General features: G+C 38.7%; 54 protein-coding genes and 1 riboswitch (2 of these 55 only partly in view). Of the genes, 21 read left to right on the top strand and 33 right to left on the bottom strand.

Annotated features, from left to right (window positions below; translation table 11 throughout):
• Positions 1 to 1,723: the 3' portion of an acetoacetate--CoA ligase gene (locus tag EHQ24_RS09435; RefSeq protein ID WP_135601410.1), read on the top strand. The gene continues 242 nt to the left of window position 1, outside the view; 1,723 of the gene's 1,965 nt are visible here — the last part of the coding sequence; its start codon lies beyond the left edge, outside the window; it ends in the stop codon at positions 1,721 to 1,723.
• The gene (locus tag EHQ24_RS09430; protein ID WP_135601409.1) at positions 1,720 to 2,481 is read left to right on the top strand and encodes a hypothetical protein; all 762 of its coding nucleotides are present in this window, start codon (positions 1,720 to 1,722) and stop codon (positions 2,479 to 2,481) included. Before EHQ24_RS09435 ends, EHQ24_RS09430 begins: the two co-directional genes overlap by 4 nt.
• An 11-nt stretch (positions 2,482 to 2,492) precedes the next feature.
• Here the strand turns inward: EHQ24_RS09430 and EHQ24_RS09425 are convergent, their stop codons facing one another.
• From EHQ24_RS09425 to EHQ24_RS09415, 3 genes are all read right to left on the bottom strand, one after another.
• On the bottom strand, positions 2,493 to 2,942 hold the full coding sequence (locus EHQ24_RS09425; RefSeq protein WP_244310368.1) for a c-type cytochrome: 450 nt from the start codon (positions 2,940 to 2,942) through the stop codon (positions 2,493 to 2,495).
• Positions 2,939 to 8,812 (bottom strand): LamG-like jellyroll fold domain-containing protein, encoded by a 5,874-nt coding sequence (locus tag EHQ24_RS09420; RefSeq protein ID WP_135601408.1) that lies wholly within the window; start codon positions 8,810 to 8,812, stop codon positions 2,939 to 2,941. Before EHQ24_RS09420 ends, EHQ24_RS09425 begins: the two co-directional genes overlap by 4 nt.
• Positions 8,813 to 9,031: 219 nt before the next feature.
• Positions 9,032 to 10,006, bottom strand: a complete 975-nt coding sequence (locus tag EHQ24_RS09415) for a cysteine synthase A (RefSeq protein ID WP_135601407.1) — start codon at positions 10,004 to 10,006, stop codon at positions 9,032 to 9,034.
• A gap of 47 nt (positions 10,007 to 10,053) precedes the next feature.
• On the opposite strand from EHQ24_RS09415, the gene EHQ24_RS09410 reads away from it, so the two are divergent.
• Genes EHQ24_RS09410 through EHQ24_RS09395 form a run of 4 tightly spaced genes read left to right on the top strand, consistent with a single transcriptional unit; the run spans position 10,054 to position 13,896 of the window.
• Positions 10,054 to 11,373, top strand: coding sequence for an MFS transporter (locus EHQ24_RS09410; RefSeq protein ID WP_135601406.1), 1,320 nt, complete (start codon positions 10,054 to 10,056; stop codon positions 11,371 to 11,373).
• A 43-nt stretch (positions 11,374 to 11,416) separates the two neighbouring features.
• Positions 11,417 to 11,959, top strand: a complete 543-nt coding sequence (locus tag EHQ24_RS09405; protein WP_135601405.1) for an SRPBCC family protein — start codon at positions 11,417 to 11,419, stop codon at positions 11,957 to 11,959.
• A 15-nt stretch (positions 11,960 to 11,974) separates the two neighbouring features.
• Positions 11,975 to 13,039 carry a glycoside hydrolase family protein gene (locus EHQ24_RS09400; RefSeq protein ID WP_135601404.1) on the top strand — a complete coding sequence of 355 codons (1,065 nt, stop codon included), beginning with the start codon at positions 11,975 to 11,977 and terminating at the stop codon, positions 13,037 to 13,039.
• Complete coding sequence (locus tag EHQ24_RS09395; protein ID WP_135601403.1) at positions 13,036 to 13,896, top strand: pirin family protein; 861 nt, start codon at positions 13,036 to 13,038, stop codon at positions 13,894 to 13,896. The genes EHQ24_RS09400 and EHQ24_RS09395 overlap by 4 nt, the downstream gene beginning before the upstream one ends.
• Positions 13,897 to 13,912: 16 nt before the next feature.
• Here EHQ24_RS09395 and EHQ24_RS09390 read toward each other — a convergent pair whose 3' ends face one another.
• Genes EHQ24_RS09390 through EHQ24_RS09375 form a run of 4 tightly spaced genes read right to left on the bottom strand, consistent with a single transcriptional unit; the run spans position 13,913 to position 16,741 of the window.
• Positions 13,913 to 14,215: an LIC_10421 family protein gene (locus EHQ24_RS09390; protein ID WP_244310367.1), complete on the bottom strand. Its 303-nt coding sequence runs from the start codon at positions 14,213 to 14,215 to the stop codon at positions 13,913 to 13,915.
• A 55-nt stretch (positions 14,216 to 14,270) separates the two neighbouring features.
• Entirely contained in the window at positions 14,271 to 15,287 is a 1,017-nt protein-coding gene (locus EHQ24_RS09385) for a type I phosphomannose isomerase catalytic subunit (protein ID WP_135601402.1), read from the bottom strand.
• An 11-nt stretch (positions 15,288 to 15,298) separates the two neighbouring features.
• On the bottom strand, positions 15,299 to 16,006 hold the full coding sequence (locus EHQ24_RS09380; protein ID WP_135601401.1) for a J domain-containing protein: 708 nt from the start codon (positions 16,004 to 16,006) through the stop codon (positions 15,299 to 15,301).
• Positions 16,007 to 16,021: 15 nt separating this feature from the next.
• A complete protein-coding gene (locus EHQ24_RS09375; RefSeq protein ID WP_135601400.1) occupies positions 16,022 to 16,741 on the bottom strand; it encodes an LIC_12936 family protein in 720 nt (239 codons plus the stop codon).
• Between the two features lie 118 nt (positions 16,742 to 16,859).
• On the opposite strand from EHQ24_RS09375, the gene EHQ24_RS09370 reads away from it, so the two are divergent.
• Positions 16,860 to 17,204 (top strand): STAS domain-containing protein, encoded by a 345-nt coding sequence (locus EHQ24_RS09370; RefSeq protein WP_135601399.1) that lies wholly within the window; start codon positions 16,860 to 16,862, stop codon positions 17,202 to 17,204.
• An 8-nt stretch (positions 17,205 to 17,212) separates the two neighbouring features.
• On the opposite strand, the gene EHQ24_RS09365 is transcribed toward EHQ24_RS09370, so the two are convergent.
• Positions 17,213 to 17,779, bottom strand: coding sequence for an LIC10729 family protein (locus EHQ24_RS09365; RefSeq protein WP_244310366.1), 567 nt, complete (start codon positions 17,777 to 17,779; stop codon positions 17,213 to 17,215).
• Between the two features lie 36 nt (positions 17,780 to 17,815).
• Here EHQ24_RS09365 and EHQ24_RS09360 point away from each other — a divergent pair, with 36 nt between their 5' ends.
• A complete protein-coding gene (locus tag EHQ24_RS09360; protein ID WP_135601397.1) occupies positions 17,816 to 18,748 on the top strand; it encodes a bifunctional riboflavin kinase/FAD synthetase in 933 nt (310 codons plus the stop codon).
• Here EHQ24_RS09360 and EHQ24_RS09355 read toward each other — a convergent pair.
• The 6 genes from EHQ24_RS09355 to EHQ24_RS09330 form a co-directional block, all read right to left on the bottom strand.
• Positions 18,734 to 19,498, bottom strand: coding sequence for a hypothetical protein (locus EHQ24_RS09355; protein ID WP_135601396.1), 765 nt, complete (start codon positions 19,496 to 19,498; stop codon positions 18,734 to 18,736). The genes EHQ24_RS09360 and EHQ24_RS09355 overlap by 15 nt on opposite strands.
• Before the next feature lie 8 nt (positions 19,499 to 19,506).
• A complete protein-coding gene (gene rodA / locus EHQ24_RS09350; protein WP_135601395.1) occupies positions 19,507 to 21,021 on the bottom strand; it encodes a rod shape-determining protein RodA in 1,515 nt (504 codons plus the stop codon).
• Positions 21,021 to 22,958 carry a penicillin-binding protein 2 gene (gene mrdA, locus EHQ24_RS09345; RefSeq protein WP_135601394.1) on the bottom strand — a complete coding sequence of 646 codons (1,938 nt, stop codon included), beginning with the start codon at positions 22,956 to 22,958 and terminating at the stop codon, positions 21,021 to 21,023. Before mrdA ends, rodA begins: the two co-directional genes overlap by 1 nt.
• Positions 22,955 to 23,470 (bottom strand): rod shape-determining protein MreD, encoded by a 516-nt coding sequence (mreD, locus tag EHQ24_RS09340; RefSeq protein ID WP_135601393.1) that lies wholly within the window; start codon positions 23,468 to 23,470, stop codon positions 22,955 to 22,957. The genes mrdA and mreD overlap by 4 nt, the downstream gene beginning before the upstream one ends.
• A complete protein-coding gene (gene mreC, locus EHQ24_RS09335; RefSeq protein ID WP_135601392.1) occupies positions 23,467 to 24,648 on the bottom strand; it encodes a rod shape-determining protein MreC in 1,182 nt (393 codons plus the stop codon). The genes mreD and mreC overlap by 4 nt, the downstream gene beginning before the upstream one ends.
• A gap of 74 nt (positions 24,649 to 24,722) precedes the next feature.
• Positions 24,723 to 25,343 (bottom strand): hypothetical protein, encoded by a 621-nt coding sequence (locus tag EHQ24_RS09330; protein ID WP_135601391.1) that lies wholly within the window; start codon positions 25,341 to 25,343, stop codon positions 24,723 to 24,725.
• Positions 25,344 to 25,514: 171 nt separating this feature from the next.
• Between EHQ24_RS09330 and EHQ24_RS09325 the strand changes: the two genes are divergently transcribed.
• The 3 genes from EHQ24_RS09325 to EHQ24_RS09315 all read left to right on the top strand — a co-directional run bounded on the left by EHQ24_RS09325 (position 25,515) and on the right by EHQ24_RS09315 (position 27,579).
• A complete protein-coding gene (locus EHQ24_RS09325; protein WP_135601390.1) occupies positions 25,515 to 25,922 on the top strand; it encodes a hypothetical protein in 408 nt (135 codons plus the stop codon).
• Positions 25,923 to 26,164: 242 nt separating this feature from the next.
• Entirely contained in the window at positions 26,165 to 26,617 is a 453-nt protein-coding gene (locus tag EHQ24_RS09320) for a hypothetical protein (protein WP_135601389.1), read from the top strand.
• Positions 26,617 to 27,579 carry a hypothetical protein gene (locus EHQ24_RS09315; protein WP_135601388.1) on the top strand — a complete coding sequence of 321 codons (963 nt, stop codon included), beginning with the start codon at positions 26,617 to 26,619 and terminating at the stop codon, positions 27,577 to 27,579. The genes EHQ24_RS09320 and EHQ24_RS09315 overlap by 1 nt, the downstream gene beginning before the upstream one ends.
• Positions 27,580 to 27,661: 82 nt before the next feature.
• Here EHQ24_RS09315 and EHQ24_RS09310 read toward each other — a convergent pair whose 3' ends face one another.
• From EHQ24_RS09310 to EHQ24_RS09285, 6 genes are read right to left on the bottom strand one after another with little or no spacing between them, the layout of a single operon-like run.
• Entirely contained in the window at positions 27,662 to 28,456 is a 795-nt protein-coding gene (locus EHQ24_RS09310; RefSeq protein ID WP_135601387.1) for a hypothetical protein, read from the bottom strand.
• Between the two features lie 27 nt (positions 28,457 to 28,483).
• Positions 28,484 to 29,074: an LOG family protein gene (locus tag EHQ24_RS09305; protein WP_135601386.1), complete on the bottom strand. Its 591-nt coding sequence runs from the start codon at positions 29,072 to 29,074 to the stop codon at positions 28,484 to 28,486.
• Complete coding sequence (locus EHQ24_RS09300; RefSeq protein WP_135601385.1) at positions 29,061 to 30,200, bottom strand: hypothetical protein; 1,140 nt, start codon at positions 30,198 to 30,200, stop codon at positions 29,061 to 29,063. The genes EHQ24_RS09305 and EHQ24_RS09300 overlap by 14 nt, the downstream gene beginning before the upstream one ends.
• The gene (locus tag EHQ24_RS09295) at positions 30,197 to 31,033 is read right to left on the bottom strand and encodes a DUF4846 domain-containing protein (protein WP_135601384.1); all 837 of its coding nucleotides are present in this window, start codon (positions 31,031 to 31,033) and stop codon (positions 30,197 to 30,199) included. Before EHQ24_RS09295 ends, EHQ24_RS09300 begins: the two co-directional genes overlap by 4 nt.
• A 16-nt stretch (positions 31,034 to 31,049) precedes the next feature.
• Positions 31,050 to 32,072: a zinc-dependent alcohol dehydrogenase gene (locus EHQ24_RS09290; protein WP_135601383.1), complete on the bottom strand. Its 1,023-nt coding sequence runs from the start codon at positions 32,070 to 32,072 to the stop codon at positions 31,050 to 31,052.
• 55 nt (positions 32,073 to 32,127) lie between these two features.
• Positions 32,128 to 32,955 (bottom strand): hypothetical protein, encoded by an 828-nt coding sequence (locus EHQ24_RS09285; protein WP_135601382.1) that lies wholly within the window; start codon positions 32,953 to 32,955, stop codon positions 32,128 to 32,130.
• A gap of 86 nt (positions 32,956 to 33,041) precedes the next feature.
• Between EHQ24_RS09285 and EHQ24_RS09280 the strand changes: the two genes are divergently transcribed.
• Positions 33,042 to 34,682, top strand: a complete 1,641-nt coding sequence (locus EHQ24_RS09280) for an ankyrin repeat domain-containing protein (RefSeq protein WP_135601381.1) — start codon at positions 33,042 to 33,044, stop codon at positions 34,680 to 34,682.
• Here the strand turns inward: EHQ24_RS09280 and EHQ24_RS09275 are convergent.
• Positions 34,679 to 35,116, bottom strand: coding sequence for an ABA4-like family protein (locus EHQ24_RS09275; RefSeq protein ID WP_135601380.1), 438 nt, complete (start codon positions 35,114 to 35,116; stop codon positions 34,679 to 34,681). The genes EHQ24_RS09280 and EHQ24_RS09275 overlap by 4 nt on opposite strands.
• On the bottom strand, positions 35,113 to 36,036 hold the full coding sequence (locus EHQ24_RS09270; protein WP_135602422.1) for a hypothetical protein: 924 nt from the start codon (positions 36,034 to 36,036) through the stop codon (positions 35,113 to 35,115). The genes EHQ24_RS09275 and EHQ24_RS09270 overlap by 4 nt, the downstream gene beginning before the upstream one ends.
• Before the next feature lie 71 nt (positions 36,037 to 36,107).
• Between EHQ24_RS09270 and EHQ24_RS09265 the strand changes: the two genes are divergently transcribed.
• Positions 36,108 to 36,779, top strand: coding sequence for a TetR/AcrR family transcriptional regulator (locus tag EHQ24_RS09265; RefSeq protein ID WP_135601379.1), 672 nt, complete (start codon positions 36,108 to 36,110; stop codon positions 36,777 to 36,779).
• Here the strand turns inward: EHQ24_RS09265 and EHQ24_RS09260 are convergent.
• From EHQ24_RS09260 to EHQ24_RS09250, 3 genes are read right to left on the bottom strand one after another with little or no spacing between them, the layout of a single operon-like run.
• A complete protein-coding gene (locus tag EHQ24_RS09260) occupies positions 36,754 to 37,338 on the bottom strand; it encodes a DUF6272 family protein (RefSeq protein WP_135601378.1) in 585 nt (194 codons plus the stop codon). The genes EHQ24_RS09265 and EHQ24_RS09260 overlap by 26 nt on opposite strands.
• Positions 37,339 to 37,369: 31 nt before the next feature.
• On the bottom strand, positions 37,370 to 38,308 hold the full coding sequence (locus EHQ24_RS09255) for an adenylate/guanylate cyclase domain-containing protein (protein WP_135601377.1): 939 nt from the start codon (positions 38,306 to 38,308) through the stop codon (positions 37,370 to 37,372).
• Between the two features lie 10 nt (positions 38,309 to 38,318).
• Positions 38,319 to 39,830, bottom strand: coding sequence for a PP2C family protein-serine/threonine phosphatase (locus tag EHQ24_RS09250; RefSeq protein ID WP_135601376.1), 1,512 nt, complete (start codon positions 39,828 to 39,830; stop codon positions 38,319 to 38,321).
• Positions 39,831 to 39,949: 119 nt separating this feature from the next.
• Here EHQ24_RS09250 and EHQ24_RS09245 point away from each other — a divergent pair, with 119 nt between their 5' ends.
• Positions 39,950 to 41,110, top strand: a complete 1,161-nt coding sequence (locus EHQ24_RS09245) for a GNAT family N-acetyltransferase (RefSeq protein WP_135601375.1) — start codon at positions 39,950 to 39,952, stop codon at positions 41,108 to 41,110.
• 22 nt (positions 41,111 to 41,132) lie between these two features.
• On the opposite strand, the gene EHQ24_RS09240 is transcribed toward EHQ24_RS09245, so the two are convergent.
• The 5 genes from EHQ24_RS09240 to EHQ24_RS09220 all read right to left on the bottom strand — a co-directional run bounded on the left by EHQ24_RS09240 (position 41,133) and on the right by EHQ24_RS09220 (position 44,502).
• Positions 41,133 to 41,480 carry a slr1659 superfamily regulator gene (locus EHQ24_RS09240; protein WP_135601374.1) on the bottom strand — a complete coding sequence of 116 codons (348 nt, stop codon included), beginning with the start codon at positions 41,478 to 41,480 and terminating at the stop codon, positions 41,133 to 41,135.
• Between the two features lie 13 nt (positions 41,481 to 41,493).
• Positions 41,494 to 42,051, bottom strand: a complete 558-nt coding sequence (locus EHQ24_RS09235; RefSeq protein ID WP_135582949.1) for a slr1658 superfamily regulator — start codon at positions 42,049 to 42,051, stop codon at positions 41,494 to 41,496.
• A 12-nt stretch (positions 42,052 to 42,063) separates the two neighbouring features.
• Positions 42,064 to 42,843: a class I SAM-dependent methyltransferase gene (locus EHQ24_RS09230; protein ID WP_244310364.1), complete on the bottom strand. Its 780-nt coding sequence runs from the start codon at positions 42,841 to 42,843 to the stop codon at positions 42,064 to 42,066.
• Positions 42,844 to 42,983: 140 nt separating this feature from the next.
• Positions 42,984 to 43,844, bottom strand: coding sequence for an LIC_13355 family lipoprotein (locus tag EHQ24_RS09225; RefSeq protein ID WP_135601373.1), 861 nt, complete (start codon positions 43,842 to 43,844; stop codon positions 42,984 to 42,986).
• A 28-nt stretch (positions 43,845 to 43,872) separates the two neighbouring features.
• Positions 43,873 to 44,502: a hypothetical protein gene (locus EHQ24_RS09220; protein WP_135601372.1), complete on the bottom strand. Its 630-nt coding sequence runs from the start codon at positions 44,500 to 44,502 to the stop codon at positions 43,873 to 43,875.
• Between the two features lie 189 nt (positions 44,503 to 44,691).
• Positions 44,692 to 44,818: riboswitch (cobalamin riboswitch) on the bottom strand.
• 144 nt (positions 44,819 to 44,962) lie between these two features.
• Here EHQ24_RS09220 and EHQ24_RS09215 point away from each other — a divergent pair.
• Positions 44,963 to 45,724: a lysophospholipid acyltransferase family protein gene (locus tag EHQ24_RS09215; protein WP_135601371.1), complete on the top strand. Its 762-nt coding sequence runs from the start codon at positions 44,963 to 44,965 to the stop codon at positions 45,722 to 45,724.
• Between the two features lie 38 nt (positions 45,725 to 45,762).
• On the opposite strand, the gene EHQ24_RS09210 is transcribed toward EHQ24_RS09215, so the two are convergent.
• The 3 genes from EHQ24_RS09210 to EHQ24_RS09200 are packed head-to-tail and all read right to left on the bottom strand — an operon-like array spanning position 45,763 to position 49,315.
• The gene (locus EHQ24_RS09210) at positions 45,763 to 46,395 is read right to left on the bottom strand and encodes a TetR/AcrR family transcriptional regulator (RefSeq protein ID WP_135601370.1); all 633 of its coding nucleotides are present in this window, start codon (positions 46,393 to 46,395) and stop codon (positions 45,763 to 45,765) included.
• A 60-nt stretch (positions 46,396 to 46,455) separates the two neighbouring features.
• On the bottom strand, positions 46,456 to 48,294 hold the full coding sequence (locus tag EHQ24_RS09205; protein ID WP_135601369.1) for an alginate export family protein: 1,839 nt from the start codon (positions 48,292 to 48,294) through the stop codon (positions 46,456 to 46,458).
• A gap of 34 nt (positions 48,295 to 48,328) precedes the next feature.
• On the bottom strand, positions 48,329 to 49,315 hold the full coding sequence (locus EHQ24_RS09200; RefSeq protein WP_135601368.1) for a sodium-dependent bicarbonate transport family permease: 987 nt from the start codon (positions 49,313 to 49,315) through the stop codon (positions 48,329 to 48,331).
• Between the two features lie 333 nt (positions 49,316 to 49,648).
• Here EHQ24_RS09200 and EHQ24_RS09195 point away from each other — a divergent pair, with 333 nt between their 5' ends.
• The 6 genes from EHQ24_RS09195 to EHQ24_RS09170 all read left to right on the top strand — a co-directional run.
• On the top strand, positions 49,649 to 51,013 hold the full coding sequence (locus EHQ24_RS09195) for a helix-turn-helix domain-containing protein (protein ID WP_244310363.1): 1,365 nt from the start codon (positions 49,649 to 49,651) through the stop codon (positions 51,011 to 51,013).
• A gap of 38 nt (positions 51,014 to 51,051) precedes the next feature.
• Positions 51,052 to 52,662 carry a SulP family inorganic anion transporter gene (locus EHQ24_RS09190; RefSeq protein WP_135601366.1) on the top strand — a complete coding sequence of 537 codons (1,611 nt, stop codon included), beginning with the start codon at positions 51,052 to 51,054 and terminating at the stop codon, positions 52,660 to 52,662.
• 132 nt (positions 52,663 to 52,794) lie between these two features.
• Complete coding sequence (locus tag EHQ24_RS09185) at positions 52,795 to 53,646, top strand: TPM domain-containing protein (protein ID WP_244310362.1); 852 nt, start codon at positions 52,795 to 52,797, stop codon at positions 53,644 to 53,646.
• 66 nt (positions 53,647 to 53,712) lie between these two features.
• On the top strand, positions 53,713 to 55,053 hold the full coding sequence (locus EHQ24_RS09180; RefSeq protein ID WP_425270091.1) for a TolC family protein: 1,341 nt from the start codon (positions 53,713 to 53,715) through the stop codon (positions 55,051 to 55,053).
• Entirely contained in the window at positions 55,043 to 55,987 is a 945-nt protein-coding gene (locus tag EHQ24_RS09175; protein WP_135601363.1) for an efflux RND transporter periplasmic adaptor subunit, read from the top strand. Before EHQ24_RS09180 ends, EHQ24_RS09175 begins: the two co-directional genes overlap by 11 nt.
• A 3-nt stretch (positions 55,988 to 55,990) precedes the next feature.
• Positions 55,991 to 57,671, top strand: partial view of an ABC transporter permease gene (locus EHQ24_RS09170; protein WP_135601362.1) — the 5' portion only. 266 nt of this gene lie beyond the right edge of the window; only the first 1,681 of its 1,947 coding nucleotides appear in the window; it begins with the start codon at positions 55,991 to 55,993; the stop codon falls past the right edge of the window.

Genomic DNA, 57,671 nt, shown 5'->3' with positions numbered 1-57,671 from the left:
TCCTGGTGCCTTGTATAATTTTGCAGAGAATTTACTTGAGGTTGGAAATCCGAATGATCTTGCATTGTTTTTTTATTCGGAAGATGGCCAAATTCAAAGATTAACTTATTCGGAATTAAAGAATGAAGTATTAAAATTACAAAAACATTTGAATTCGCTTGGTGTAAAAAAAGGGGATCGTGTTGTGGGTCTTGTTCCCAATGCCCCCATTTCTACAATTGGAATGTTGGCAACTACTTCGTTAGGTGCTATATGGTCTAGTGCTTCACCAGATTTTGGTGTTCGGGGAATCCTTGATAGGTTCGAACAGATCCAACCCAAAGTTTTGATTTCTGTTGAGTCATATTTGTTTAAAGGCAAAAAAATTTCCATTGTTGATAAGTTGGAAGAAGTTTCAAACAAACTGACAAATACAAAAAACTCTGAATTCAAACAAACCTTAATTTATGATTTTGTGGAACCTATTAAAGATTTTGGAAAAATCCAATTCCCATTTCATTATAATGAAATCCGTTCGGTAAATTTAGGAGAAAAGATTCATTACACTTCAATTGCTTTTTCCGATCCAGTTTACATTATGTTTTCTTCGGGAACAACAGGTTTACCGAAATGTATTGTTCAGGGAGGAGGAGTTTTACTTAACCATACCAAGGAACTTTCGTTACACTGCAATGTGTCCAAACAAAATCGGTTTTTTTATTATACAACTTGCGGATGGATGATGTGGAACTGGTCACAATCCGTATTGGCATTGGGCGCTACACTCTATCAATTTGATGGAAACCCATTCCATCCTTCTTGGGAAACTTTATGGTCTATGGCAAACAAAGAATCCATCCAAGTTTTTGGAACGAGTGCCAAATACCTTTCTGTTTTGGAAGAGGAAAAAATTCAAGTCCAAACAAAGTATCCTTTGCCAGATTTACAAGTGATCCTTTCTACTGGTTCACCTTTACCTAATTCTGGATTTCGTTATGTGTATGAAAATATAAAACAAGATGTGCAACTTTCTTCTATCTCAGGTGGAACTGACTTAAATGGATGTTTTGCTTTGGGGAATCCTGGTTTACCAGTGTTTGAAGGTCAAATTCAGTGTAAAGGTTTGGGGATGGACGTACAAGTTTTTAACGATATGGGAAAATCCGTTGAAAATGAAAAAGGGGAACTTGTTTGTCCCACACCATTTCCTTCTATGCCACTATCTTTTTGGAATGATGAATCAGGGGCCAAATACAAATCCGCTTACTTTGAAACTTACGATAATATTTGGTGTCATGGTGATTTTGCATCGATCACAGCTGAAAATGGATTAGTGATTTATGGTCGCTCCGATGCTACACTGAACCCAGGTGGTGTGAGAATAGGAACGGCTGATATTTACTCTGTGGTTTCAACAATTCCAGAAGTGGTCGACAGTGTGATCATTGGCCAAGACTATAAGGATGATGTAAGAGTGGTTTTGTTTGTGGTTATGGCGCCGGGAGTCACTTTAGACGAGTCTTTAATTAAAAAAATCAAAGAACAAATCAAATTAGAAACTTCTCCGAGACATGTTCCGGCTTTAGTTCTTTCAGTTCCAGAAATCCCCTATACAGTGAATGGGAAAAAAGTAGAAATTGCCGTCAAACAAACCGTAGCTGGTTTGGAAGTAAAAAACAAAAACGCATTATCCAATCCAAATTCACTAGACCATTTTAAAAACAGAAAGGAACTGAGCGTATGAATCAAGGATTCAAAATTTTTGGATTCTTGGTTTTTTATTTATTTCTCTTCACCAATCTTTTTGCAGAAACAAATACAACTCATTTTCGCACTTGTTTCCAAACCAATTGTATATCGTTTGATCTCCCATTAAAGTGGTTTCTTACGGAAAGAAGGTCAAATGGAACCACAACCATGTTTGATCATTTCAAAACCTTACCCTTAAAAGAAGAATCTGGTCGAGAAATCATTCCTGCCCTGGTGATTCTTTTTAAAGAATCAGAAAATAAACTTCCCCTCCATCCCATTATCTTTCATGCAGAGTCCAGGAGGTTTAGTATGGTTACAAATGTTCGTAAATCTTTCACCTTACAGAAAATTCCAAATGTTGAAAATGGTTTTAAGTTTTTAGGTATCTTTGGAAGTTTTAAAGATAAGGAAGATACAATTTTACAACACTATATCACTTCCACTGACGAAGAGTTTGGATTCACGATTATGATTACTTGTTATGAGTCAGTTTATCCAAAAATCGAAAAGGATATTCAACTATTTTTGGATAGTTTGTCTTTAGAGAAACGACTGAAACCCTGGAAGTTCCAAACCGTTGATGAACAAATTATAAAAGCAAAAGAATTAGAATCTTCTGCTCTTGTTAGGTTAAAAACAAAAAAATCCGAAGAAATTGGAATGGCATTGGAAGAACTAAGTGACTCTTGCGAATTAGGTTCTGTCACCTCTTGTGAAATGTTTACTACCTTAATGAATTTGGGAAGATAAAGTTCGGTAGTTTACCTTTGCATCTTTTGGATGAATTCAGCAACCGCTTCAATTTCCTGTTTTCTCATATGTCCATAGGCTTTCATGTAGGTTCCTGGGATTCCGTTTTTAATACTTTTGGCTATGGCTTCTTTTGTAGATCCATAAATGTAGGTAGTCTTGTCTTGAAAGTTCGGAACACGCGAGTTGGATAACAAATGTGATCTGGTTCCGCGTCCATTGCCCCCCATGCCATGACAGGCAGCACATCCATTTTGCACATACATCGCTTCCGGAAAAGGAACAGTCACTGCGGGTGGGGGAGGTGGTTCTTTGATTGGTGATTCATTTTCAGGCGAACAATTATTAAGTGTTACAAGGAGAACAATCAATCCAAGGTTAATTAAATTGAATTTTCTAAACAAACATATAAATCCAACTTTTACTAGGTTTTTCAATGTTTTAGTTAAGATAACAATCACTCGCAATAAGTTCCCGAACCAGCCAAACTTAAATTGTATTTTTGTGACAAATAACAAAATACAATGTCTCTTCCTACGTTCGTTAAGCTCGTTTTATAATAAATGACTTCGCTGATATGGCCAGAGAAATAGTTGGTGGTTGCTGCATCTGTTCCCAAATAGACATTGTTCTGCGTAAACGTTTGTGATACATTCATCGTGAATCCATAGCTAAGTCCACTGGAATAAAGTCCAAATAAGCTTGATCCCAAATGTTCTACGGCAAGTAAATAAGGCACCAGAGTTCCAGAAAAAACAGGACTGCTGTATCCAATATCACCAAATCCTGGTTTGGTCATATGAACTCGATTGCTTTGTAATTGGTAAGAAACTCCACCAGCTGCTGATTCTAATAATGGGCCATCAACAAGATTCGTTCTGCTAAATGCCAAAAAGAAAGTTGAGTTGTTGAAGGGAAGATCTAAAGCAGTTCCTCTATAAAGATACTGGGAACTAGCACCAATAAAGTTGACAGATGGTTTTCCATTGTAACCCGCATTGTTGTATGTAGGGGCTACTGGTCCATTAAAAAAGGAGGCTGCATTTCCGCTGCGGTCGTGCCAAGTAGTGACGGCTGTGCCATTCCCTTGGTTAGATAAACTATCGGCACTTAGGTGGAGACGCAAACTGCTTAGGCCGAGTGTAGGTGACCAAGTTGTTACTTGTCTTGGATCGTATCCAGAGAGGGCTTGGATTTCGTTTGTACTTAAGGCTCGGTTATAAACCAAAACATCATCCAAAAAACCGGAAAAATTTGTAGTGAGATCGGCTCTCGTTCCAATAGTAAAGGCAGTTGGAGTTGTATTCCAAGTATTTTTAATCTGAGTATCAAGTAAAACTCCATTGTGGTAAATCATCGCCAAATTTCCGTTATTTGGCCCGTGGAATACACCACAAAGTTGGTGCCACACATTTTGATGGTTATAATAAGATCCTTCAACATCATTTGCATAACCTGAAAAAAGATACTTACTCCCAGTATTTGCCGTTCCAAGTGAAATCATACCATCCGTACTTGCTTGACCATAACTCACCATTGTGCCCGGATCTGATACACTGGATTTGTAATGCACACAAACAGTACGCGCTTTGTTTGTTTTTGGTAATTGGGTATCGGTTGTGGCAATATTAATATAATTGGTTCCATTTGTACTTATCGCGCCGGCTGCATTGCCATATCGATCTGTAAAAAGACCCGCACCCATATTGGTAACTTGGTTTCCCATTCCACTCACATCTTGGAGGTCTTTGTTAAAGTCAAAGCGTGCCACAAGACCTGCAGGGATTTGAGCCGAGAGACGCCGAATTTCTTTATCGGTTAAGGCTTTTGAATAAACTCTGAGATCAGCAATTTTACCGGCAAAAGTTTGTGTGGGAAAGGATATCATTTTTCCGACGTAAACCCCTGTTCCAGGTGTTGTTGTCACAGACGAACCGATATTAGATGGCCCAACCACATCGATTCCATTCACATAGATAGATCCGTAAGTTCCATCAAAGGTTCCGCAAAGATGTGACCAACGGTTGATCGGAACAGAATGAGTTGTAAATACTTCGCCACTACCGAGTCCGCCGTATCGAAGTAAATTGGTTCCTCCTGCGTCTGTATACATAGACAGAATGAATTCAGTACTCCCTCCCGCAGTTCCATAAGAGAAAATGGCAGCGTTCTGAGAACCCAGTGGGTATCTTTCTGGATGAATCCAAACACAAACACTCCTCGGGTGTTGCCCCATAGGAAGTCCAAGTTCTGGTCCATCCAAATAACCGATGTTATCTGCCACAAAACGTACACTGGAACTTGGACTTCGGTCACGCCCTGGTGCAAGTCCAGTCAAGCCCCCGTGCGCCGAAAGGGTTCCACCAACGGGGCCTGATGGATTATAATTTCCATTCATTTCATATTGCATTAAGAGTTCGATGGGTCGAGAGGCATATGAATTCCCGACAAGAGCAGAATCTGCGTTCCGAGCCAAGTCGTTCACTTCCGCTTCATTTAATACTTTGGAATAATAACGAACATCCGCAATTCTACCGGGAAAAAAATTTGTAAGAGAGGCAACTCCAATGGAAAAATCTCCCGTTGGTGCATTGGTGGAAAATTGTTTTTGAAACACCAAATTACCGTTCATATAAATACGATAGATATTGTAGTTATCGACTGTCATTGTTATATGAGTCCATAAACCAGGAATCATCGTGATTGGAACCGCATCTGGAGGATAACCTCCTCGTAAGATCCCGAGTTGGCTTTCGTTAGAGATAAAGAGTCCGTGACCATTGGTACTGGCCGTTCCATTGTAAAAAATAATTTTAGCAGTTCCTGGAATTGTTCCGTCCCAATTCAACCATGCAGATATGGATATATTGTTTACAGAACCTGCAGGTAGTGGGGCGATCCCTGCATTTCCTAAGGAAGTAGAAGCGGAACCTATACTTTCTCCAAACCTTCCCAGTCCAAATCCTGGGCTTCCCACAGCGGTGATGGTTTGGTTGTTCATTAAATTTTGAACGGATCCGTTTAACGGGTAATAGGCTAATAGTCCCGAAACATTGAGTGAGCGGAGAGCATGAGTCGTTCCAAATACTAAAACATTTCCAATGTTTGTTATGTACATCGGAGCTTCGATGGTTGCATTCACACCTTCGCCATTCACAAGACCTGTTCCACCGGAACCTGCAATCGTGATCACCTCACCCGTTGTCATATGGACACGACGGATTCGATGGTTTCCATAATCTGCTACATATAAAAAGATTCCATCATTTGTAATTCCATGTGGCATCACAAAACTGGCGCTAGTTCCCATCCCATCCACAAATCCAATACTGGTGCTCCCAGCAAGGATCGTAGTGACTCCTGTATCTTTATGGGTTTTTGTAATGTTATGAGTTCCCAGGTTTGATGTATAAAGATAATCACCCGAAATTGTAATTCCTTCGGGTTGGTTGATATCTCCTCCACTAGTGAGTGTGGAAACTTCTCTAGTTCGAAGTTTCATTACGCGGATAGATGAATTGTTCCTGTCGGCAATGTATAGTTTATCGTTATCGAAAACAATTCCTGTAGGAGAAGCAAACCTTGCAAGTGTAGCATCTGTCGAATCCACATTGGCATTGGCTGGTGAAACTGATGAATCATCTCCGGCAAAAGTTTCCGTGATGCCTGAACTAATCAAAATTCTTTTGATTCGGTTTCCCGTAAATTCTGTAACATAAAGATAAGTTCCATCGGTTGTGATTCCTCTTGGAAAATTGAAAGCACTGACAGCACCTGAGCCCGCTGTATTTCCAGGAGTTCCATTTCCGACAAGGGATGTCACAGCACCCGTATCAGGATTGAAGATTCGAATTTTATGATTTCCTGAATCAACAATGAATCCTCTGGTTCCATCAAACGTAACCCCTCCGATACTAGAGAATGTGGCTGAAGTTCCTGTGGCATCTGCGGATCCACTTGTAGTTTGTCCGGCCGCTGTGCTCACTAAACCACGGTAATAATGGATCTGTAAAGGAGCTGGTTTTTTGGCAGTGATGGCATTTCCATACCGGTAACCCACTACACAGTTGACCGCCACATTGGTAATGTTAGCTCCAAGAATTGTTCCAGAATATAAGGATTGGATGGCACAAACATAACCCGGTGGTTCTGCATTGATGGCGATATTGTAACCTGTTCCACTGTTAATGGGTGTGGTAAAAGAGATAGGAGTGGAGGTAGCGCCACCAGGGACATTAATGGTATCGATCCCATTTGTGACAGTGAGACCTGCTGGTAATGGAACAGTGCTTGTGATGTTTCCACTCATGGTATACTGATTGACCGAACATGTGATGGAAACATTACTGATGGCTGCTGCACCAATGGTTCCTGTAGCATTGGTTAAATTACAGGTTTGCCAAGGGTTTTGTGGGTTGGAAAGAACAGTCACAGAATAATTTGAACCAGTTGGGATCGCGGTATTGAAAGTAAAAGTTCCATTCCCTGCAATGATCAAATCATCACCCAAATTATTTTGTAGAACAAAGGTATTCACTCCAAAAGGAATGGTGAGAGAACTAATGGTTCCTCCCACGGTGTAAACATTGGGTTGGTAATTCAGACTTAAAATATCGCTACCCACATAGTTCACTTTACACATTCGGGCTTTTACATTTTGAGAAGAACCAGGAGTTGGAAACACATAGTTTCCGGCTGTTCCCGAAGAACAAGTGTTTGCCGTCGCACCACAAACGGGATCTGTAGGAGTCCCCGCTGCCCCTTCTTGGCAGACCCATGTAGTTCCCGTTGTCGTTGTCGAAAAACTAACTGCTTGACCTGAGTTCAAAAGGGAACCTGTCGCCAAACTAGGAGTTGGTGTAGCCACTTTTAAGTTATACGTGGAACTTACAATTTGAGATTCCACCCATCCAGTTTTACAATGAATCACTTTGATGACAGAAGAATTTGTATCCGTGATGGGAACTGATGTGGTTGTTAAGGTTCCAGTAGAGCAGGTGGGATCCGCTTGGCCCCCGTTTCCCAAAGTATAACGATACTCCGATCCAGGGATGAGGCTGGAGAGAGTCACCGTTCCATCATTATTAAAAACAGATCCTGTGACGGGAGAAAAATTAGCAGTGGGCAAACTACAATTAACCACAGCCGTGCCCATATCCGAAACCGTTCCCGAATGTGTGGCACCAGCTGTAATCGTACAAATTTGGTTAGGTGCCGATGTTGCTACTGCAATTTGGTAATTGGATCCTCCGGGTATCGTAGAAGGAAATGTAAAGTTTGTCACTCCAGCGTTAATCGTAACTTGTTGGGATACAAATGGTGTTCCTCCCGTATTGACCAAATCCAAGGTTACAGAATTACTGAGGATACTTGTTGTGGTTCCGCCCGGACTCGAAACCGTCCCGCTGATGAGATAGGCATTACTACAATTAACAGGAATGGTATAGGCCCCATTGGCTATTGTAATGGAACTTGAGGATATCGAACAAACTCCTGTGGTGATGATCCCTCCTGGGTTATCAATGGTGATAGAAAATGTTCCCCCACTCAAATAAGTTCCAGGAAAGGCAAAAGTTCCGTCGCTAGTGACATTGATTGTATTTGATCCATCTAACGTCAGTTTGAGTTCATTACCCATCGTAAGAGTTCCCAAAATTCCAGTGACTTGTGCATTCACTGCAAATGAATTTGTGGTACAGTTGATGGTAGACGGTAAATGTGCCGCAGCCATAGTTCCTGAAGTGACACCTGGAGATGTGATCGTACAAGTTTGGCTTGGGTTTGTGGGTTGGCTGACAATACTAAAATTATAAGTTTCACCAGCAGGGATGGGAGGCAGAGAAAAGTTTGTGGAATTGACATTGATTACGTTAGTACCTGCACCTGTTACATTTTGTACTTGGAGTCCATTCCCGAGGAGATTTGTAACGGTTCCATAAATCAGATATAGGGCATCTCCACAAACAATTTGAATTCCTTCTATGTTTCCGTTGAGGACAGTTCCTGATCCTGAGGATACAATACATTTTTGGATGGGAGAGAAAGGTTGTGTTTTAACGGTAACATTGTAAGAGGAACCAGACTGGATTTTCTTGGAAAATGTATAGATTTGGTTAGAAGATACATCTACGGCATCCCCATTATTTTCAATTTGGAGTCCTGATCCCAGAAGGCCCGAAACACGGAAAGAGACAGAATAGGTTAGGGTATTGGATTGTAAAAAACGAAATGTGGTATAGGTTTCTAAAAATGACCGATTGATGCTTGGAAATTGGCAAGCAAACAGCGGTAATATGAGGGTAAAGATAAATGTTTTTAGCAGAAATCTCATAAAGTAACGTCGATCAGAAAAAGATTTTCCTTATCTTTTGTGACACATTCTATTATCGAAAACTTAAAGGAAAGAATCTATAAAGTCCAGATTATTTCTTTCCCTAAGTTTCTATGACTAGATTAAATTTTACGAAAACTAGTATCTACCGATCCATACCGCATACTTTTGAGAGAGAGTTTCATTTAAAACTCTTTTATTAACAAACGTCTGTTTGGTTTAATTGAGGCCTTTCGAGGCCAAAAACTCAGGATTGAAAATTTTTGACTGGTATTTGGCTCCACTGTCACATAACACGGTGACTATGGTATGGCCTGGGCCTAAATCCTTGGCGATTTGGTAAGCTGCGGCTAGGTTTATCCCAACACTTCCGCCCATAAACAAACCATCTTTTTTTAAAACCAAATTTAAAATCCGGAGGACTTCTTTGTCATGGATACGAATGGCATCATCCGCCGGCATCCCCTCCATATTTTTTGTGATCCTACCTTGTCCAATTCCTTCCGTTATTGAAGATCCTTCGATGGTGATTTGCCCTGTTTTAACAAAAGAATAAATCCCTGAACCATAGGGATCGGCAACAATGCATTTGATATTGGGATTTTTAGATTTGAAATAAAGTCCGGTTCCCGCGTAGGTTCCTCCCGTTCCAAGAGAAGCCGTCCAAACATCGATTTTGCCTTGGGTCTCTTCCCAAATTTCGGGCCCTGTGGTTTCGAAATGAGCATTCCTGTTGGCTAAGTTATCAAATTGGTTGGCCCAAACTGAGTTTGGAGTTTCTAATGCAATTCGTTCAGACACTCGTACGTAATTTCCTGGGTCAGAAAAAGGAACCGCAGGAACCAATGTCACATCAGCACCTAACGTGCGTAGCATTTCAATTTTTTCTTTGGATTGGGTTTCTGGGATGACTATGACAGATTTGTAACCTTTGGCATTACAAATATGAGTGAGTCCAATTCCAGTATTTCCAGCTGTTCCTTCTACAACAGTGCCACCGGGTTTCAGGAGTCCCTTCCTTTCTGCATCTTCGATAATATACAAAGCAGCCCTATCTTTGACAGACCCACCTGGATTTAAAAACTCAGCTTTGCCTAAAATTTCACATCCGGTTTCTTCACTGAGGGAATGGATGCGGATGAGTGGGGTGTTTCCAATTGTATCAATAAATCCGTTTCTAATATTTGTTTTCATGAGAATCGACTTGACTCCTTCTTTTTAGACTTCTATCTTCCTAGTCTATGTTACAAACCATTCGCCAGTGGTTCGCTCCTGCTCCATCCATACCCCAAAAATCTGAATCCGAAATCCAAACCCTTTATCCGAAATTTCGTTTCAGAGTATTGGAATCAACTTTTCTTGGTTATACGACCTACTACTTAACTCGAAATAACTTCTCTCCTGTATCCAAAGAAATTGGAGAAGCGTTATCTTATTCGAAAGCAGATATAGGTGACATCCTCGCAGTTACGGCCATCACTTATGGGATTGGAAAATTTTTAATGGGAGCACTCTCCGATCGTTCCAATCCAAGAAAGTTTATGGCAGTTGGTTTGTTTCTTACCGCCATTTTGAATTTTTCATTTGGATTTGCGAATCATTATTGGATTCATCTATTTTTATGGGGAGCCAACGGACTTGTTCAAGGAATGGGTTGGCCACCATGCGGACGTTCTCTTGGACACTGGTATTCCGTAAGAGAACGTGGAACTACGTTTGCATTTTGGAATATTGCACATAATATTGGAGGCGGGCTTGTGGGAGTGGTTGCTTCTCATTCTGCAGCGCAGTTTGGTTGGCAATATGCTTTTTTTGTTCCGGGAATCATTGCCCTTCTTGGTTCCGTGTATTTATACATTCGTTTAGTTGACACACCACAATCAGAAGGTCTTCCCCCTGTAGAAGTATACCGAGACGATTTTCCACCCGAAGAAAAAGAAAATCACGAAGTGGAACTTTCCACCAAACAACTGATTGTTGAACAGGTTTTATGTAACAAATACATTTGGTTATTTGCGATTATTAATTTTTTTGTTTATATCATTCGTTATAGTTTGATTGATTGGGGCCCAACCTACTTAAAAGAAACCAAAGGGGCCGATCTTTTGGGAGGTGGATACTCCACACTCATTTTAGAATTTGGAGGGATTGGTTCAACCATTCTTATGGGATGGGTGTCTGATAAATTCGACGGTAGAAGGGGAATGGTAAGTTTACTTTGTATCATTCCAATTTTCTTTGCCTTTCTTGGAATTTTATGGAATCCCCCTGGTAATATTTTTATCGACTATATATTGTTTGGACTCATTGGACTTTTTATCTATCCACCTGTTATGTTGTTAGGTGTGGCTGGAATGGATTTTACATCGAAAAAGGCGGTGGGTACTGCGGCCGGTTTTATCGGACTTTTTGGGTCTCTCGGACGAACGGCTCAGGGAAAGGGGCTAGCCATCCTCGCCACAAACTATTCTTGGGATGTTGCATTGTATGCGATTCTTGTTTCCACTTTGATTGCGATTTTCCTTCTGGTTTTCAGTTGGAATTTAAAACCACGCGGGTAAATAAATTGACTAAATCAAAAGATAACAGTAGAGTAATGAACTTATGACACTCGGCAGAAAAATTTCTATAGGAATCATTGGCCTTATCGCCATCCCACTCATTGTCGCTCTCTTTTTACCAACAGGATACCAGGTAGAACGTACGATCGATATTAGTAAACCGGCCTCGGATGTATTTGCGTACATTCGAATGTTAAAGAACCAAGACCAGTATAGTGTTTGGGCCAAAAAGGATCCGAGTATGAAGAAAATTTATACAGGTGAAGATGGAACTGTTGGTTTTATTTCTCGTTGGGAAAGTTTAGACAAAGAAGTGGGAACAGGCGAACAGGAAATCAAAATGATCAATGTGGATGCCCTGGAGATGCAAACAGAACTTCGGTTTTTTGAACCTTTTGAAGGAACCGAAAGAAGTTATATGAAAGTATCTTCTTTGGACCAGAAAAAATCTAAAATCATTTGGGGATTTGATGGTTCGATGCCTTATCCTTCTAATTTGATGTTACTTTTTATGAATTTTGAAGAATTGATAGGAAAAGACTTTGAAGAGGGACTATCGAACCTTAAAGTTGTTTTAGAAAGATAAGGACATTCATTTCGATTGAACAAACAAAATATCTATTGGCAACTTTACCAAGATGATCCCATTCTAAAACCCGGATTCCCATCCCCCATTTTGGCGGATCCGAGTTTTTTATTTCCTGAAAATTGCCCCGACGGCCTTTGGCACCTCTTCGCACACAATCTATTCGGAGTCCAAGAATTTCTCTCGGAAGATGGAATCCAATGGAAAAAAAGAAAAACTGTAGTTTGGAATGCCATGCGACCGTTTATCTTTTTTGAAGACGGAACATACTATCTTTATTACGAAAAATATAAATTTTTACATGTGATCATGAGTTGGTTTCCTTATCGGAAGTGGAAGTCTCGGATTGAAGTCCGAACTAGCAAAGATCTAAAATCTTGGTCTTCTCCAAAAACAGCCATTACACCAAAATTTCCATTTCATAAAGATCCAAAATTTGGTGAATCAGTCAGTAATCCATGTTTGGTGAAATTTGGAAAAAAGTACAGAATGTACTTTTCTTCTTCACTCGTTTTTATTCCTGATTGTGGATTTTGTGAACCGAAATACATCACTGTTGCCGAATCAGATTCCCCTCTAGGGCCATTCTCCTATTTTTCTGATCCCATCCTTTCTCCCAGTGATATGGATCCATTTTGTAATCTGGGTGCCGGTTCCTTAAAGGTGATTGAATGGAAAGGTCGATACCTTGGATTTCAAAATGGAATTTTTTGGAATCCCGTTAGAAAAGAATCTTGTTCGGCCATTTTGTTTTTACAAAGTGAAGATGGAATCAATTTTGAACGGATCAACCAAACACCGATTCTTGGGCCAACAGGACGAGGATGGAAGGCAAGCCATGTTTATGCTTGTGATGTGAAGTATTCGGAAGCCGAAAAAATCTTTATCCTCTATTTTAATGCGAGAGACAAAGCACACTGGTCCAAAGGAAAAGAAGCGATTGGTCTTTTTGTAGGAAAGGTGGAAGAATCAAATCCTTCGTCAAAGAGATCCACCAAACAAATTCAAAAAAAGAAGCCCAGTCCTAAAAAGAAAATAACAAAGCCAAAATCCAAAGTGGTGAAGTCTAAACAGAAATGACAAATTCACTCAAAGGACACTCCAAAGATTTAGGAGACAATTTCATCATCCGCCGCGTTCTTCCTGCTATGGAAAAACGTTCGGTGGGCCCCTTTGTTTTTTTTGATCACTTCGGTCCAGTGCCAGTTGTTACAGGTGAAGAACTTGTGGTTCGTGCGCATCCGCACATTGGGCTTGCCACCATTACCTTTTTATACGATGGGGTCATCACCCATCGCGATAGTTTAAAAGTGGAAATGGACATTCGTCCCAATGAAACCAATTGGATGGTTGCCGGTTCTGGAATCGTACACAGTGAACGCTCTAAATTTGATCCCAAATATGAAATTTTAGAAGGCATTCAAACATGGATTGCCCTTCCTAAAGATAAAGAAGAAATAAACCCTAGTTTTGAACATTTTTCGGAAAAAGAAATGCCCGTTTTATCCAAAGATAATTTAGTATTTCGATTGTTAGGTGGTAGTTTTCTTGGATTACAATCCCCGGCAACAGTTCATTCGCCCTTGTTTTATGCAGACATTGAAATCAAACCGGAAGCTGGAGAAGTAGATTGGATTTTATCTGACAAAGAAGAAGCAGGGCTTTATGTTTCTCGTGGTTCCATCGAATCCAATGGAGAGTCCTATACGGTAGGATCTATGGTTTTGTTTGAAAAAGGTTCATCGGTAAAATTTAAGGCCAAACAGAACAGCCGTTTGATGTTACTTGGTGGGGAACCACTCACAGAAAAAAGAAATATATTTTGGAACTTTGTTTCTACAAGACAAGAGGCAATCGAAAAAGCAAAGGAAAGATGGGCAAAAGATGAATTCCCAAAAGTTCCAGGAGAAACAGATAGAATTCCTTTGCCCAACTAAGGGTAAAAATCAAATTTTATTTTAAATCAGCTGCGGCTTTTTTGTATTCTTCCGCTTCCGCTCGAAATTCTTTTGCAAGGGTCAGGCAATGTTCTTTAAACTTTGCTTGGCTGATTGCTTTCCCGCCGTTGTTTCCTGCCATTTTTTCGTGTCTTACTGCATTTGCTTCCTTCTCTTTCGCGATGGAATTTAAGTAAGAACGTGCTGCCTGTTTACTTTCTGGAGAATTTGCCTCTTTAATCATCAGGTTCTCCAATTCAGACAAAGCAAATACAGATGTAGATGCTAACACGAGTAATAGGGAAATAAATTTTTTCATAGTAACCTCTCTCGAGACTATTATACCAATTCTATTGAATTGTCAATAGGTGAGTTTATTGATATTTTACGTGATTCAAACCAGCAGACATAAAGGCTAGTTTGGTACCTGTCTCAGCGAAGGCAGATATGGTTTCAGAAAATCCTGAAGCTGTCACCATAAAGGTTTGGTTTGCTCCCACCAACTTTTGTAATTCAGGAAAATAAACCGATCCAGAAATTGTATAAAAAATTCCAAACGTTACAGGGTCGCATAACTGTGAAAAATTGAAATTTTGCGCCTGGTTAAATTCCCAAGACTCTAATCTAAATTTGTCATTTGAGGTAAAAAGGTATCTTGGGAATGGATGGTAAGTGATGAGTTGTTTTGTTTGTTTTTCCGAACCATTTGAGGATTGAAAATTCAATACTGCCAGGGCTTTTTCTAAATGGAGTTCTCTTGGGTTTCCATCGTCACCTAATCTTCCATAGTCGTAAACTCTGTATGTTGAGTCAGAAGATTGTTGGACTTCTAAAAGGAGAACTCCTCCTCCGATGGCATGGATGGTTCCTGGATTTAATAAAAAAACATCCCCTGGTTTGACCTTCCATTTTCGTAGAACAGTTTCTCCTAGATTTTGTTTTACAAGAGATTCGTATTCTTCACGGGTTGTGTTTGTATCAAATCCAACAACGAGTTCTGCTCCTGGATCTGCAGACAAAACATACCAACATTCTTTTTTGCCATTGGATTTGGGGTCATACTTGAGTGCGTAATCATCGTCCGGATGTACTTGGACAGAAAGTTTTTCTTTGGCATCAATCACTTTGACAAGTAAAGGGAGACCTGAATTGGCAAATGGTTTTCCTAAAACTTCATTTGGTGCTTTTCGTATAATGTCTGTTAATGGAGTATTTTGAAACTCAGGATTTATGATGGGAGAAATGTCTGATCCATAAACGGAAACTTCCCAAGATTCGCCAATTTGTCCTTCTGGAATGTTTCGGCCAAGTTTAGTTTCGAACTTTCGGCCTCCCCAAATTTTTTCCTTATAGAGTGGATTTAGAAATAAAACTTTGGGAATCTTTTCCATCGATTTCCTTTTTAGACGGCACTCTTAACCCGTAAAGGGATATTTTTGTGAACCAAGAGTTTCACCCGCAGGTACTTTTTCTTAAAATGGGTAAAAGAATCAGGTCGAAATTTAGAAAGGTCAAATTCAAAAACCTTACCATGGACGAGGGCCGACCTAGGGAATTCTACTTTTAGATTTTTGTATCCTTTATAACTACCGCGTCCACTACAAGCGGAACAATGTGGGTCACCACCCATACAATCTCTACAAACAATTCTGACTGTTAAGGGAATCACTGCGATCACAGGTCGAATGATTTCTGATTCCTTTAAATCTATAATCAAATCATAATCAATGCCAGTGACTTTGCGTCTATCTTTGTTCCGAAATCCTTTCCGCATGAGTCCACGTTTGGCGAGTTCTAAAATTCCTGTTGTGAACCGAATGCGAGAAACTGGTAATACAACTGGATGTTCTTCGAGTTTGCGTTTTAAAAATTCACGGGCATAGTTTTTTTTAAATTCATCATCGTACAACTTACGCCCCTCGCCGGTTAAGGTTTGGTAGGCAAAGTAAAGGTTTTGGAATTTAGAATAAGAACCAGTGAATGGATTATCAGGATGGAATTGTTTTACCAAATGACGGAAAGAGGATTTAATCTCTTCCGTCGTGGCACCAAAAGGAATCTCTAGGACTTCGTAAAGGTTGGAATGTTGCGGTGGTATGGAAAAACTCATGCCACCCGCGCCAAATTATGGTTCTTGGAAATCCCCGCTGACGGAAACTTCCATAATGGATTCAGAAACCATTCTGGTTTCCAAACCACCTTTTGCTTGGATGTATCGGTCAATGGTTCTTACAACTTCACGGAGTCTGTCTCGGTAAGCGGTTGCTAGGCGTAATCTTTCCCATGGGCTTTGGATTTTTTCCAACTCGAAGCTCAGTGTATTGTCATCCGCATTGGTCACTGTGCGAACAGAAAGAACAAGTCCTTTCACTCCACCACTTGCATTGTTTTTTAATTCACGGTAAGTGGTGATAGGGTCTTTGCCTTTTTCTGTGAGTGATTTTCTAGACCAAAAGGAAATTTCATCTAATGAAAATCCACCGCCTTCTGCTCCGCCACCACCTTTTAACTTCATTACAAAACGACTGTGTAATACATAACTAGGTTCAAATGGAAGGTGGATTTCCCTTGCATTGGTGACTTGGCCGTAACGACTGTCTTTGATTTTCTTTTCAAAACTAAGGAATTTCACCTTCTCATTGATAACAGCATGGTAATCATCGACTTCTTTGCCGATCCTTTCGATCTTCTGCTGTTGTTTTGCGTTATAAGGGATGAGGGCAATACTTCCATCCGGATTTAACTTTTGAGAATCTGCTTGGCTGACAGGTTCATTTTTTTCATCCGCAGCCATTAGGCCAACGGTGAGTAGAAAGGATAAAATTAGGACAAACGAGATGCGCATACGAACTCCCAGATAGTAGACTCTATATATATTTTCGACTTTTGAAATGAAATCATTAATTTGTTAAAAATAAGGTTGATAAAAAACGCAAAAACCCGATCCTTGCGGAAGGTCTACCATGGAAATAAATCTAAAAAAAAATGCAGACGCCTATGTGATCAGCATTTCTGGAAGTTTGGACATTTACACTTCCCTGGATTTTAAAAACTTCCTGGAAACCAATGTTCCCACACAACCGACCGAAAATCTTCATGTCATCATCAATTTAGAGAAACTCAATTATATTGATTCCTCTGGAATTGGAATGCTCATCAAACAGTTGAATTATGTCCAGGAACTCAAGGGAAAGTTTTCCATTGCCAATATGAAACCGGCGATTGAGAAAGTTTTTAAAGTGGCAGGCCTTACCAGTTACTTCCAAACCATTGGCGAAGACGAATACCGCGAAAAATACGCAGTTTAGTTTTCTTTTCACTCTCTCGTCAGTCGATTCTCCAAGATAAATGCATCCCAAACCCCCCAAAACCTTCCCAGTGAGTTGTTACTAGGAACCAGGTCTACATAGATCTTTCCGTCTGGATATTCGGAAGGTTCTAGAGGAATTTCTACAGGATTCGGAAAACTTTGGTTTTTGTCTGCATAGATAGAAAGTTTGGGCCTTCCATTCACCAGAATGTTTAACTTCCTCGGTTTGAATTTGGAACCTTTGAGTGGTCTGTAACGAGTTATGTCCAAATAGAGATAGACAGTGGATTTCGAAATAATGGATTTTTCCAAAAGGAAACGAAGCCCCGTTTCTGGAACCATCCGGCATATGTAATCTTGAAGTCCAAGTGGGGGTGCATCTGGTTCCAATTCATAGGATTGGTAAATGGCCCAGGTTTTTAATTCAGGGTAGGTGGCAATGTCCTCCGGTAGGAGACCTTCTTCCAATCCAAACTCCTGTTTGGGAATGAGGGAGTCAGATGCGAACACGGAAACTAAGTTTGATAAAAAGATTGCCGTAAGGAGAAGGATTCGTAGTTTCAATGGTAGCACCTACTAGAAGTATCGGATTACGAGACAAGTCCCCCTTTGAAAATTATTCGCTCATTAGAATTGATCCAAAACGAGTTTCAAAATGGCTCATCTTTGACTCTCGGAAACTTTGATGGAATCCATGTGGGCCATCAGACTTTACTCCTTCGTACTGTAGAAAAGGCAAAGGAACTGGGTTTACCTTCGGTAGTCGTAACATACTTTCCGAACCCTTCCGTTGTCCTCGGCAAAAAACCCAATTTTAAATATTTATCGTCGGAAAAGGAAAAAGAAGAACTCATCCGTGGGTTCGGGATTGATTATTTACTAGTTTTGGATTTTACTTTGGAACTTTCTAAAATGTCAGCAGAAGACTTTTTAGAAAAAATTATGATCCAAACTTTGAACGCCAAACACATTGTCATTGGTTATAATCATTTTTTTGGAGCCCAGCGCCGTGGTGACTTTACGTTACTTGATTCTAACAGAACTAAGTATGGTTATGCGGTCGAATTAAAAGAAGCTGTCTTAAAAAAAGAAAGCAAAATATCATCCTCTCTCATTCGAGGGTTTTTGGAAAAAGGTGAAATGGAAGATGCCAAAATCCTTCTCGGTAGAAATTATCATATCACTGGGATTGTTTTCGAAGGTGCCAAACGAGGAAGAACCATTGGATTTCCCACGGCAAATATCAAAGTTCCGGAAGATAAACTTTTGCCAGCCATTGGCGTTTACGCTTGTTTTGCGAAGTTTGATGGGAAAGACCATAAGGGAATGGTGAACATTGGCCACAATCCTACCTTTGATGGATTGGGACTTCATGTAGAAGTAAATATTTTTGATTTTGACGGTGATTTGTATGGGAAAGAAGTCGAATTAGAAATTGTTCATAAAATCAGAGATGAGAAAAAATTTAGTGGTTTGGAAGAATTAAAAGACCAACTAACAAAAGATAAAACTACTGCTATTGATATTTTAGATTTTCACTAAGTGGTATAATTTTCCTTTTCGTTTGATTTTTCCAATGATTTGACCGTTGGTAGAGTCTTTTTCTAACAATCCGTCTAGAGAGGATTTGGAGACTGCCCAATCTTCTTTCAATTCATCAAAATAAAATCCAAATTCTTTTTTAGAACTATCCTTCATTAGAATTACATTTTTTTGTTTTTTTTCACCTTCTTCCATCAAAACAAAACCGGGCCCAGGGAATAGGGGAACTGATTTATCTTTTATCCGTAATTGTTTTTTAAAGGCGGGAATATCTCGTAGGATTCGATAACTTTTTTTTGGAATTAGAAAGTTTACTCCTTCTAACACATAACAAATAAATACTAGTTTACCGGTTAAGTTTTTGGGAACTATCGGTGTTTGTTTTTTGTCAGAGATGCGGTTTGCAATCCGAGTGATTCTGTTTTTTAAGGCAGAATCTAAAAATTCAATTTTGTCTTCTGATTTGATTTTATCTAAAATATGGAAAATTGAATCAAACTCTTTCTGTTTGTATTCGTTTCTGATTTGGAACTTATGAAGTTCTGTACTGAGGCGCCTGCTTCTTTGTAAAAAATAGGGAGATTCGTTGGACTCGGAAAGTTGGATTAATTTTTCTGAATAACCCAAAATGTTTGTAAGGTGGTCTTTTGATTCTCTTTCGAGTTCTTCCAGACGGATCAATTCATTTTCTAATTTAATTTTGATCTGAAAGAACTCTTCTGCCCCCAATACTTTTTTGGTTGGTTTCATGGTGGTGTTTAGTTTGCAAACTTACGTTTTTTAATGGAAAGGATAATTCCCACGGCAGTCATAGCCATCACCAAATGAGATCCACCATAACTCATAAATGTAAGTGGAACACCTGTTACTGGGAGTAGTCCAATCACAATCCCTACGTTGATGGCAATGTGGAAAAAAATCATGGCTACAATCCCTGCGGCAAGAAGGGATCCAAATCTATCCTTACTTTCAAAACTGATTTGTAGGCCTCGAAGTGGGATCGACATCAAAAAAAACAAAAGAAGTACACTTCCAAAAAATCCTGTTTGTTCCGCCCAGGATGCAAAAATAAAGTCTGTTCCCGATTCGGGAACATGTGGAACACGTCCTTCCGTCATCTCGCCGTGAAAGAGTCCTTTTCCAAAAACCTTTCCCGATCCAACAGCTGGTTTGGAGGCTCGGAGTTGGTAACCTGCACCTTGTTTGAATTGGTCAGGATTTAAAAAAGCAGTGAGACGAATGACTTGGTTTTCTCGGAAAGGGATGGATTTGTGAACTGCAATGGCAGACAGAATAGAAAGTCCCAAAATTCCAATCGTGATGTAGTAGTTTCTTAAGTGTTTGGAACCACGAGCAATGCGGATAAAAATCATCACAAGACTAATCAGAGCCAGTGTTCCACCAAGACCAAACATAAAGGCTTCATTGGATAGAATTTTATATCCAACGCTCGCATATTCATCTTTGACTATTTCTGCGGCTTCGCGAATCATTTGGAGGTTTTTTGGGTTTTCGATTCCAGGTAAGGTGAGTCCAGATACTTTTTTCCCATCCAAAATTAACCAAATTTTACCTTGGAGTTGGTTCACTATCGATACTAACTCTACCTTGTTATCTTTGCGAAGTAAATCGATGAGTGGTTGGATGAGTGTCAGTTGTGAGTAAGCAAGATACATGGGAACCATAAGTGAAATTCCACCGAAGGTGAGTAAAGATCCAACGTGTAAAATATCCGCACCACCTAAATACAACATGGTGAATAACATGGGTAAAAAGGATACTGCTGTTCCAAAGTCTGGTTGCAAAATGATAAATAACATTGGCACCAAACAGATAATAAATGGTATGATGAGCACTGTAATTTTGTGCATTTCCTTTTCTTTCAAAACCAAATACTGACCAAGTAGAATCACTGTGGCTAGTTTTGAAAATTCAGAAGCTTGGAGGGTGATGGGTCCAAGTTTTAACCAAGACCTTGCCCCACGACCGGAAGGAAGGTATCCAATTCCTGGAATTAAGGTAAGGACAAGTAAAACAATAGAGAAGATATAAATGAAGAGGGCATAAGAACCTATCAACTGGTAGTTGATCCTCGACATAAACCACATAGAAATCAGTCCTACAAAAACAAAGGTGAACTGTTTGTACCATCGCCCAAGTCCATCGGCTGTATTAGCTTCCTGGGTGTATAAGGTCAGAACTCCTGCCATTGCCACGAGGACAACAGAGATGATGAGAAAAAAATCGAGTTTTTCTGTATTACGATCAGCCATTAAAATGCCTCTTGTTCAACGGGTGCTTCTTCTTCCATGGTTTTGGCACGTGATCTATCTGTTCTTGGGAAAGATCCTGGTGGAAAAGCCGCTTTAAATACTTCACGGGCCGCAGGAGCCGCAGAGGCCGCACCACCAACACCATATTCTACGAATGCAGCAACTAATATCTGTTTTTCGGGAGGTGCATTGACAGGTGCATATCCAATAAACCAAGCATGGTTGGAAGAAGATGCTCCTCTCCTTCTCGTTTGTGCAGTTCCCGTTTTCCCTGCAATTTCTGGTAATGTGGGTGAGTTGAGAACCCCAGAAGCCGTTCCGGAATATCCCACTAAATACAATCCTTCTTTGAGCGCTTCCACAGTAGATCTTTTTAGAGGTATGTCTCGTAGAATTGTTGGTTCTGTTTTTTGGATGAGAGAGTTATCAAGTGGACTTCTAATTTCAGAAACCACATATGGTTTGTAAATTTTTCCATTGTTGACAACAGCCATATAAAACAAAGCCATCTCAATAGGAGTGACAGAAATAAATCCCTGTCCAATGGAGAGGTTGACTGTATCTCCATCAAACCATTTGTTCCCATAAGTTCTTTTTTTCCAATCAGAACTTGGAATAAACCCAGTTGCTTCTCCAGGAAGATCGATTCCTGTTTTTTTATCTAAACCAAATAACCGTGAGTAGGCGAGAATTGGTTCTGCACCTAATTTGTATCCCAATTGATAAAAGTATACAGAGTTAGATTTTTCTAAGGCTTGGGCAAGGTTGAGTTCCCCATGGTTTTTTTTGTCCCAGTTATAAAACACTTGGTCTGGAACACCTTTGAAGGTTGACTTTAGAGTGAAATTTGCCGGACAAGAAAAAGTTTGTTTGGGATCAAAATTGATTTTATGTTCACTTTCCATGGCCGCAAGACCCACTAGGGTTTTAAAAGTAGAAGCCGGTGGGAACCTAGACTGGATTGCTAAATTTAAAAATCCACCGTTATTGGTAACTCGAGTGAAGTGGTTGGAACGATCTAATTTATTTTTTCCAGAAAGGATATTGGGATCGTAAGAAGGGTTGGAAGCCATTGCCAAAACTTCACCCGTTGTTGCTTTGATCGCAAGAACCGTTCCTCGAACACCTTTTAGCGCACGATAGGCGGCAATCTGCATATCACGATCAATGGTTAAAATTAAGTTATTTCCGGGGACAGAATGTTCGATGACACGTTCTTCCTCGATATTCCCTTCTGTGTTTCTTTTTTGAATTCGAAATCCATCTTGGCCACGAAGGGTTGTGTCATAAAGAGATTCAATCCCACCTTTACCGATAAGTTGGTAGGTTTTGATTTCTTTTTCTTGTAGATCACTGGTGGTTGGTTTTCCCACATAACCAGTCACATGCGAAAGAGCAGGTCCCATGTGGTAAACCCGTGCTGGTGAAGAAACTAAATACACATACCGATTGATATTATCCAAAACAAGGATTCTTTCTTGTTGTTCGCGTGAAATTCCCTCTAAAAGTACGAAGGGTTCTCGGGAGCGAATTTTTTTAATCATTCGCGAGTCTTGGAGTTCTTTTTCGTAATAAACGATGGGGATAGAAAGGGCTTCGCAGAATTTATAAATAAAGTCTTTTACCTTTCTTGGATCATTCTTAAGTAAACTTGTATTCAGAATGACATCGAGTGACGCGGAGTTAGAGACCAATGGTTGGCTTGTTTCCGGAGTGAGAAAGTTTCGATCAAAAATATTCCCACGGTCTGCTGGAATGGACTCACTTCTACGGACAAAACGTTCGGCCTTTAATGAGTTCTCACTTCCTTGAACAATTTGTAAATTGAACAGTTGTAGGATGTACGCAGTGAGAGTGAATACCACCATCCCCGTAAAAAAATACAATCGTTTACGAAAACTTGTTTCTAAACGAAACTCAGATGCCGACTGGCTCATTGCCTTACCTCATCTGCATCCAATCGGAATGCCCAAGAGAATAAAAAGAATAACGCAGGCCCAATGAATGCATTGTACAAAGACACATACAAAAAGGAATAACTTTGGTTGGAATGAAAGAACATCAAAAATAACAAATAGGTGATGATCCTAGATACCAATGTAAATCCAAGGATGTAGATCGTAATGGAGATATAGTTCTCTGTATATGAACTTCGCATTACTTTTCCAACAATGTAGCCAATGATTGCGTAAGAAAAGGAATGAAGTCCTATTTTATAATAAACAATATTGTCTCCGCCAATTTCACCACCTAGCGCAGTATCGGTGAGAAGTCCGCCAAAAAATCCAAGCCATAGTCCATATAACGGTCCTTTTCTTAGAGCAAAAAAGACAACGAAGATCAACATAAAGTCAGGTCGGATTGCATTTCCTAATTCAAATACGTTGGATCCATTCAAAAAATGGGAGAGTAATAATCCGATGATGATAAACAGTTTATCTAAAATCATGGTGTCACCTCCTTAGGGCCTTCTTGCGTGGAAGGACTAGATGGGGCAGTTGGTGTAGAATCAGGTACATTTGTATTCACAGATGGTTTTGTGTATTGAGGAGTTCCGAAAGTAGAAGGAAAGTTACCTTGTCTTTTCTCTTGTTCTTTTCCTTTTTTATTATAATCTTTTTCTTTAGGAAAATCGATTTCACCAAAATAAGGGCCATCAATTTGAATTGTTTTTTCGGCCGGCCATTCTTCTCGCCATTTTTCCGGTTGTTTCTTTAAAACAATTACGTGTAAAAGTTTATCAAACTCAACAAACGGACGTAAGATGGCGGTTTTAAAGGATCCATTTCTTGGGCCTTCTTCTATGATGGTTCCTACAGGAATACCCGATGGGAAAACTCCTGATCCACCAGAACTAAACACAGCCTTTCCAATTTTACTAAATCCTTCGGTAAACATTGTGTTGGCAGTCGTTGGTGGGGGATTGGGCCCCATAGGAAAATTACCAATGGCTTTTGGATCAATCACAATCCCTGCATCAATATAATCTAACAAAACATCGGTTCCGCGACCACTGTTTCCATTCAGAGAAGCCCAGAGGTTGGTTCCAGGAATAGACACTCCCATGGAGAAGTTGGAATTGATGATGGGTTGGATGACGGCAGATCCTTTGGAAACAGCGATGATTTTACCAACAAGTGCTTCGGTAAATTTACCTTTTTCGTCTAGAGATCTCGCCACAACCGGCATATAAGGTTTGATCCCTTCTTCGGAACCTTTGTTGATGATGATGGTTCTATAAATAGCATTCAAACGAACACTTAATACTTCTGCTCTGACAGAAGGATAATCTATATGTAGAGGAAAGTTCAACTCTTGCCTGAGGATTGCATTTTCTGCCTTCAACCTTTCCACATCTTTGGAAAGCTGACGGTATTCTTCCATCACGTTCAAACAAGAATCGCGCTCTTCTCTGACTCGCTCGAAGGATTCGAGTTTGTTATAACTACTTTTGATAAGGGACCCAAAGGAATCGAAGGACCCGGAAAAAAAGTCGCCTACACCCTGAAAGCTGGCAATCCCTCTTACCATGAAGTTGCCGTTCCAAATTAGGGAAGTAAAGGAAAACAGGAATACGAAGAGTAGGGAAAACAATTCGTCATTTTGATTGATGCGATTCCACTTCATGGACTTATGTCACATTAATTTTATTGGAAAGAATCTTTCAAGCGCGAATCGAATTTGGTCAATTTTTCAATTCGCTAAGGGTTTCGATGGAAATAGAGGGAGGCCGGAACCTCCCACCTGGCGTCTCCCCGAATGGTTTGGAGCCCTTTTGGGTTTCGAAAAACGGTGACCTGAACGTTTGTCGCCCTTGGTAGGGCAGCCCCGTGGAGTCCTAATTTGAGTCGGACTTCTCCGAGACTAGGATCAACCACTTGTGCAAAATAAGTTTTTGTCCCCAGTTGCACGATGGCAAATTCTCGCAGGCTAAACAGCGGCCTTGGATCATTTGCCGTCCCCAAGAATTTCGAGACTAAGGAAAGGAAGGCAGGAAAGTCTTTTGCATCCAGAGAAGATGTATAACTCAGCAAATGTTGGCGGAGGTATTCTTTTGCGTGGTTGTGTGCGAGTAACACGCGGTGGCGTCTGTCCAGTTGAGAGTAGAAGGATTGGAGGAGGTTTCGTTCCTCTCTGTTGCAGCCGGCCCGGAATGCCAATCTGTCGAGACGTTTGCTATGCATTCGGATTAGTTCGATTCGATGTGTGAGGTAGGCACTCATCCGAAAGGAAAGATAAAAAAATAAAACGAGAAGGACAAGTTGTAACAGGGCAAATTGGGGATCACCCTTCCAAATCCAAACTGGTTTTTCTGGAAACATTGGAGATTAGACGATAGGATTTCAGTTTTTGTGCTTTCTATGTAGGAGTATAATAAAGTAACTTAGAGTTAGATGAAAAATCTTTGTTACACTTTTCGGAAATTAAATCAGTAAAAGAAGGAATCAAACTCATGCAGTCTTTATTAGTATGACTGAAATTGGCAGCTAACAATGAAATCCCCTAAAATAAGCAAGTATCACCTTGCCATCGTCATAGTATATTTGATTGGATTTTCCATTGGAACAATATCGCACATTATGGACATTGCAACCATGGGTTTTTTGGGTTATTCCTTTGCTCCTCTTTCATTCAATATTTTTTGGACTTTGTTAGTTGTTTTTGATCCACTTGTCATTCTATTTTTTTTTCTGAGATTTCAATATGCAATTTTTCTAGCTGTCATCATAATGATTTTTGATATTTCCATTAATCTGGTTTATGGTTTTATCACCAAAAACAATCCAATTTTGTTCGGATTGATCACACAAATTCCCTTTGGGTTTTTTGTATTTATGACAGCAAAACATCTGTTCATATACCAATCGATTAAGGAATTTTTGTATCCAAAATGTAACTGAAGATTTTTTTTCTCGGTTAACCAAGGTTTAAAGAAGGGATTTCGCTTTTTAAAAAATAGTAGAATCTTTGCAAAAAATTCTATCAAAATAAAATAATAATCTAAAAATTTGAAAAACTGCCCATCGCATAACAATTGCCAGTCAAATTTTCTAATCCTAACACCTCTTTGTAGCTCAGGTTTTCGGAAATTTTGCCAAGCCGAATTTGTTAGGCCAGGTAGTTCTGTTTTTGAATTAATTTAATGTATCCGAAATCATTTTTACTCATTTGTTTATTTATTTCCAATTGTTCATTTTTTGGCAATGATTCATATTATATAGATGGGCCGAACACAATCAGCAAAGAAGAAGCAGAAAAAAAAATAGCAAAAACAATATTCCTTAAAACTCTTAGTTGCGGATATAACGCGGCCCGAGCCGCTGCTATTTCAGAATTAGGGAATGAAGAAATCGAACCTCAGCCTTTGTTTCAAATTGGCGGTGGTTCCAACTCACATTCCATCATTTATGATTCTAACGCATTAGACCATTGTTTAAAATCAATCATACTCATGCCTTGCCCTAGTAATGGGATCGAATCTAATGCGGGTGATGGGGAGTATGTAAAAACACTTGTTTTTACTCGTTACCAATCCTGTACGTTTCGACCAATCGATAATTGGGAAATTAATGAAATAATGAAAGGAAGATTATAATGGAAAACAAAGATCAATTTTCTATACAAATTCTTTCAAAATGGTATTCGTTTGTTTTTGTCGCTGTATGGATATTGAATGATTTGTATTTCAAATCTATATTTCATAATGATTTAACTGGCAAAATAAGTGATATTATCGGATTATTTTATACTCCCATTCTACTAACAGCTTTCATCGTCCTTGTTTGTAATTATAAAGGTTATAAAATAAAAGAATCAAAAATTTTATTTATTACAATGGTTCTGGTTGGTGTTACGTTTGTTTTTTTGAATTTAAATCAAGAAACCAACGATTTATTAACTAAATACTTATTGTTTTTTATACCTTCGAAAGGAATTGCTGATCGAACGGATATATATTGTTTGTTAGTTTACTTTCCTTTGGGTTTTGTTTTTTATCATTTCCAAAAACGTCACTCGGAAAAACAATTTAAAGTATTAAAATATTTAACACCTATCTTAGTTAGTTTTGCTATGATCAATACATCATCTACTGACAACACAGATAACGATATGAGTAGATTATTTCTTTTTACGATACTTGCAGATACAAATGATAAAATCGTAATTCTGACTCCCGAAGATGGTGAAACATTCCCAAAATCACAAACAATAAACTTTCATTGGTCTTATAAAAACTATTATGGAATTACGGAGCCATCATTCTATGATCGGGACAACGGCTGTGGGGTTACAGAAGAACTATATGAATTAAAAAATTATGCCACCGGAAATTTTCAAAATTACGTAGTGCAAATTGCAAATAACGAAGCATTTTCTCCTATAGCAGTGGAAATTAATTCTAACGGAACAGAAAAAAAAGCCGCTGGGCAAATCAATAACTCTGGCACTTACTACTATAAAATTGCGTTACAATATAAAAATAAAGATGGCTGTTCTAATCCAAATTTTCTAATTTTTTTACCTCAGCAAGTTAAGAAGATATTCATTCGTGATTAACCGTTTATTTTTAGAATGCGGAAAGCGCGGTCATGTACTCGGTGAAGGTTGTGACACCATACAAATCTGAGGCGCCCCTTCCTCAATCCATCAAATCCACTTCTTCAAAACTTTGTGTTTGGTGGCGAAACATCCAAAGTTTATCACCTGAATAAAAATTGATAAAGGCGTCACGCATTTCAAATTGATAAATTCCTCGAAGTAATAAGTTTTCTTCGAATTGGGTTTCTGATGGTAAGTCGATCACAATCATTCTGCGTGTGGTTGTGATGGCTACTTTGTCATAGAGATTGGCAAAGGAACGAATGATTTCTTGTTCTAGACTAATGGTTTCCCAATGATTTGTATAACTATTAAACAAATACAATTTTCTTTCGCTCATAACGAGAGCTGCTTTGTGTCCCATAGCAACGCGGTAACGTTCCTCTCCAAAATGATGTCCTTTTTCCCACTCAGAACTTGAGTTACTAACACCGAGCAAATTTTTATTTGTTACCAAGATACAAAGATCTCCATAACACTGGGAATACCAGATATGTTCTCCTCGAGTGGAATAGGAAATTTCTTGACCATCGGATAAAAAAGCCTTAAAGGAAAGATGTCCTTTTACAAAATTTAAAGTAGTTTGAATGTATGGGTATGCTGTGCGATCCGTCACTCGACTTTCGAAAGTGGTTACTTGGTGTTGGATTTCTGGCGGGGCATTCAGGATTCTATTTGCCTCGGGAGTCAGTTGGCGAAGAGGTGTGAGGCGAGTTTCTTGATACCCTTGTCTTGGGTCATACCCATCATTTTTTGGATTGGCTGCAACATACCAACTTGTAAAAATAAATCCGACCAAAATGAAACGAATCATCACATATAACAGATTTCGCATATTGAGTTGCCTATTGGTTATAGAATCTTAGACGGTGTCTTCGGACAACCATTTCTCCGTCTTAGACGGTGAATAGTTTTGTAAGGCGGAAAGGAGATTTTTTGAAGTTTCTAGAACTTGTACGAGGTTTGCATTTTCTTTTTTTAGAAATCCGGAACTTACCATATTTTGTATGAGTGTTAGGAGGGGGTTGTAAAATCCCAGCCAATTGAGAATGATGATTGGTTTGTGGTGTAGGCCTAACTGAGACCAGGTGACAACTTCAAAGAATTCCTCCATGGTCCCGAACCCACCTGGTAATACAACAAATGCATCTGACAAATCAAACATTTTGAGTTTTCTTTCGTGCATACTGTCTACAAGGATGAGTTGGTTGAGTTTGTTATGTTCTATTTCTTTTCGTTTTAGAAATTTGGGAAGTACACCTGTGACCGATCCATTTTTGGATAAACATCCGTTGGCAACAGCTCCCATTAGACCAACACTGGCACCCCCATATACCAATCCAATTTGGTGTGTTCCTAAATATTCACCTAACTCAAATGCTGCGTTCATATAATAAGGATCTTGTCCAGGTGAAGACCCACAATATACGGCGATGTTTTTAAATTGTGTCATTGGTAATTTGGTCTTTGTAATAAATTGTGTTTAGAATGAAATTATTGATATCAATGTCTTCCATTCCATGACGATTGATTCGTAAAAAACATTTTCTTCGTGCTTCGATGAGTTTATCGATAAGGATTTGTTTTTCAACGGAATTAGAAAAAAAATCTAATGGATGAATGGTTTGAGTTGCCCCTTGGTTTTGAATCATCTTATCTATTTCGGCTAGCAGCTTTGAATCAGAAAAGTTGTTGGAACTTTCTCCATATTTCTTTTTCATTTTCTCAATAAAAAAATTGTAACTTTGATTTTTGACATACATTTTTTCGCTAAAAAAGTAATCATCAGTTTCTTTGGAGAGGGATTTAGGTTTTAGTTTTAAATACAATTCCCTTCCGATGGGACCAGAATTATCTAATAAAATATAAGTTCCATTTACAAATGTGGTATGGTCTTGTTCCTTTTCTAACATTTCATAAATGTCATTGGCACAGTCGGGTGTACAAATCCTTCTAAGGATACTTGTGATCGATTGCCTTAGTTTCGTATCCTTTTCTGTTTTTAGCAGATTGATTAAATGGGGAACACTTTGATTTCCGTAAATACCATAAAGATGAGTTCTTTGTGCATGGGCATCGACCATAGTGATATGTTGTGGAATAAAAAAAGATCTACTTTCGTTTTGTAAAAATCTTTGATCAATTAAGGTTAAAAAACCAGGAATTTGTTTTTCGCTGAGGAATAAGGCTAAACGGAAATACTGTTGTGTATTTTGAACTATGGTTGGATTTCGAAAATCAATAGTTTCAAATGTTTTTGCTATGAGATCGATTTGTTCTTTGTTGGGATTGGAAACTGCTAAATACCAACTTAAATCTAAGAGCAACATTTGGCTCGGTGATTTTGAGATTAGTTCTTCTTTTAACTTTGTTTGGATGATGGGAATGGATACGGATTTTTTTTCGGAAAATTTTTTCCAGTTAGCATCCATTAAAGAATTGAATTCTTCAATTTCCTTTTTATCTTCAGAATTTTTAATGGTTCGAATGGATTCAATAGAACGGTTGACTTCTTCTTCGTAGGTTTCTGCCGAAAGACTAGCGCAAAATACGATAAATAATAGTATCCAATATTTCATTTTACAAATCCATAAATTTCTTTTGTTGGAAATTCCCATTCTGGAGTTGGGAAGGTTTGGTTTTTGGGAACTTCAAACCAAGGGGAATATTTACTATCTGAATTTAGAATGTGCATTTCCTGCGAAGGCATATAACTTTGTGCCAGAAGAAATAAAGTTTGTCCATCTTTTCCTGTTACTTGATCCACAATCAAAACCACATGTCCAGGAGAACCGGCTTCTATCCAAACATCACCTGGTTTTAAATCGGTTACTTGTTTTTTCTTCAGTTCCGATTTTAAGGAAATGGTTCCTGCATAACTATAAATAAATCTTAAGTATTCTTCGAATACATCGCGGCCTGTTCCCTTTTTGAATTTGCCTGTTTTCCAGCTAGTTTTATTACCAGAAACTTTGACTCGGTCTCCCTTGGCAAAACGAGAAAATCCAACTTCCATTCCGTTACTAATCCTAAATTGGATTTTGTCATATTCATTTAAGGAATAAAAATACTCTGCCCTTAGTTTCATCACAGCATCGGCACATTGGATGAGATCATCTTTTAAGAGAGGGAAGTCTAAGACAGCGGCATGGACTTGGTTCGATTTTGTCCTTCCATTGTAAAGATAAACTGGGCTTCCTTTCAGTTTTAAAGGGAAGTGTTGAAGGTAACTGGCAAAACTATCTTTTGGGAAATTCACTCGACTGAAATTATTAGGTGGTGGGAAACGTTCTTTAATAGAATCAGCATATAGGTTTTGGAAGGAAAAAATGAGTAAGAACAAAACTATATAAATATAAATTTTGAAATTTTGTTTTCGGTTTTCAATTAAAACAAGGGAGTTTGGTTTCATAGGAATGGGATTTCTTTCATTTTGTTATCACTAACTTGATTGATTCTTCGAGCCATGCCTCTTTGGCATCATTGAATGAAACTTGTTTGGTAACAATTTTTTCTGGGGTAAAAACTCCTGATAGAATGTAAGGGTAAAGTGCTTCCATTGAATCTTTGGATTCCACTCGGCCCAAATGGATTTCGACTCCTTGGTTGTACATTTCTAAATATGGGATTTCCCACTTGTTGGTCCAAAAGATAGAAGCAGAACTAAAGATGGCGTTTCGTCCGAGAGAACGAACTGCAAAATCCCATCCCTCTTTTTGAGCAGAAGCATCACAAACTAAATCATATTTATTGGTTGGTTTGGGGAAACTAGCAAAATGTTCCACAGGGATTCCCAAAGATTCTGCCAATTGAATTCGATTTGGATCTGTATCAACATACATCACATCGGCTTTTTTTGTTTGGTGGAGAAATAAAGCCGTATAAAGTCCAATACTTCCGGCGTGTCCACCCACAACGAGTACCTTGGGATCTTTTTTTCGATTTAAAAATCTTCCTGCCAATTTCCAAACTTCAGCAATGTTATCACTTAGGCTCGCAATTCCAACAGGATTAATTTTTGTATCAACTGTAAGTAACATATGTTTTGCGAATGGAATTTTGATTTCATCGGCGATGGCTCCACCAAATGAATGGGCACCCGGAGGCATTCCAAACCCGGAAGTATAGGGAACTGATTCGCAGGAATTCGAATGTTGTGTCATACAAGAGGGACAAAATCCGCAGGAAATTTGGAAAGGACTTACCACTGTCATTCCAATGGAATACAAATCCTTTAAATCTTCAGAGAGTGATTTGATTTTACCAACAAACTCGTGTCCGACGGGGAAGGGTGCGCGAAATAAAGTTTCTCCACGAAGGATGGGTAAATCCAAATCACAACGCGCAATGGCAATGGGTTCCACAATCACTTGGTTTTCTTCGGTGATTGTGAGTGGGTTTACTTCCTCCCATTCTAAAATTCCTTTTTTTCGAAACATCAGTCGACGCATACTACCCTCCGTATACCGATTGGTCTATTTTGTCTATGTTCAAAAAATAAAACAACTAGAATTGTTGAAACCAATCGGGGACGTTTGGAAGTTCTGATTCTTCCCAGGACCAATCTCCGAGTACGGTGGTAATTGGTTTTTCCGAATCCAAAGCTAGTAGTAAACCCCGGCCCAAATCTTTTCGTTCTGTCGGGCGATAAGGAGTATTGAACTTAGATTGAAAGGCTTCTTTTTCATGTTCCCAAGCATAGGATAGAAAAAAATCCATAAACTTTTGGTCTGAAGCTTCAAATCGACTTTTTAATGTTAGGAGGTCTGGATTGTTTGTTTTTTTCATGGTTCGTTGGAGGACAATTGAGATTCCCCTAACACTTTTGGAAAAAAAAGTTCCCGCTCTAACAATCTTTCTATTTTTCGGATTTTCCAATGCCCAAAGGTCAGCTTTGTATTTGGCAACTCCCATTGAACCGTAAAAAGACAAGGTATGGTTTAGCCAATAGAACGCTGAGTAGGCGACCGAAACCTCTGGTTTTAAAGACTTTTCCAATTCCAAAAGTGGATACAAACAGATCCCCAGAGTGTCTTCAATTTGTTTGGGACTACTCTCTGCAATCGGGAAACCCACTTCTCCAAGGGCCGGTGTGTAGACTAGTGCTTTAAATTCGGGAGAAATATTTTCAGATTTGAGGTCTGCCAAAATTTTCTCTGCGAGTCCTGGTTCGGCCTTTTTGTCAAAAAATGTAAGATCTGCATTCGACACTGGTTCGTTTGTTGTAGTTGATGTTATGATATAGGCAGAAGGATCCTTCTGTTTGAGAGATGTGATGGCACTTTGGCCGGCTTCCCCCGAACCTCCGATGACCAAATATTGATTTTGTCTCATGAATTCCTGCCTGAATGGTTAGAAGTTTTGAATTTTCGATTGATCCGTCAAAACTCTCCTGTTTTATTAATCGGAACAAGCGAAATATGAAAACGATCTTATCCTGTTCTAATTGTTTTAGTGGCCATTCTGTTTCTACTTCCAAACTGGAAGGAAAAAAAGGTAAGTACCGCTGTAAAAAATGTTCAACTTGGAACCATTTTGATTATCATCTCGAGACAAAATTAAATAATACCAACTCACTTGTGTTATTTGATCTTCATTTTAAAGATCAAATTCCTGAACACAAACTCCAAGGCCAAATTTTTGGAAGATACACTACTGATTTTATCACAGATTGGTCTAATGAAGAATTAGTTTTCCTAAAAGATGAAGAAGGAACAGAAAACGACGTTCGAATCTCTATTTCGGGATTACCAGAATTATCGAGGTTAAAAAATTTACTTTTTGATATCACAACAGAATCACCTTCAAAAAACTTAAGTATCATTATCAATCAGAATGTAAATGTTTCACAGGTTCGATTGTCAGTCACAGTTGTTTCCCTAGATGATCATTCTGTGTCTGGAAAGTTATATTTGGCGATTGCTGATGAGTGGAATACCTTTTTACACGGAAATTTTATAGCCACTCATATCTACAAAATTCGATTTGATGAACATGGTGATCCTGATAAAAAAATTCCAGAATTTATATCCAATGAATTGTCTGCAAAAATTTACGCTCTGTCGGGCAATATTCTGGCATTGCAGGAAAATTTTTCTCTTTTAACTAAGGAACATAAAGAAGAGTTATTAACTCTAGTAATGTATCATTGGCCGGAAAATAAAAATACAGTTTCTGAAGTTCATTTTAAAGAAGAGAACTTACAGGTTGTTTTCCAACTCAGTCAAAAGAAATTAAATGAAACCTTAATCTACTTACTTTCCAACCAAGTGGTTCCAAATCTAAATCATTGGAAACTTATCCATGAAGTAGTTTGTCATTCGGAAATCGAACCTTTGTTCGTTCCACTTTTAAAACATAAATTTCCAGAAGGTTATCAAAGTCACTTAGGCTCTAGTTTAGAATCAAAAAATGACGACAAAACTTTGGACTGGTTGGATGAAGATGATGTATATCTTTTGGATTCTTTTGTTCGCACCGTCGGTTCTTTGGATTATGTAATCAACGATTCCATTCGTAACCCTCTCGGTTTTTCGCTTTTACAAGAATCGTTTGCCCGCGCACGATACAAGTCTTCTATGCGGCTTTTGGAACGAGGAGCAGATCCCAATCATTTAGATGCGAATGGAGAAACAGCCATCTTTAAGTTATGCCAGGATAGCACTTTACGTTTACAAGAAAAAACAGCTCTTATGGATGAACTCATTCGGAGAGGAGCCAAAGTCAATATCCAATCAGTGAATGGGATGACCCCTTTGCATTGGTGTTCTGTTTTTGGAGAACCAAGTTTAGCAAAGAGACTCATCACAGCCGGTGTCGACATTCATACTTCGGATAACAGTGGTAGTACGGCTCTTCACGAAGCTTGTAAATTTGGGAATTCTGCAGTGCTTGCTTTGTTATTAGAATCTGGGGCTAAATCCAATGCCAAAACTTTAGATGACAAAACAGGAAGAGATCTTGCCTTCGAAAATTTAGAAATTGCTGAATTAGAAGGGGATGAGGAGAAAAAGAACAGATGCCAACGAGTTCTTTCTCTCCTGGATGTTTATGGTGGTTAGGTTGTTTTTTCCTTTTTGATTATAGTTTTGGTTACAAAACGTAAGACCAAATACAAAACAAAACCCGCTGGCCCGAAATAAAATGTAAGGGCCAGAACGGGGATCAGAAGGAAACGATTGATCCCTTCTTTAAAGCTGTCCTCTACTTCCCAAGTTCCAAGAAACAAATCAAAGGCTAAGTAATGAACCCATCCTCCGAGTAAAAAATAGTCATTGGCAAATAATGATCTGACCGATTCCAAACTGGAAAAATCCCCTTTTGCCTCTCCATTTCCAATGAGGATGGCAAATATATAAACTCCACCAAGTAGAAGCCCAGAGACAAAAAATCTTAAAACACGAATCACCTTTTTTTGGTTTGGTGATAAAATCAAAACCAACCAGGAAAGAAGAGTGATCCCGTTGGCAATTTTAAAAATTAAGGAAGGATTCATAAGGTGGCCTCATGTGTATGTAATTTTGGTTGTAAGATTAATTTGAAAAGACAAACAGAAACCAGAACAAAAGATATTCCATAGACAGTTGTATACATCGGATTTATATAAAAGACAGATTCCCCATTCAATGTTTGGATGACCATCACTACATTGACAAGTAGAAGGACAAATCCTATGGTTCGAATAAGGAATAGGTTCTGAATTGAATTTCGTTTTCCCATTAAAAAAGCTGCTAGAAAAACAAAAATCTGCATTACATGCATTCCAAAAAAATGGGGAACTCGCATGTCTCCAATTTGAGTACTCCAACCAAAAAAAGTAATTCCTTTCCCTGGATCACCTATACCAAAGTTATGTGAGCCACTCGCTTGAAAAATTCCTTGTTTGATAGATTCCAATTGGTCAGGGCGAGGAGAAGTCATAAAAAATGCAATGATCATGGCAAACCCGGCAATGCCAAGTCCCCAAACAAGGCTTTCTTTGATAGACTGAGAAATGGATTCCTTTCTAAAAATTTGGTAACCCATCCAAAGGTGGAAAACCCAAAAGATAGAAATACTTGTTCCCATCACGGAATAAACAATTTGATTCCAAGTAGTTGTAATATTGAAATGACTCGCCTCTCCGCGTGCTGCCTGTAAGGTGATAAATATAATTTCAATCGCAGAGGTAACGGTTAAAACCAATTGGATTTTGTTTTGTTGTTTCCAATCGTTTAAAAAGGTAAACATCACCCAAACGGTAGTCAGTGAGTACAAACCCACGGATAGAGTAAATTTTAAGGGTTTGATCCAGACATTCACCCCCAAAAGGGTTCTTGAATCCAGAAATAGCAGGGGGAGGATGGCTACTGTGAGCACTGCCATGGTTATCCCATTCCAAAAAAGTGGTTGTTTTCTGTAGTTGGCAAAATTCATAATGTAGACAGTGTAAATATAAATGTATACTCTGTCAACATAGAAAGTATACATTGTAAACATTTTTTGATATGAAACCATCCAAAAAAAAACAATCCCGCCCGAAAGCAAATTCTGACACCTCTGCAAAATCAAGTGGATACCACCATGGAAACCTAAGGGAAGAGGTTTTGGAACATTCGAGAAAGGTCTTAGAATCAAAAGGTGTCTCTTCTCTCAGTTTAAGAGATATCGCCACCGATTTAGGTGTGAGCCATACGGCCCCCTATAGACATTTTCCTAAAAAAATGGATCTCCTCCAGGCTTTGGTAACGGAAGGGTTTCAGGAATTAACAAAAGGGATGGAGAGGGCTTGGAACCATTCCGAGGATCCATTGGAAAAGGTGAAAATGGCAGGTGTGGAATATATTTTTCTTCTCCTCAAAAATCCGAGAAGGACTGAACTCATGTTTGGTGGAGAATTATATGTATCGGGAGATCCCATTTCTGAAGATTTAAGAGAATGTGGCAATCAAGCTTATTTAGGAATGTTTAAAATTGTAGAATTTGGCCAAAAGTCTTTAAAATTAAAAAACTCGGTTCCCACTGCAACATTGATGATGAGCTTTTGGAGTGGTGTTCACGGCTTTGCTGTACTCAACGAACGGAAATGGAAACAAATCAAATCCACTGCAGAAGAAACTATCTTTCGTAAAGAAGTGGATCAAATTTTAGAGATTATGATTGAGGGAACCCGTCTGTAAAATAGATGACATGGCTGGTAATGATTGTTTCTTCCCCTTCGGATTCAAATGAAACTTCCATTTCTACTGGGTAATCTTTCAAAACCATCAAAAGGCCAATTCCAGAATGGTGCGGATCATTTTCATTAGTTTCTAATTTTTCAATATACAAATTTTCTAAATTGTCAGCAGAAAAAATCTCTTTTAAACTCGCCTCATAAGCATTAACATTGGATACATTTGTTTTATTGCGAACAAAGATTTCAAAAGTTTTGCCCCTATGGATGAGAGAAATTTCTATATCTGCTTTTTTATCGTGAGAATATTTGGCGGCGTTTTCCAAAAGTTCATTAAACACCGTTGAGATGGAATTTACAATCTCAGAATTTTTCATGTCCATCGATTCGGAGGGAACATTGGGCAAAAAAGAGAATCCATAAAAATAACCAATAAAATCAGAAAGGATTCCAATCCGGCGCCAATATCTCATTAAATCCAAAGGTTTTAATTGGATTTGGATTTTGGATTCAGGTTCGGTATTGTTAGTATTTGTGGATTTTAAATTGCCGTACTTTCGCATAGTCGTAGTTCAACTAAGAAATCTAGACGATTTATCGTAATGCGGCAAGCGCTTTTTCTAATGCGTTTTGCATTAATCGGCGTTCTTCGGGATTTGTGCTCAGTTTATCAAAATGGAGTGGTTTGAGAAGGAAACCCTCATTATCGAACTTCAAAAACGGATTTTCTTTTTTCTCTTGGTCGTTCTTTAAACTGATCACCTGGAAGGTTTCTATCGGTGTGTGGACACCTTTGACAACAATCTCACCCTTTGGTATTGTATCGATGAATTCGTCTATCAGAGATTTGGTTGCGTTGGATATGAGGATTTCCCCAGCATCTGAGGCATGTTCCAACCGAGAGGCTACGTTGACCGGCCCACCTATGATGGTATAATCCATTCTTTCGTTGGTTCCAAAATTCCCAACCGTCACATAACCAGTATTGATTCCAATTCGGCAAGTTAGGTTGTGGTTGATTCCTGATTTTCTCCAATATTCATCTAATGCAGGCAAACTATCTCGCATTTCAATGGCCATCTTAACACAGTTTAACGCATGTGTTTTATCATTTTCGAAACTAGGTGCTCCGAAAAAAATCATGATCGCATCCCCAATGAATTTATCAATGGTTCCACCGTATTTGATGGCAATACTCGACATCACATCTAAATATTTGTTCAGACAGTCCGAAAGGATTTCTGGTTCTATGGAATCTGTGATGGTTGTAAATCCAACAATATCAGAAAAAAATATAGTGAGTTTTCGTCTTTGGTGTGATATCGAAGTTTCTCCTTCTGCACCACCAGTTACCATTTCATAAAGTTGAGGAGATAAATAACGACGCATACGATCCAAGTACATTTGGATGGTTTTGTTATTTTCAAGGAGTTCGTTTTCGATTTCTGTCGAGTGGTCAATGATGTTTTGGTAAAGGACTTCTAATTCTGCGTATTTTGCCCGTTCTTCCTCCAACATTGCTTCATTGTCCATATAATATCCGTTATCCTCTTTTTCTCATAATCATGATGGTAATATCATCGTAAACTTCCATTCCATCAATGAAAACATAAATATCCTTAAAGATAGCATCTAAAATTGCATCTGTTGATTCTAGGCCGATATGTTTTTCTAAAGATTCAATTAACCTATGAGAACCAAATTGTTCTCTTTTTGAGTTTTCTGCCTCAGTAGCTCCATCCGTATACAAAAGAATGATGTCTTTTGGATTGAGATGGATTGGTTTTTCATGGATAAATTCATCGATAGATTCGGTTAAACCAACTAACATACCATTATCAACTGTATCAATGATCTCGGTTTTTTTTGTGGCATGTCGATAAACCATAATGGTTTCATGTTGTCCCGCGGTGGTAAACACACCATTTTTATAGGAAAACAAGGATAAAGTGAGGTTACGAATGTCATTCATCCGCACATGAATGTTGGAAAACAAAATGGAATTGATGGAACGAAGAGATTCTCGTAAGGAAATTACTTTAGAACGTAAGGTGGTGATAAACGCTGACTGAGTCATAAGCATCACAACACCAGAGGCAAGACCGTGGTCGGTTACATCCCCAATCCCAATGTAAACCGTTCCGTCTTCATGGTGGATGACATCATAATAGTCTCCTCCCACTTCATTGGCCGAATCCATTCTCGCTGAAATTTCTAATTCTTGGATTTCTTTTAATTCCTCATTACGGGGAAGTACCATGGCTTGGATTTGCCTTGCTACATCTAACTCCATACCAAGACGCATGTTCTCTTCCAAGATGGCTTGTTTTTCTGTGTTAAAAATTAAATCTGCTTGTTCCTGCGTCGTTCGCGAAGTATTGAGAATGGCATATAGGATGAGACCCCCTGTAACAACCATGTACAGAAGGATGAGAAAAATTCCCATAGGAACAGCACTGACCAAAAAGAAAGTGCTGTTTTGTTCCAAGAATGTTGGTTTCAGATAATCCGATAGTTCAATGAGTTTGGCATTGAAACTTGTCATCTCTGGATAGAAGTAGATGGTCAGTGATGCATACTCAACAATGAGAACGACGACGGCAAAGATGATAGTCTTAGTATTATTACGTATGGAAGCCAGTGCAATCAGGATGAAAAATACATAAATCATCGGGGCTGCATAAACAAGGCTTGGATTTTTTTGAGAGTATGCAGTATACCCTGTAACAAATGTAAGGAGAGTAATTTCTAAAAAGGAAGATAGAAACTTAAAGATATTGAGATACTTTCCCGATTTCTTTAAGGAATACAAAACAACAAAGTTGTAACAGAGAAGAACTAGGATGGCAGAAATCTGGTAGTAGAACTCGATTCGGGGGCGACCGGAAAGAAGGCCTAAGGTAGCAAAAATAACTAAAAATCCTAGGAAGAAGAATCGGAACCGAGTCGCAAAGGTTTCGGCGCGGAATTCTCCCTGGTAGGCAATCTCTTTAAGTTGTTTCTTGTAATAGTCCGAAAGGACGAATCGATTTTCGTTTGAAGGAGATTGCGGCATAGAGTAAAGGTTTCTTTCTTTATATTTCGTGCAATAGAATGCGGAAAATTAGCTTATAAAGTCATACATTTTGCATAAATTGCAAATGATTTTTCATTTTTTTCAGGGAGAAGACTAGGATGAGTCAGATCAGAGTACATTTGGCAACAACAGAGGAAGATCGTAATAAAATCTACCACCTGCGTTACGATATATATGTTCAAGAAATGAACAGAGTCCAAGAGTATGCTGACCACTCCGCAAAAATGATCAAAGAGCCTTTTGATGATACAGGTCATCTTTTCCTCGCGGAAACGGAAGAGGGCGAGTGTATTGGAACAGTCCGTATCAATTTCCGAAAAGATGGAATTTTGGAATGTGAAGAATTATATGAGATGGATCTTTTCCGCCCCTTTTACCCGGACAAAGTTTCTATGTCGACCAAACTCATGGTAAAACGGGAATTTAGGCACACAGCTGCTGCCAGCATGCTCTGTATGAAAATTTACGAACATGCTCGTGAAAATGGAATCGTTATCGATTTTATTGATACCAATCCTCATTTAGTTCGGTTGTACAACCAAGTGGGTTATCGAATGTACAAAAAGAACATCCACCATCCTGAATATGGGATTGTGATTCCGATGGTTTTTTTACTGGATGATAACGAGTATTTAAAACAAATCCATTCACCTTTTCTTCGTTTGGCGAAAAGATATCCTGCCGGAACGGAACTGGCTCGTTTATTTGAAACAAATTTTACTGATTACAAAGACATACGTCCTCTCTTCTCTATGGATGGAGATGATGTTTGGCAAAACATTGTTCATGACATGATGCTCCCGCCTAGTCAGTTTCTCTCTTTCTTAAGAGGATTTACTGAAGAGGAATCAAAGAAGTTACTTTCCATGTTGGATCTAATCGATTATGAAGATGGAGACATTGTGTTCCATCAAAACCAAGAAAGCCAAGGTCTATTTTGTGTTTTAGAGGGAAGTGTGGAAGTGATTGTGAATAGGGATGATGGGGTTCGTTCTACCATTTCCATTTTAAACCAAGGGGAAATTTTTGGAGAGTTGGGATTTGTTTCTAAGTCCAATCGTAATGCAGATATCATTGTTCGCGATCATGCGAAACTATTGATCCTTACACCAAACGAATTTCAAAAACTAGAAATCCAAAGTCCAACCTTAGCAATCAAACTTCTTACCAATTTGTTTGTGATTTTAGCGCAGAGATTTAATGAAATGTCCCGCCGCATGCTCGAATTTAGAAGGTTGTACGAGATGGGCGGAAGGTAATGAAAATAGGGAATTTTGTGGTTTAGGAAATTTCCAAAACCACTTGGTCCCAAAGTTTTTTGAAGTTGGAGAGAGATTTTGACTGCCAAGAAACATTGAGCGATCCCTGGATTTTGATTTGGTAAGCAGCACTTTTCCTTGAATCAATAATAAACATAGAGAGAGTAGTGATCCCCGAACTGTTTACAAATTGTAACTCTCTAAAGTCCATTGTCAGAAGCGAACCTTGGCAAAGTTTCGCAACATCTCTCAAAAATAGTTTTATGGGTTCATAAGCGGGTAAGTTCTGCAATCGGATGGAACCTGTGAATTTGACAGTCTTAGTGGCTTCGTCGTATTGAATATTGTAATCTAAGTCTTTGATTTCCATGAAGCTTCGCCTATTATATCTCTTCTACGTTGATAATTGCTCTTACCGTGATTTCATGAGTATCGGCATCGACCTCATGGAAACTATAACCAAAACGAACCGGGTAATCCTTTAACATCATGAGTAGACCCAAACCGGATTTGGTATCGCCGTCTTCTTTGGTTTCGAGTGTAGAAAAATACATCTCCTCCACGTTCTCCGACAAGAGTTTGTTTACAAAAATCTCAAAACTATCTCGTAAGGTTTTTGACGCCACATTTAAAACATCTATCCTTAAAAGATTTCCGTATTGTTTCAATTCTACGTTGATTCTACCTTCTCTTGCTTTTGAGAATTTAGAAGCATTCTCAAGAAGTTCGTTAATGATGGTAGAGAGAGAGTTGGCTTTGGTTTCACTGGCTTCGTAGCAGTAGGAATAAAATCCAGCTACAAAGTTTGCAGTGAGTCCGCAACGTCTCCAATACGTAGTCATATCGATTGGTTGGAAGATCAATCGAAGTTGGCCATCAGCAGGCAAATTTTCTGGAATGATGTGGTATTCCCCGATAATGATGGGTGACTTTTGATTCAATTTTGCCTCCGTTTATTTTTGGTACAAATGTGTTTCAAGATTGATCGTGAATTTCACACGATTGGACATATAGTCGGATTGGAGTTTGGAATACAAATCCTGCATTCCATCGGGATGGCCCATAAAGGACATCATAGACCAACCTGTCATCATACCCAAATGAATTTTTGGGTAATCGACTACGGGTTTGTCATCATTCCCATCATTGGAAGCAACAAAATCTGTCCTTGCAGCTAGTTTGAATCCAAGGTTTTCCATAAGTGTTGGAACTTTTTCCATCACATACCTGTCAGCGGGATGGATGGTCGCATGTTTGGCAACCATATCCAAAAGCACTTTTGGGCCGGTGAAGGATTTATCGTTCGGACAGTGGATGAGAACCTTTCCACCTGGTTTTAAAACTCGGTAGAATTCTTTTAAAGCTTTTTCTGGTTCTTTGATATGGATGAGAACCATAGAATTGAAAATAAAATCAAAATGGTTGTCTGGATAATCTAGTGCGCGCACATCGGAGACCTTCCAGTCTACTTTTGGATGGCCTAATTTACAATACTGCACCATTTCTTCCGAAATATCGCAGGCAGACCAACGAAGGTTCGGATTTTTTTTCATGAGAAAACTTGTGAGTACACCAGGTCCTGCCCCAGCATCCAAAGCAAGGCCAGATTCTTTTTCAAAGGAAATGGAATCCAAAAAAGGATCGAGGAGGAGTTTGAGGAGATTGGCCTGTGCAGACAATCTCGGCATTTCATCCTGGATGGATATTTTTTGTGTGTATAGATTTTCGCTCAAAGTGGATACGCGCTAAGAAGTGGTTCTAAAAAAAGAAACCTTTTTTAAGGATTGGTCAACTGAAATACCAGTCGGTTTTTTAGGTTTTTTTTAGTAGAACCTCGAAGACGGTCAAAATTTGACATAATGACTTAGAAAAATCATTGGAGTTCGCGTGCCACCACTCCGTCAATATCGCTTCCATTGTAACTTCCAGGCGGCCATGGGAATTTATTCCCCGTGGCGGGATTATTCACATTGCTTGCGGATGTAATTTTGATAAATTTGAATCCGTTTAGTTTGATATTGTTTGCCAAGGTTGTGTCACAACCTATATCATTTGGGTCGGCAGGGTCTAAATTGTCCAAATCAAACCCATCACCACCACCTAACAAAAAGGAACCACCTGTATTGATAAATAGATCTTCGCTTGAGAAAGGTTTGGTGGTCATATTGTAGTAAACAGGTCTAAGCCCTCCAAATCGAGTCCAACTATCAACTAAGTTTACATTAGCCCCCGAGTAACTGGGGTTAAAACCACAATAATTGGTTCCATCGATAGAAACTTGAACGACCGAAGGATCCATAGCGTATGTATTCGAATCATCGGATATCCGGAAACTATTGTCATATACCACAAAGTCCAAATCGGAAACATTTTTTACGGTTCGTCCACCCCAACTGAGAACCATACTGGCTCCGGCTCCAGTAATGTCCAAAGCGTAGACATCCAGAGACCCCACAAGTTCTCCCGCCCCACAAATTCCATTCACTGCTTTTTGTGGATCAGAAAATCCAGGGATACTGGCACTCGAACTAACTACTGTTGTTGCAATGTGAATGTCCGAAGGCAATGGAGATTTGGGACAAAAACTAGCGCTAGTTGCGGCATTTAACAATGGTAATAAGGCAGCTAAATTTTCTTCCCCAGAAGATGAGGGGGATTTTTTACAAGAGGAGAAGGTTACAAATAAGATCAAAATCAAATGACATAATTTGTTTGTTTTTGAAAATTTTTGCATCACATCTCCTAAGTTCTGAACCTATTTTTTAAAGTCCAGTCCAAGTTGAGTTTTCTGTTCTTGAAAGTGCTCTACTAAATGTAAATCCACCACAACCGTTGGTGGCATAGTTTGTTGCATTGCTTGTGACTGTACTTGCTTGTACTTCCGCGAGTGTAGCTTTTCCAGAAACCGCTTCACAAAAATAAAAACATCTTCCAGCTCCAAGTTCACAACCAGAGGTAGTGACAGGTGTGTAATCAATCCTGCCAAAAGTAGAATGTGCGAAGTTATTTCCTCCAGGTGTATTTTGGTAGTATAGTCTTCTTGTGGCTTTGTCGAAGGATAGAATTCTATAAGTGGTATCACCACCACCAAAGTAGTTTGCATTGGAATTATATCCAGAAATGATACTTCCGGATCCATCTGGATTGGTTGCGATGATGAGTCTTCCGTTGGGAGTTCCAGTCATTTGTCCATTGGAATCATACGTATAACCTGCGTTCCACTGCCCGTTGTATTCTAATAAAAAAGATGTGGAGAGTGTACTACCTGCAAGTAAACCAGCGATTAGTTTATAATTTGCATCTGTTTCAGAAACTTGTTTTTCTGTTTGGCATGCGATGAAATGTGTTAGTAAGACCAGTGTAAGGATTGTCGTTTTGATTGTTCTATTCATAGAATTCTCCTAATGTTTCAGTTTTAGGGAACTCCGAATCAAAAATAAACAAATCGTTGTTAGATTCTATTTTGGTAGTATCTAAAATACAGATTTTGTTTGTAATGGTTTCGGGTGCCCCGATTCCTTCGGGGCCCCTTATCCAAATGGAGGCATTTGGAATCAGTGTGTAAAGTGCCTTAACCACGAGGTAAACTTTACGGGGAAGATCTGGCTCACCAAACTTTGGTTTGGATTACAGTTGCGGGTCAGCACAGGAATTTCACCTGTTTCCTCCCTGAAGGTAATTTCAAGGTCTTTCGCACCAGGTTTTTTGTCAAATGTAAAGAACCGCCATGTATGTTGTGAAAATTCATTACATTTTGATTTTTTTTTTAGATTCTAATCACTGAGACAAATTTACTTAGAGAATTTTGCAACCAACCGAGATTCACTTGTTCTAACGAAGTAGAGGAATTATATGTTTTACGTTTTAGGTCGACTGATTGGTTTTATTTTTATGTGGGCATTTGTAAAACCTATGCGCCAAATTTATGGAAGAAAAAAAGTGACTTTGGAAAACGATCACATCTTACGAGAGTTTAGTGGTAAATCTGTGATTTTAATTGCTAATCATATTAAACCTCGGAATAAATTTTTGCGGTTGATCACTCTTCCTTATGATGCCTTTGTGATTCGTGGTGTTTTGAAACGGTATGGAATTTATACAACGGCCCTTGCAAGTATTGATTCTGGTAAAAAACCCAAAGATAGTTTTCAGAAAGCCAAAAAACAAAAAATCGAACAGCTCATCAAAGGGATCGTTACATCGATTGACTTAATCCCCGTGAATCGCAACGAATCAGACCCACGCACAATGAAAGAAATGAAACAACGAATCGCTAAAGGAAGTTTGGGTATTGGTATTTTTCCTGAGGGCACTTGGTTTCGGGGTTTTAGAAAATCTCGAAAACTCCATCCCGGTATGGCCGTACTCAGCAAACGTTATGGTCTACCGATCATTCCTATGTTTTTAGATGCGTATAATTTGAACAAACCCATTCGATTGTCAGTGGGTAACCCCATTCGGGAAGTGAAAGATGCTTCAGAAACAATCAGTTACATCCGAAGTGAACTCCTTCGAATGAAGGACAAAGGAACTTCTGTTTTAGTTCCAAAAAAAGAAGTAGGAGTTTTGAATGAGGAAAATGACGGTTTGGAAGTTTCACCAAGCATCAGTTAAATTTATTTTTACTTAGTAGTTTATTGAAATAAAAACAACTATTTACTGTTAGGGTATTGTTTGCTGAGAAGTTTTTGAAAATAGGAAATCCCTTCTTCGATGGGATTTCCGGATCCTTTCCTTTTGCGAAGCATTCCCGTCATATCCAAAACGATGACTCCATACATCCAACTCCACATCATCCTTGCGATGGCAGGGTATTCATTTTTGGGATAGGGAATTTCACCTGACTCAAAACCAAAACGAACGGTTTCCAAAAAAAATCGGTAACTTTTTGGCAATTGAGGAAATGCTTTTCTATGTACTCCACCGTAATCGGTCACAAACATTACTTTGTGTAACTCACGGTTGTTACTTGCGAAGTTAAAATACCCACGGGCAATGGCTGCCAATTTTTCAAAGGCAAAATTGGAATCTACTTCCGTAATCGCTTTTTTTAACATGGAGAGAAGTTCATCCTCTCCTGATTTGATTAAATCTTGGACAAGGTCAATTTGGCTTTCGTAATAAGAATAAGGACTGGCAACACTACAACCCAATCGGTTGGCAATCTTTCGCATGGAAAGACCTTCCAGCCCTTCTTCCTTTAAAATGAGGAGGGAGACGTCTCTAATTTCCTCACGAGAGAGGCTATTGCGAATCCGTCTTTGTTTGTTTGAAGCTTCCAACATGGATTTGAATCAGTCTGGCCTCCACATTATTCAAATCCATACAAAAATCGAACGTTTTTCTTAAAAAGCAGCGTTGATTTGGGCATAGGCCATATAAGCATCCTTTGCCAGTTGGTTTTTGCCTTGTAAGTAGTTTTGGTTCCATTCAAAGGATTGGGTTGTGGAATTGTATTGGATTTTGCTATTTCGATAGTTGCGTACCGAGTCTCCTGCATCCAAATATCCAAATCCCATCCACAAAGAAACAAAGTCGTTGATTTGCCCATGCCAAGTTAAATCTACTTCTGTATAAATTCGTTTTCCAAGTGCATATGGTGATGAATAAGAATTATTAGAATAATTTTCCGTGCTACCTTTGTCAGCAGAAACAGGATATGGATTTTTTTCACCTAAGGAACTGGTTGAATTTGCCGCTCCACTGATAGCATACCATGCATCTTGTTTTTCAGCTTTATCGTTTTGGAAGTAGGTAACTTGGAACTCTCCCCATGAATCTGTTTTATAACTGATACTCACAGATTTGGAATATAAGTTTTGAGCATTGATATTTTCTGAAATTCCGGCCACACTATTGAAGTAAGGAATGACTCCAAATCTAGGATTGGCAAGGGTCTGGAATGTGGAAACAGAAGCATCGGCTCTATTTTTATCTCCAGATGCATACAAAACCTGACCACCTAATCTTAGTTTTTTGAAGAAAGTGTAACCAGTTTGAAAAACATGCATTTGTCCTGTATATTTTTCTCTTTGTGTTTTTGAGTTATCATATTCGTTCGGAAGGTATTCTTTTAAATAAGGGTCTTGGATTCGTCTACCGCTAGTTCCTGATTGGAATGCTGATTCCCATGTAAAATCCCAAGACTTTCCTTCGGGTAAAAAATTTCCTTTGGTTCTGTTTGTAAGACGAAAACCCGTAGTGAGTAAGTTTTGGTTTTGTCTACTTCGGTTCATGGCTTGTGGGTCATCCACTGAGGCCTCGGGAAGTCCAGTGACGGGATTCATGGGATTTTTTTTCCATTTTCGAACCACTCCCAAACTATAAAGATCCAAGGTAACCCAATCAGGAATCGTAAAACTATTGTATGTTCCGAGTAGTGTTGTATCGGTTCCCGTAGCAGCCGAATTTAATTTTGGATCGTTAGAGGACACTACACCGTTTGTTCCACTTTGTGTCCAATAGGGCCTTGCCATTAAAAAGTGAATTTTAAAATTATCGTAATTGAACATGAGCCTTGCCCCATCAAAGGATAATCCGTTCACTGTCCAGTTACCACCACCTATCATTCGTTGGTCGCCGTAAGCCCAAATTTGTCGTCCAATTTGTAATTTGGAATGGAGGGGGAGTTGGTTTAAGGTTAAAAATGCTTCCCGAATCCCGGTTTGGTTTTGGGAAACTGCGTTGGTTTGGTTTTTAGAATAAATATCTGCTGTATTGTTAAAAAAATTGGCTCGTATGTCGCCTGAGGATGCTGGTGATTCTCCTCCCCAAACACGTGCATCTTGCAATGTTACTTTTGCTTGTACATAAGGACTGGGATCAAAAATAAAATAAATGGAGGAAGTTTGAACTGTTCTATCTATATAACCTTTATCGGATGCATTAAAATCCATATTGTATCTGGATTCTTGCCTTGGTCGTAAGTACAATCCAAAACGTAATACATCATTTAACCAAAATTGGCTAGAGTTTGCTGAGTGTTTAGATAACTCAGGTTCCACAAACATGTGACGGTTGAATTCGGGATCAATTCCCTTTTCCTTCATTGTTGAAACATAGGGTTTGATTACCTCTGTTGTTCCTTGCGGATTCGGTGTTTCCGTTGGTTCTGCCATTGTAATTGTTAGCGGTAAAAATACCGCTAACAATAGAAAATAGAAATAACCTTTTGAATTAAACATGATGTATCCCCTTTTCTGATTTAAAATTTTTAACTTAAACGGTTCCTGCAATTACTTTAAGAATATAAAAGTATAATGGAATTCCAATGATTATATTGATTGGAAAAACAATCGATAATGCAACCGTTAAATAGATACTAGGGTTTGCTTCTGGAATGGAATCTTTCATGGCAGCAGGGACTGCGATGTAAGAAGCCGAAGCACAGAGTACAACAAACATTAGTGCATCTCCAATTGGCATCTGGATGATTTTAGTCAGTAGGATGGAGATGACTACGTTGATGATCATAATCACGAGGGCAGATCCAATGAGGAAAAAACCTACTTTTTTCATTTCCTTCATTTGTTTTGCCGCATCGATTCCTTTATCTAACAAGAAGAATGTAAGTAGACCTTTGAAAATATCTTCTGTAAATGGTTTGGTTGTATTCCATCCAGACTCACCTGAAAGATAACCAACAATCAAGGCTCCAATCAGAATATATACGGAAGAGCTAAAAAAAGCTTCGTGAAGCAAATGGCCCCATTTGATTTTTTCATTTTGGTTTCCGTTACTTTTCTTTTTACCCAATCGATCAATGATCACAGCAAGAACAATGGCAGGTGATTCCATAAGTGCCATTCCTGCAACGATGAATCCTTGGTATTCATATCCATAACTATGTAAAAATGCTCCCGCTGTTACGAAGGTCACAGCACTAATGGATCCAAAACTTCCTGCAAGTGCTGCAGAATTCGCATGATCGAGTTTAGCTCTAAATATAAAGTAAGAGTAAATCGGAACAAAACATGCCATAAACATACAAGCAATGAGTGTGAGTAAATGTTCTTCGGCAAAAGGAGATTTGAAAAGTTCATGTCCTCCTTTGAATCCGATAGAGAACAAAAGATACAAAGATAGAAATTTAGATACTCCCTCTGTAATCCTTAAGTCTGATTTGAAGAAAACGACACCCATTCCTAAAAAGAAAAAGAGCACCGGTGGGTTGAGAATATTGTTGAGTGCTGCGTGGAAATCCATAATTTCCCCCCTATACTTGTCATCATTTTAGACACCTTTTTTGTCCAATATCATAAAATTGGACAAAAAATAATGGATTTCCAATTCCATCAAAATTCGAATTCGCTTTCGTAGTTGCTGAATTTGCAAAGACTGGTGTTTCCGATGAAACAAATGGCCAAAATCATGCTCCTATTGGCAATCGTTGCTGGTTCGGGGGGGTGTCTTTGGAAACCTGAAAGTTTCTACGGCCGGAACATCAGTCGGAATGTCCAATTTTTAGTACCCCACAAGACAGAAATTCCCAAAACCTGTAACCATGAATCCATTCAATCATTGCGGGATTTTGTCTGGATGGACAATCTCAGTGCTGATTCCTTACGAGGAAAACGAGAACTCGGGGGACAATGGGTTCGTGTTGAGATCAAAAACGAAACACCGGTAGAAATCTATTTTAGCATTCTGATCCAATGGATCAATATCCCTTTTGTCGAACTTTGTTCGGAAGGGGGTGATGGGCAGGTCACCACTTCTTATAGCGGATATGTTTGGGAAGATTGGATGGAGGTACTTTCTCCTTTTCCACATTTCAACGTGACACTGAAAGCTAACGAAAGTCGTTATTTTTATATCTATTTAGTTTCCAATGAAGATCTAAATTTCCCAATTCGTACTGTATCAGAATCCAGTTATCGCTCGATTGTATTGTTTCGTTTTTTAACATTTTTGTTTTTTACGATGATGGGAATTGTTTCTTTTGGGTGGGCCATCTCTGAATATTTAAAATCAAAAGAAGGCATCTACATTTCGATTTTAGTGCATTTTCTAATGTTTTTCCTCCTTGTGTACTCTGTGCACGGTAAAGAGATTGTTTCTATATTTGGAAATTCCAATGACTTAGTCAGACATTCATATTATATCTTTTTATCTATTAACCATTTTATATTTTTTCTTTATTTAAAATCTTTCGATCGGTTTCTAGGAAATCGTTTTTCGAACCACCCGGGGTTTTGGGTTTCTGGATTTGCAGGTTTTCTTTATTTGTTAGTTCCTCTGTATCCAAGAGTGTATGAGTTTAGAATTTTTCTAGTTCTATCTATATTTGGAACCGCTGCTTATTATTTATTCAAAACTCATCATACTTTGTTATCAAAAGAAGAAAGTGATGTTCGGCCCTATGTATTTGGTTGGTTCTTTTTCCTTTTTTCCGTCTTCTTAAAGACATTGTTCCATTTTGATTTTTATCCCTACCAACCTTTCTTTATTTATGCGGCAGTGTTTTATCTTCCCTTTTTAACAGCAGGTTCCTTTTTGTTTTTACGAAATTATGAAAAAAGAGATAAATCAAAAACCAGATACCGATCTCTTTCCTTAAAGTTAGATAAAGCAGAATTTAGAAATAAATTAGAATCTCTGTTAGCTTCTGAAAAAATATTTTTGGATCCCAACTGTAACGAGGAGATGATCGCTTCAAAAATGGGACTCTCCTATCATCAGTTAAGTGAGCTGATTAATTCTGAATACAACTTCAATTTTCCAAGTCTGTTAAACCAATATAGAATCAAAGAAGCGATGGCCATACTCAATGGAAGACCAGAACTGAATGTAGCTGAGGTGGGAAAACTTTCAGGATTTGGATCCAGATCGGCGTTTTATCTGGAGTTCAAAAAACAGTCTGGAGTCAACCCAAACCAATTTCGGAAAAATAAAAACATATAGATATACAATTAGTTAATTAGAGAGAGAGGACGTTCCCTATGAACAGCAAAGACAATATAAAAGATTGGTTACCCGGATTAAAGGAAAATTGGCGATCGGACATTTTGTCCGGTTTTATTGTGTTTCTGATAGCGTTACCTTTGTGTTTGGGTATCTCACTTGCATCGGGGGCTCCACCGATGGCAGGGATTTTTTCAGGAATTGTGGGTGGGATTATAGTCTCTCTACTCAGTGGTTCGCACCTTACCATCAACGGTCCCGCAGCAGGTCTAATTGCTGTTGTGCTCAACTCCATTATGGTTTTAGGTGGTGGAGATCCAAAACTTGGTTTTGAATTAACATTAGCTGCCATTGTGATTGCCGGTGCCATCCAAGTGGTTTTGGGACTAGTGAAAGCTGGAAATTTAACTGTTTATTTCCCAATTTCAGTGGTTCACGGTATGATGGCCGCGATCGGAATCATTATCATTTCCAAACAGTTTTATGTAGCTCTTGGAATTACTCCTAAATCCAAAACCATTGGTGGTTTGTTAATGGAAATTCCCTTTAGTTTATCTCTTGTGAATCCAGAAGTTGCTATCATTGGTATTTCTGCCATTTTGATCATAGCCATTTTAGCAAAAATCAAAAACCCACTACTCAAAAAATTACCGGCACCACTTGTAGCTGTGTTAGTTGGAATCGTTCTGGGTATTGTATTTGATTTGGCAGATGAACATTCCTATACACTTCTTGATCAAACTTATAAAATTGGTCCCGAAAAATTAGTAAACCTTCCTGATCATATTTACGATGGAATCACATTTCCCGATTTTTCTAGATGGAAAGATGGGATTTTTTGGGTAATGGTCGTTACTATTGCTCTCATTGCTAGCATTGAATCATTGTTAACTGCTACGGCAGTAGATAATACTGATCCTTATCGCCGTAAATCGAATATGGATCGTGAACTCGTAGCAAAAGGTGCTGGTAATTTCTTTTTGGGTTGGATCGGTGGATTACCAATCATTTCAGAGGTGGTTAGGTCTTCTGCCAATATTGAAAATGGGGCAAAAACAAGATTTTCCAATTTTTTCCATGGCCTATTTTTACTTTTTTTCATTTTACTTCTGCCAGGTCTTATCCATCGAATTCCTCTCGCGTCACTTGCCGGGATTTTGATTATGGTAGGTGTTCGTTTGGCCTCTCCTCATGTTTTTAAAGAAACATATGAAAAAGGATGGGATCAAATTGTAATTTTTATTGTAACAGTCATTCTAACAATCGTAGAAGATTTGTTAGTTGGCGTTCTTTGTGGGATTATCACAGCAATTTTGATTCAGATTTATTTTGGTGTTCCTCTTCGTTATATTTTTGTGGCCGATATTACGATTAAATCTGAAAACAAAGTACATGAATTATATGTCAGACAGGCTCTGTTGTTTTCCAATATGATTTCATTGAAATTGTTATTTAGAAAAATTGCTCCTGGTGAACGAGTGGATCTTAAATTTGATCAGAACGTAAAAATGATCGGATTTTCGGCCATCGAGTTTTTACAAAGTTTCAAACGAGACTATGAATCGAGAGGTGGGCAGGTAAATTTGATAGGATTTGAGGACTTAAAACCTATCTCTGCTTATTACGGAGCAACTCGAATCCACAAGTAGTTACCAAAAAATTCTTGTAACCTATTGTTTTCAAACCAATATCCATTTATGCAGAGGATATTGGTTTTTTCTTTCCTTTTGATTTTCCCCTTATCCCTTCTAGCCAGGGATGTACCTCGACTTAAGGCTCGTGTGACAGACGAAACATGGACATTGAGTCCCGGGTTTGTTGCCGCTTTAGAAAAAAAGTTACGGGATCATGAAAGTAAAACTAGCAACCAGATTGCGGTGTATGTGATTCCTTCACTTGAGGGAGAAGTGTTAGAAAATTATTCCCTTCGCGTTGCAGAAACATGGAAACTGGGACAAAAGAAAAATGACAATGGGGTTCTGTTGTTAATTGCCTTAGATGACAGAAAGTTGCGTATTGAAGTTGGTTATGGTTTGGAGGGTATTTTAACGGATGTTATTTGCCACCATATCATAGAAAAAGAAATTAAACCTTATTTTAAAAAAGGAAATTTTGAATCAGGAATCCAAAATGGAGTGAATACAATCCTTGCAGTCATTGAAGGTGAATATTCCGTTCCACCGGCTGAAGATTTTTCTCATTTGGGGCCTTTATCTTTCTTGGGACAACTTTCCGGTGCTCATTTAGAGATGCCTATTGTGATGCGAGTTGTCTTAACGATATTTGTTTTCTTTGTATTGAGTATATTTACTTATGCGGCCGCTACCATACCTTACTTTGGTTGGTTTATCTATTTTTTTCTTTTTCCTTTTTGGAGTTTGTTTCCTACAGCCATTCATGGGGCCAATGTTGGAGCGAGCATATTTTTAATTTATGCAATAGGTACAGGACTTTATAAACTATATCACCTGCTAACGCCACAGGGACGAAAACGAATGAGAGAAAAAATATACAGTGGGTCTTCTGGTGGGTCTGGAGGAAGTCGAGGATGGTCAAGTAGTGGAGGGAGTTCCGGTGGTTTTAGTGGAGGCGGAGGTAGTTTTGGCGGTGGTGGAAGTTCTGGAAGTTGGTAATTTTTTATTAAAAAATGTAATCTCGGGAACTTTGTCAATCAAACTTAGGTTTAGTATATAGTGAATTTGATTAGAATTATATTTTCTGTTTTTCTGATTTCTTTTTTGGGTTCGCTCGCTGCTAAACCAATCCAACTCAAAGAACTTTGGCAGACCGCATTACAATCCAATCCAGAATTTTTATCTGCGAAAGCTGACTATGACAAAGCATTTTTTGAAAATGAAAAAAGTTACGCAGGATATTTACCTACAGTGAATGTTTTGGCTTCGGCAAGACAGTCCTCTGCCAATTTTAGTGGATCAGGGACTGTCAATGATCCTTTGATTAATGGGTCAAGTGCGGGATCTAATACCAACCAACAATCAAGTACAGGAGAATCAAGGCCTACAGCAATTAATCGTTATTCGGTTGGTCTTAGTACAAACCAAAATCTTTTTGCAGGATTTAAAGACAAAAGTGGGATCGAAAAAACGGAAGCTTTGCTTCAAGCAGCAAAACAAACATTACATGATTCGCGTTTGAAAATTTGTTTTGAATTGAAGTCGGGATATGCACAAATGTTGTATGCGAAAGAACTCCACCAACTTTCTGAAAAAATTAAAGAAAGACGGGCCAAAAACCGTGATTTGGTAAAACTTCGTTATGAAGTAGGTAGGGAACATAAAGGAAGTTTTTTGCTAAGTGAGTCCTTTGTTAAACAATCAGAGTTTGAAGTTTCTTCTGCTTTCCGTCTTTTTGAAAGTAATTTAAACGAAGTAGAAAGAGTGATTGCTAATCGTTTGGATGTGAATATTCACTCTGATTTTTTTTATGAACCAACAATGGAGAAGAAGTTTTCGGATAAAGAAAAAGAAACCTTACTCGAATCACATCCATCGGTAATGGCCGAACAATCCAAGGTAAGGGCTGCACAGGCAAATATTGGTGTGGCAGAAGCAGGGTTTTATCCCGAGCTCAATTTAAGTGCAACAGTTACGAGACAAGATGATGTTTGGTTGCCTAAACCTAGAAATTATAGTTTTGGTTTGAATTTGACCTATCCCTTGTTTAATGGTGGTAGAGATTATTATAATGTGAAGATTGCAAAAACGGAATATGAAAAATCCATTCATACAAGAGATTCTAAAAAAAATTCGCTTTCTTTTTCGTTGGAACAGTCACATCTCAATTTTATTAATGCATCGGAACAATTAATTGTATTAACCGAGTTTTATAAGGCATCGGAGATTCGTGCGATGATCGCTAGGTCACAATATTCGAATGGACTCATCAGTTTTGAAAATTGGGATATCATAGAAAACGATTTAATCAACCGGGAAAAAAATCTTTTACTTGGTAAGAGAGATTTGGGTTTGGCGGAAGCTACTTACTTAAGAAACTTAGGAAAGTGTTTTGATGAAGATTAAACTGATACTCATTGCAGTCACTGTAATTGTTCTTTCGATTGCGCTTTATTTATTTGGTTTTGGGAAATCAAAACCAAACTCCAAATTAGAGTCTTCGAAAGTGTTTGTCGGTGATTTAATTGTTACCGTTCGGGCAACAGGAACTGCTATTCCCAAAAATCGATTGGAAATCAAACCCCCCATTGCTGGTCGTGTGGAATCCATTTTAGTAAATGAAGGAACACAGGTCGGCCGTGGTAAAATCATCGCTTGGATGAGTTCGACCGAAAGGGCCGCTCTTTTAGATGCAGCCAGAGCCAAAGGGGAAGTCGAATTAAAGAAGTGGGAAGATTTTTATAAACCTACACCAGTCATTTCACCTTTGCGAGGTTTGGTGATTGCATCGAACATTAGCCCAGGGCAAACAGTCACACAACAAGATATCCTGTATGTTCTTTCTGATAACTTGATGGTACAAGCAAAGGTAGATGAAACTGATTTATCCAAAATAAAAATTGGTCAGTTTGCAAATGTAATTGTTGATTCTTATTCAAATTCTCCGATCAGAGCCAAAGTATCTCATATTGGTTATGAAGCGGTAACTGAAAACAATGTGACCATGTACAATGTGGATTTAGAATTAAAGACAATTCCTGAATATCTAAGGAGTGGAATGTCAATCACTATCGACTTTATTCTTTCTGAAGAAAGGAACGTATTGTTAATCCCAAACGAATTCGTAAAGGGAACTGGTGGTAGAGGAAAGGTAACAAAAAAAGTAGAAGGTGAACTTGTTGAAACTGCTGTTTCTATAGGGAACTCAGATGAACAAAATACTGTTATCCTCTCTGGTGTTACAGAAAATGAAATGGTTTATCGAAAGAAAAAAATCCAAGAAGAAAAAAAGACTAGTTCCGGTGGCCCCTTCTCCTCACCAAAAATACCAAAGAGATAACTATTGTTAGCAATTGAGATTCATAATTTAAATAAATCTTATACCATTGGAAATTCGAAGTTTCCTGTTTTGGCTGGTATTGATTTAGAAATTTCGCAAGGGGAATTTGTTGCGATTATGGGTCCTTCTGGATCCGGCAAATCTACTTTATTACAAGTGATGGGTTTACTGGATCACGTGGACTCGGGCACTTATAAATTATTTGGTCGGAAGGTGGATGGTGAATCTTCCGATGTATTGTCTGATGTACGTGGCAGTATGCTTGGTTTTGTTTTTCAACAATTCCATTTATTGGCAAAATCAAATGCGACACAGAATGTAAGTTTACCATCGTTATACACAAATGTGAATTTTGAGGAAAAGAGAGCCTTACAGCAGTTAGAAAAAGTGGGACTCTCAAATCGGGCTCTCCACACACCGAATGAACTATCAGGCGGCCAACAACAGAGAGTCGCTATCGCACGCGCACTCCTTGTGGATCCACCCATCATTTTTGCGGACGAACCTACTGGAAACTTAGACTCCAAAAGTAAAATTGAAATCATGTTGGAATTACAACGCCTACACAAAGAAGGAAAAACCATTGTGATGGTTACCCATGAACCTGAAATGGCAGAGTATTGTGATCGGATCATTCACGTGAGTGATGGGAAAATACTATCTGATGAAGGAAAAAAGAAAAAAAAAGATCAGATTCTATTGCCTAAGGTTGATTTGAAAAGAAAACAAGGATGGCCTCTTTTTAAAGGGATTTTTCTTCAATCTTTGTTTTCGTTATCATCAAATCGATTGCGTACTTTTTTATCAGCACTCGGAATTCTTTTTGGGGTAGTTTGTGTGATCTCTGTAATGGCATTGGGTGAGGGTGCTAAAAAATCCGTAGAGGAGCAGTTTTCTTCGTTAGGTGCCAATCTGGTCATAGTGCGTACAGGGGGAATGCGAAGTGGGGGAGTTTCTCTTGAAGCCGGTTCTGTCAACCGATTGGATGTTTTTGATGTAAACGCTGTTGCTAAAAAATTTCCAGAAGTAAAACAAATCTCAGCTGTTGTGAATGGAAGAGCACAACTTGTTTTCGGGAATAGAAACTGGAATAGTTATATCACTGGAGCGAATCCCATTTACGAAACCCTTCGGAATTTAGAACCTGTGGAAGGAAGGTTTTTTACTGAAGAGGAAAACGGGAAACGAGCACTGGTTTGTCTTCTGGGAAATACTGTTGTCAAAGAATTATACGAAGGTAAAAATCCTGTAGGAACTTATCTTAAGGTAAATCGAATTTTATTTCGAGTGGTGGGAATCCTTCCTGAAAAAGGAAGCACTGGATTTCGTGATCAGGATGATGTCATACTCATCCCACTAAATACTGCTATGCGAAGATTATTAAATAAAGACGCCGTTGATAGTTTGGAAATGGAATTAGAAAAGTCTGAGTCTTCAGAAGAATTTACAACCTCTCTAAAAAAATTTTTACATGAACGTCATGGCACAAACGAATCGATGGGAAACATATACCAAGTAATGAATATGGCGGATATCCAATCTGCTGTATCAGAAACCAACCAAACCATGACAACGTTACTCATTGCCCTTGCCACGGTATCACTGATGGTAGGTGGTATTGGAATTATGAACATTATGTTAGTTTCTGTAAAGGAAAGAACAAAAGAAATTGGTCTCAGGAAAG

This window comes from Leptospira noumeaensis (assembly GCF_004770765.1).
Classification (GTDB): Bacteria; Spirochaetota; Leptospiria; order Leptospirales; family Leptospiraceae; genus Leptospira_A; species Leptospira_A noumeaensis.
The sequence above is the reverse complement of the archived record's forward strand: the minus strand, read 5'-3'. Positions and strand labels throughout refer to the sequence as shown.

Excerpts from the sequence above, each read along its gene's own strand:
- EHQ24_RS09225 (WP_135601373.1), bottom strand. The coding sequence starts at position 43,844 with ATGCAAAAATTTTCAAAAACAAACAAATTATGTCATTTGATTTTGATC.
- EHQ24_RS09195 (WP_244310363.1), top strand. The coding sequence starts at position 49,649 with ATGGACAATCTCAGTGCTGATTCCTTACGAGGAAAACGAGAACTCGGG.
- EHQ24_RS09270 (WP_135602422.1), bottom strand. The coding sequence starts at position 36,036 with ATGAATTTTGCCAACTACAGAAAACAACCACTTTTTTGGAATGGGATA.
- EHQ24_RS09370 (WP_135601399.1), top strand. The coding sequence starts at position 16,860 with ATGGAAATAAATCTAAAAAAAAATGCAGACGCCTATGTGATCAGCATT.
- EHQ24_RS09245 (WP_135601375.1), top strand. The coding sequence starts at position 39,950 with ATGAGTCAGATCAGAGTACATTTGGCAACAACAGAGGAAGATCGTAAT.
- mreC (WP_135601392.1), bottom strand. The coding sequence starts at position 24,648 with ATGAAGTGGAATCGCATCAATCAAAATGACGAATTGTTTTCCCTACTC.
- EHQ24_RS09415 (WP_135601407.1), bottom strand. The coding sequence starts at position 10,006 with ATGAAAACAAATATTAGAAACGGATTTATTGATACAATTGGAAACACC.
- EHQ24_RS09390 (WP_244310367.1), bottom strand. The coding sequence starts at position 14,215 with ATGAAAAAATTTATTTCCCTATTACTCGTGTTAGCATCTACATCTGTA.
- EHQ24_RS09265 (WP_135601379.1), top strand. The coding sequence starts at position 36,108 with ATGAAACCATCCAAAAAAAAACAATCCCGCCCGAAAGCAAATTCTGAC.
- EHQ24_RS09190 (WP_135601366.1), top strand. The coding sequence starts at position 51,052 with ATGAACAGCAAAGACAATATAAAAGATTGGTTACCCGGATTAAAGGAA.
- EHQ24_RS09240 (WP_135601374.1), bottom strand. The coding sequence starts at position 41,480 with ATGGAAATCAAAGACTTAGATTACAATATTCAATACGACGAAGCCACT.
- mreD (WP_135601393.1), bottom strand. The coding sequence starts at position 23,470 with ATGATTTTAGATAAACTGTTTATCATCATCGGATTATTACTCTCCCAT.
- EHQ24_RS09305 (WP_135601386.1), bottom strand. The coding sequence starts at position 29,074 with ATGACACAATTTAAAAACATCGCCGTATATTGTGGGTCTTCACCTGGA.
- rodA (WP_135601395.1), bottom strand. The coding sequence starts at position 21,021 with ATGGCTGATCGTAATACAGAAAAACTCGATTTTTTTCTCATCATCTCT.
- EHQ24_RS09310 (WP_135601387.1), bottom strand. The coding sequence starts at position 28,456 with ATGCGAAATCTGTTATATGTGATGATTCGTTTCATTTTGGTCGGATTT.
- EHQ24_RS09410 (WP_135601406.1), top strand. The coding sequence starts at position 10,054 with ATGTTACAAACCATTCGCCAGTGGTTCGCTCCTGCTCCATCCATACCC.
- EHQ24_RS09210 (WP_135601370.1), bottom strand. The coding sequence starts at position 46,395 with ATGTTGGAAGCTTCAAACAAACAAAGACGGATTCGCAATAGCCTCTCT.
- EHQ24_RS09375 (WP_135601400.1), bottom strand. The coding sequence starts at position 16,741 with ATGCGCATCTCGTTTGTCCTAATTTTATCCTTTCTACTCACCGTTGGC.
- EHQ24_RS09200 (WP_135601368.1), bottom strand. The coding sequence starts at position 49,315 with ATGGATTTCCACGCAGCACTCAACAATATTCTCAACCCACCGGTGCTC.
- EHQ24_RS09430 (WP_135601409.1), top strand. The coding sequence starts at position 1,720 with ATGAATCAAGGATTCAAAATTTTTGGATTCTTGGTTTTTTATTTATTT.
- EHQ24_RS09175 (WP_135601363.1), top strand. The coding sequence starts at position 55,043 with ATGAAGATTAAACTGATACTCATTGCAGTCACTGTAATTGTTCTTTCG.
- EHQ24_RS09300 (WP_135601385.1), bottom strand. The coding sequence starts at position 30,200 with ATGAAATATTGGATACTATTATTTATCGTATTTTGCGCTAGTCTTTCG.
- EHQ24_RS09420 (WP_135601408.1), bottom strand. The coding sequence starts at position 8,812 with ATGAGATTTCTGCTAAAAACATTTATCTTTACCCTCATATTACCGCTG.
- EHQ24_RS09285 (WP_135601382.1), bottom strand. The coding sequence starts at position 32,955 with ATGAGACAAAATCAATATTTGGTCATCGGAGGTTCGGGGGAAGCCGGC.
- EHQ24_RS09385 (WP_135601402.1), bottom strand. The coding sequence starts at position 15,287 with ATGGAAAAGATTCCCAAAGTTTTATTTCTAAATCCACTCTATAAGGAA.
- EHQ24_RS09320 (WP_135601389.1), top strand. The coding sequence starts at position 26,165 with ATGTATCCGAAATCATTTTTACTCATTTGTTTATTTATTTCCAATTGT.
- EHQ24_RS09250 (WP_135601376.1), bottom strand. The coding sequence starts at position 39,830 with ATGCCGCAATCTCCTTCAAACGAAAATCGATTCGTCCTTTCGGACTAT.
- EHQ24_RS09325 (WP_135601390.1), top strand. The coding sequence starts at position 25,515 with ATGAAATCCCCTAAAATAAGCAAGTATCACCTTGCCATCGTCATAGTA.
- EHQ24_RS09315 (WP_135601388.1), top strand. The coding sequence starts at position 26,617 with ATGGAAAACAAAGATCAATTTTCTATACAAATTCTTTCAAAATGGTAT.
- EHQ24_RS09330 (WP_135601391.1), bottom strand. The coding sequence starts at position 25,343 with ATGTTTCCAGAAAAACCAGTTTGGATTTGGAAGGGTGATCCCCAATTT.
- EHQ24_RS09290 (WP_135601383.1), bottom strand. The coding sequence starts at position 32,072 with ATGCGTCGACTGATGTTTCGAAAAAAAGGAATTTTAGAATGGGAGGAA.
- EHQ24_RS09275 (WP_135601380.1), bottom strand. The coding sequence starts at position 35,116 with ATGAATCCTTCCTTAATTTTTAAAATTGCCAACGGGATCACTCTTCTT.
- mrdA (WP_135601394.1), bottom strand. The coding sequence starts at position 22,958 with ATGAGCCAGTCGGCATCTGAGTTTCGTTTAGAAACAAGTTTTCGTAAA.
- EHQ24_RS09295 (WP_135601384.1), bottom strand. The coding sequence starts at position 31,033 with ATGAAACCAAACTCCCTTGTTTTAATTGAAAACCGAAAACAAAATTTC.
- EHQ24_RS09205 (WP_135601369.1), bottom strand. The coding sequence starts at position 48,294 with ATGTTTAATTCAAAAGGTTATTTCTATTTTCTATTGTTAGCGGTATTT.
- EHQ24_RS09220 (WP_135601372.1), bottom strand. The coding sequence starts at position 44,502 with ATGAATAGAACAATCAAAACGACAATCCTTACACTGGTCTTACTAACA.
- EHQ24_RS09215 (WP_135601371.1), top strand. The coding sequence starts at position 44,963 with ATGTTTTACGTTTTAGGTCGACTGATTGGTTTTATTTTTATGTGGGCA.
- EHQ24_RS09260 (WP_135601378.1), bottom strand. The coding sequence starts at position 37,338 with ATGCGAAAGTACGGCAATTTAAAATCCACAAATACTAACAATACCGAA.
- EHQ24_RS09395 (WP_135601403.1), top strand. The coding sequence starts at position 13,036 with ATGACAAATTCACTCAAAGGACACTCCAAAGATTTAGGAGACAATTTC.
- EHQ24_RS09280 (WP_135601381.1), top strand. The coding sequence starts at position 33,042 with ATGAAAACGATCTTATCCTGTTCTAATTGTTTTAGTGGCCATTCTGTT.
- EHQ24_RS09355 (WP_135601396.1), bottom strand. The coding sequence starts at position 19,498 with ATGAAACCAACCAAAAAAGTATTGGGGGCAGAAGAGTTCTTTCAGATC.
- EHQ24_RS09405 (WP_135601405.1), top strand. The coding sequence starts at position 11,417 with ATGACACTCGGCAGAAAAATTTCTATAGGAATCATTGGCCTTATCGCC.
- EHQ24_RS09255 (WP_135601377.1), bottom strand. The coding sequence starts at position 38,308 with ATGGACAATGAAGCAATGTTGGAGGAAGAACGGGCAAAATACGCAGAA.
- EHQ24_RS09380 (WP_135601401.1), bottom strand. The coding sequence starts at position 16,006 with ATGAGTTTTTCCATACCACCGCAACATTCCAACCTTTACGAAGTCCTA.